Here is a 57671-nt window from a genome sequence, read left to right as displayed (position 1 = left end):
GGATATCAAAGTGATCATGCTGACCGTCCATACGGAGAACCCGTTGCCCGCCAAAGTGATGCAGGCTGGCGCAGCTGGCTATCTCAGCAAAGGCGCTGCGCCTCAGGAGGTGGTGAGCGCTATTCGTTCGGTGTATTCCGGACAACGTTATATCGCCTCCGATATCGCTCAGCAGATGGCGCTCAGTCAGATCGAGCCTGCAAAAACGGAAACGCCGTTCGCCAGTTTGTCTGAACGCGAGTTGCAGATTATGCTGATGATCACCAAGGGTCAGAAGGTCAATGAGATTTCAGAACAGCTGAATCTCAGTCCTAAAACGGTGAACAGCTATCGCTATCGTATGTTCAGTAAATTAAACATTCATGGTGATGTTGAGCTGACTCACCTGGCAATCCGCCATGGCCTGTGTAATGCGGAGACGTTAACAAGCCAGTGAGTGAAATATTTGACGCAAAGGCGTTTTTGAAAACCGTTACCAGCCAACCCGGTGTCTATCGTATGTATGACGCCGGCGGTACGGTTATCTATGTTGGTAAAGCAAAAGACCTGAAAAAGCGTCTTTCCAGCTACTTTCGCAGCAACCTGGCTTCGCGTAAAACCGAAGCGCTAGTTGCGCAAATTCAACACATTGATGTCACGGTAACGCATACCGAAACGGAAGCGCTGCTGCTTGAGCATAATTACATCAAGTTATATCAACCGCGTTACAACGTGTTGTTGCGTGATGATAAATCCTATCCTTTTATTTTTCTGAGCGGCGATACCCATCCGCGTCTGGCGATGCACCGTGGCGCTAAACATGCGAAAGGCGAGTACTTCGGCCCATTTCCTAACGGCTATGCCGTGCGGGAAACGCTGGCGCTGTTACAGAAAATTTTCCCTATCCGCCAGTGCGAAAACAGCGTGTATCGCAACCGCTCGCGTCCTTGCCTGCAATACCAGATTGGCCGCTGCTTAGGCCCCTGCGTTGCAGGACTGGTCAGCGAGGAGGAGTACACGCAACAGGTGGAGTATGTCCGGTTGTTTTTGTCCGGCAAGGACGACCAGGTCTTAACACAGCTGATTGCCCGGATGGAAAAGGCCAGCCAGGATTTGGCATTTGAAGAGGCGGCGCGTATTCGCGATCAGATCCAGGCGGTACGCCGGGTCACGGAGAGACAGTTTGTCTCCAATGCGGGCGACGATCTCGACGTTATCGGCGTGGCTTTCGATGCGGGTATGGCCTGTGTGCATGTGCTGTTTATTCGCCAGGGTAAGGTGCTGGGCAGCCGCAGCTATTTTCCAAAAGTGCCTGGCGGTACGGAACTGGGCGAAGTGGTGGAAACCTTTGTCGGGCAGTTTTACCTGCAGGGTAGCCAGATGCGCACGCTACCGGGCGAGATACTGCTCGATTTTAATCTTAGCGATAAAACGCTGCTCGCCGACTCGTTGTCGGAGCTTGCCGGACGGCGTATTCATGTCCAGACAAAACCGCGCGGCGATCGCGCCCGTTATCTCAAGCTGGCGCGGACCAACGCGGCAACGGCCTTAATTACAAAACTTTCGCAGCAGTCCACCATCACGCAGCGTTTGACTGCGCTGGCGGCGGTATTAAAACTTCCTGCTATCAAGCGGATGGAGTGTTTTGACATCAGCCATACCATGGGGGAGCAAACGGTCGCATCCTGTGTGGTATTTGACGCTAACGGGCCGTTACGCGCCGAGTATCGTCGTTATAATATCGCGGGCATCACGCCGGGTGATGACTACGCGGCGATGAATCAGGTGCTACGTCGGCGTTATGGCAAGGCCATAGAAGAAAGTAAGATTCCGGACGTTATTCTGATCGACGGCGGAAAAGGGCAGCTCGCCCAGGCGAAAGCCGTTTTCGCTGAGCTGGATGTCCCCTGGGATAAGCATCGCCCTTTGTTGCTCGGCGTCGCCAAAGGCGCAGACAGAAAGGCCGGTCTGGAAACACTCTTTTTTGAACCGGAAGGAGAGGGGTTTAGCCTGCCGCCGGACTCGCCGGCGCTGCATGTTATTCAGCATATTCGCGATGAGTCGCACGATCACGCGATCGGCGGACACCGTAAAAAACGCGCAAAGGTTAAAAATACCAGTACGCTGGAAACTATTGAAGGCGTTGGGCCTAAACGTCGCCAGATGCTGCTGAAATATATGGGCGGTTTGCAAGGACTACGTAACGCCAGCGTAGAAGAAATTGCAAAAGTGCCGGGTATTTCGCAAGGTCTGGCAGAAAAGATCTTCTGGTCGTTGAAACATTGAGGCCACTGTAGCAACATAGGGGTAATTTCACTGACAACAGATAGTTACCCGTCACTATGCAATTTAATATCCCTACGTTGCTCACGCTGTTTCGCGTCATCCTGATTCCATTCTTTGTCGTGGTGTTTTATTTGCCGTTCACCTGGGCGCCGATGGTCAGCGCGCTGATTTTCTGTATTGCCGCTATTACCGACTGGTTTGACGGCTTTCTGGCGCGACGCTGGAACCAGAGTACGCGTTTCGGCGCTTTCCTCGACCCCGTCGCCGACAAGGTGCTGGTGGCGATCGCCATGGTGCTGGTCACCGAGCATTATCATAGCTGGTGGGTGACGTTACCTGCGGCGACGATGATAGCCCGCGAAATTATTATCTCTGCTCTGCGTGAATGGATGGCGGAGCTGGGCAAACGCAGTAGTGTAGCGGTCTCCTGGATCGGTAAAGTCAAAACTACCGCGCAGATGGTGGCGCTGGCGTGGCTCTTGTGGCGTCCGAATATCTGGGTAGAGTATGCCGGGATCGCGCTTTTCTTTGTCGCAGCGGTGCTAACGTTGTGGTCCATGTTGCAATATTTGAGCGCTGCACGCGGAGATTTGCTTGATCAGTGATCGTTTCGCCGCAAATTTCAGCAAACGATCGTGAGTGACGAAAAATATCGTTGACTCAGTGCGTCAGGTAAGTAGAATGCAACGCATCGAACGGCAGCACTGATTGCCAGACGATAACAAAATCAAGTGATTAACAAAGTTGCTTGATGCTGCGGGAATAGCTCAGTTGGTAGAGCACGACCTTGCCAAGGTCGGGGTCGCGAGTTCGAGTCTCGTTTCCCGCTCCAGTTTAAAAGCATTGGCGTAAAGCGGATGCTGGCTGAAAAGCCAAAAAATTTGGCGCGTTAACAAAGCGGTTATGTAGCGGATTGCAAATCCGTCTAGTCCGGTTCGACTCCGGAACGCGCCTCCAATTTTTCCCGAGCCCGGATGGTGGAATCGGTAGACACAAGGGATTTAAAATCCCTCGGCGTTCGCGCTGTGCGGGTTCAAGTCCCGCTCCGGGTACCATGGGAAAGACAAGAATAATCAAAGCAATAAGCAGTGTCGTGAAACCACCTACGGGTGGTTTTTTTGTGTCTTCAATTTGTATGCCGACCGCGAGCGTGAACTTTCCAGCGCGATACACAGTAAAAACCTCGGTAGCGGCATTTCTGCCAGTACAACAGTTATGTGCTACCGACCCGCAAGAACTTATGCCTGGTAAATACTAAACGTCGGGTAAATCAGCCGATAAAATCCATTAATCTCTATAAAAATTGCTGATATGTTTTATGCCTGCTTTATAAAGTGAGTGGGTCTGCCAGTGAAATATACCGATAATGCAAAATTGTTTATTAGCTTCATTAATATTGGGATTGTAGGTTGCGCTTTTTTACTTTTTTTTATTTTGTATGAGCCTGAGAGTGCAATCGCAACCTACTCTCTTCCAGGCGAGTTTTCCTCTTCGACATGTGATGCGCGTAATTTTATTGGCTACGTCGATGAAAACGACTTTGCAGAGTATATAAAAAAAGTAGAACTGACGCGCTACAGTATGTATTGTCTGAAAAAAACAGGGGCGGGTCAGTGGAGTATTTATGCAAATTAAACGAGTATATAACTGTTCAGGGGGGGGTTCTGCACAATTTAATTAAAGGTAGATAGCGAACTAATATTCATCATAAGGTAATGTGATCCGCTTCATGCTTTAATCACGTTTTGCAATATTGTCTTAATAACAGGTCAACTACAGATAATTTCGGGTTTTCGTGAATGGCGGTTTTGGTCAGTCTCTATATTATGCTTTCCCCGCTTTACGGAGATGATGATGCAAAAGAAAACCTGGGCCGTTTTATTGATACCATTGTGCCTCACCGCTTGCCACCAGACGACCTACCGATCAACAGCCAAAGATGAAATTCTCACAGGGAGCTATATTGACCCGACAAAAACACGCTTTCCGTTAGCGGATTATTCACAGTCGGTTGATAAATGGATACCTCCGGACTCGGCTGATTACACTATTCCGGTTATTGATAGTGCTACCCAACAACGCTACTTTAGCGCACTAAAATCTCATTATTTCGGAATGGACAGTGAAGCGCACTCGCCGTGGAATGGTTTTTATATTACCGCATTGCTGAAAAAAAACGCAGCACAGGCCCGGGATGCCAGTATTAAGCAGTTTCTTAGCGACGGCAGTGCTTATTGGGGGGAAAACTTCAGACTTTATACCTCTCGCTGGAAAGAGGAGGTTAGAGGGAATACGGATACGCAGATTGACAATATCTATCATGCCTCCCGGCGAGGCATTATGGTCAGAGAAAGTTTAGTCAGAGCGCTGCCAACGGACGACCCGCTCTTTAACGATCCCCGTCAGGCGGGCGAGGGGTACCCGTTTGATAATTTACAAATGTCTTCGCTGCGTCCCGGTACGCCGGTCTATACGCTGACGAAGAGCAAAGACCAACGCTGGCAATATGTCGTTTCACCGGCGGTAACTGGCTGGGTTCATAGTGAAGATATTGCCAGTACGGATCAGAAATTTATAACACAGTGGGTTTTGCTCGCTCACAAGCAACTGGGGGCATTTATCAACGCGCCGGTTTCTGTCCATGCCGCAGGCGTCTATTATTTCACCGGGCGCCCGGGCACTATTTTACCGTTCCGACATCAACGGGCGGGCCAGTTCCTGATTGCGGCGCCAGTTCGCGACAGCAATGGTCGCGCGTCTATCCATTGGGTCTGGCTAAGCGGTAACGAGTTTACGGCTATGCCGTGGAAAATGACGCCGGAAAATATCGCCGTGCTAATGAAAGCAATGCACGGCGCCCCCTACGGTTGGGGAAATTTTAACTTTTATAATGATTGTTCAGCCGAAGTCCGCAGCCTGTTAATGCCGTTTGGCATATTCCTGCCCAGACATTCATCCGCGCAGGTAGAGGCTGCTGGACGGGTGGTCGATCTTAGTCATAAAAGTCCCCAAATGCGGATCGATTATCTCACCAGATACGGAAAACCGTTTACTACGCTGGTCTATATTCCAGGGCATATTATGCTGTATATCGGTAACACAACCATGAATGGGCAGGTCGTACCGATGACTTATCAGAATATCTGGGGATTGCGCCCAAACCATGCTAATAGCCGGAGCATTATCGGTGAGGCAGTATTTTTGCCGTTACTGCGTTTTTATCCTGAAAATCCTGAGCTGATATCGCTGGCTGGTAAGGTTCTGTTTAAGCTTGGTTATATAGAATAGGTTGACAAACTGTGTTATCGCGGAAGATATGATTAAGGCAACCGTGCTCGTGGATATAAAGAGAGTATCCCTGTAAACTGTGTCTGAAAAAAGTATGCGCTATAGTGCGGGCTGTTTATTTGAAATACTATCTAGAGCTGATTCTGGATGTGATTATGTGCCTCACACATTGAAGTGAGAGTTATTGTTGGCGGTATCTGGCTGGAGGCTGGGTGGTAAAAAGACGTAATTTATTGCATTTTAATAACGGTGCCCGGTCAGAGCGCGATCTTGGAGATCTGGTCACTAAAGTTTTTGAGAAAGCGGCGAAAAAAGAACCGCAACCGCTATACACATTTAGCCTGCCGTTGCTGAGTGTGCAGGATGAGATCCGTGTTTACTGTAAGAAAAAAAATATCAAAATAGGGTACGATACGCTGTTTATGGAAATAACCTTTTCTGCTGACAGAGAAGCGGTAGACGAACTCATTAAACACTTTTTTACTGAAAATAAGCTCTATTTGAGAGGGCGGTTTTATCTGTCCGCGGCGGTGGTATAAGTTAGCATGAGTATAATATAGCGAGAAACCCATCTCTCGCTTTTGTGTGGGGCGAGCGTTTCCTGGCGGAAAATCTGCGCCCTGATCCTCCTTTTGTGCGTTAACTTCCGGAATCCTCCTCATTTCGTGTTAATCTGGCCCCTGATGGTTGCCATCCAAACTGCCTGCAAAAAAATTATTTTTATCCGCTGCAATGTAAGAGGCCTACAGGCGGAAGTCATCACTGAGGAAAAGCGTTATGAAAATGGAACCATTAAACGAGAACGAGCTGGAATGGCTGGATGATGTGCTGACGAAATACAATACCGATCAGGCCATTTTGGATGTCGCGGAGCTGGACGGTCTGATTACTGCGGTACTAAGTTCTCCGCGTCCCATCGAGCCGGAACAGTGGCTGGTCGCGATATGGGGGGGACCCGCGTACGTACCGCGCTGGACATCTGAAAAAGAAATGACGCGATTTATGGATCTGGTGTTCCAGCACATGGCGGACACAGCCGCCCGGCTTGAAGACTATCCAGAACAGTTCGAGCCGCTGTTTGGCCTGCGAGAAGTTGATGGCCATGAATTAACGATTGTTGAAGAATGGTGCTTTGGTTACATGCGCGGAGTGTCGCTGTCCGACTGGTCTGACTTGCCGGATACGCTAAAACCGGCGCTGGAAGCGATTGCCTTACACGGCACTGAAGAAAACTTTGCGCTGTTGGATAAAATGAGCCCGGAAGCGTTCGATAAAAGCGTTGACGCTATCCGTATCGCGGCGCTTGAGCTTCATGCCTGGTGGATGGCGCATCCGCACACGACGCCGCTACAGATGCCGATAAAAGCAGAGGTGAAAGTGGGGCGTAACGATCCTTGTCCATGCGGGAGCGGCAAAAAATTTAAGCAGTGCTGCCTGCATTAATGGCTCGTAAACGGCCATAGCGTGATGATTATCGAGCCTGGACGGCGTCCGGGCCCGGTAATCTTTGCCTGGCATTAACCTGGATCGGGCAGGAACCCCAGTGCGATCGAAAACTGGACGCCAATCACGACAATGCCGCAGATAAACACCAGCGCCAGCGCTGGCGTGCCGCCTGCCACACGATATCCCGCCTGAGGGCTCTGTTTACGGCATTGCCAGACCAGCATGGCAGGGATGAGCAGTGCCAGCACTGCCAGCGCTACGCCGGCATAGCCTAATGCCATCACAAATCCACGTGGGTAGAAAAGCGCAAACGCCAGCGGCGGCAGAAAGGTAATCAGCCCGGTTTGCAGACGTCCGGACACCGTACTGCGGCGCTGGAATAGATCGGCCAGGTAATCAAATAATCCTAGCGCTACGCCCAGAAAAGAGGTCGCCAGCGCCAGATCGGCGAACAGGTGGACCGCCAGTTCGACATGTGGCGAAGCGACCACTTCTCTGAGCGCCTGCAGCAGGCCATTTAACCCGGCATGGCTGGCCAGTAGCCCTCTGAATGTCGGCGAGTCGATACTTCCCAGCGTGGCGAGCTGCCAAAAAATATAGGCCACTAACGGAATGGCACTACCCGTCATAAAGACCCAACGCAGCCGGCGAATGTTGCCGTTCATATAACTCACAATACTCGGTACGCTTCCGTGAAAACCAAACGAGGTGAAAATGACCGGTATGGCGGATAACGCCAGCCCCTGCTGTAAAGGAAGCGTAAGAAGATTTACTTTATGAATATGTGGCGTGAGCAACGCAAGCATGATGACCAGAAAAATGATCTTTGCGCTAAACAGGAAGCGGTTAAAAAGGTCGACCAGCGAGGTGCCCACACACACCACCCCACCGGCAACAAAGGTGAACAGCAGCACCCCGGCAGCGGGCGAGAGCGTGGCGCCAAGCCAGTTATTAATACTGGATGCCAGTAATTCTCCGGCTCCGGAAATGTAGGCGGCGGTGAGCGCATACATTAAGAACATCATACTGAATCCCGTAAGCCACTGTCCGTAACGTCCAAGATAGCGTTTTGCCAACGAGCCCAGCCCGGTATCTGCCGGAACGTGTTGATATACCTCCAGTAATAGTAGCGCGGTATAACACATCAGCGCCCACAGGCCAATCAACAATCCCAGCGTGACGCTGAAACCAACGCCAGCCGCTGCCAGCGGCATTGCCAGCATCCCGGCGCCGATAGTGGTGCCTGCCACGATAAAAATACTGCCCAGAGTTCTGTTTTTCACGCTTTCTACTACCCCGGTAACAAAGAACGGTGATATCCGCGGCGCAGGGTAAGGCATTACGCTATTTTCGTCAAATGGTCGTTACAATGGGTGTACTGTAAAATTTACAGTTCCGGGCATAAAAGCGAATATGGAAGGCGACGCGGACAACCGCCGTAAACCTGCGCTAGCGCAAAGTCGCTCGTACAAGGACACATTAGGCTACGAGTTTTATTCAGGAGGGGTTATGGATTCCATTCACGGTCACGAAGTGCTCAACATGATGATTGAGTCTGGCGAGCAGTACACGCATACCTCGCTGGAGGCGGCAATAAAAGCGCGCTTTGGCGAGCGGGCACGATTTCACACCTGTTCAGCGTCAGATATGACGGCGGCGGAACTGGTCGCGTTTCTGGCGGCGAAAGGAAAGTTTATTGCCGTGGAGGACGGTTTTTCAACGCATGAGAGTAAAATCTGCCGCCACTAATACGCCACGGTGAGAGCTCGTCTCACCGTGTAAGGACGTGTTGGATTAATTTTGCGTATCCAGTGTGGAGAGTTCTTTATCAATGAAATAAAGCCCTTCGCCGCTTTTTCCCGCCAGCGTTAATTTATCAATAATAGATTTGAACAGTTTTTCTTCTTCATGCTGTTCTGCCACATACCACTGCAAGAAATTAAATGTCGGATAATCCTGGCTGGTCATTGCGGCATGAGCCAGTTCATTAATTTTTTGCGTAATAAGCTGCTCATGCTCATAGGTCGCGCGGAACAGCTCATCCAGTGAGGTGTACTCAGCGAAGGGCGAAGAAACGGTATTAATGCGCGGCAGGCTTCCGGTATCGGTAAGGTAGTCAAACAGGCGCTGCATATGCGTCATCTCTTCTTGCGCATGGCGACGAAGAAATGCGGCCGCGCCTTCAAAACTGTGATAGCTGCACCACGCGCTCATTTGTTGATAGAGCAGGGAGGAGTACAACTCCAGATTCATTTGCTCATTCAGTTTGTCGATCATTTCTGTTTTCAGCATGGTTCCGCTCCACAAATAGCAAAAGATATACAGTAATGTGGCGCCACTATAATTTGTTATTTTATTATTTGCAAAAGGTAAAATATTAAATTTAATTATTAAAAATACGAATGGGAATAAAACGCATTAACGCCAGTGTATAGTGTATAAAAATAAAGGAAAGCCAGCACCTTCATGCTGGCAATAGCGACCTTGCACTCTCCTCCATTGTAGATGGTGTCGGCGTTAAGCCAGCCGCCTTAATAATAAAGCGGCATGATTTGCGGGACGGCAACGCCCCGGCACTGCCAGGAGAGGGTAAATCGGGTGTTCAGACACAACGAGCCCGCATAAATGCTACAGGTTCCTACCGGCTGACCAAACGAAACGGCATCGGCATAGCCCATCTGCTGGCATTCGCGTGTTGCGGTCCCGTGAGATACATAGTCATCTGTCCGTGAAGTAAAAAATAGCGGCTGGTTATACGTCAGGCGCACGATGCCGCTTATCGGGCTGGCTTCGCTGACCTGCGCTTGTCGAGTAATGGTGCATCCCGTCAGGGCTAGCAGTGAAAGAGTAAAAATAAGAGGCTTCATAAAATCGCTCCGACAATTCGGTATCAGACCATGCTACCTCGTGTCTTGCACCGTCAATGGCTGGAATAACTTACGGATTCGCCTTGATTAAAGGTAACGGCAGGGGGTTTACAGCGGGAACAGAAAATGTGTGAGCGTCTTTTCATTTAATGAAACTTCGTTTCATTAAATTTGAATGTGTGTTCGCAAATGTGTAATGTGGGAAAAACGTCATGATTTACGCAGGCGCGGCCGTCTGCATTCAGGAGGAACACGATGAAAATTGCACTGATGATGGAAAATAGCCAGGCCAGCAAAAATGCCATCATTTATAACGAACTTAGCGCCGTCGCCAATGAAAAGGGATTTCCCGTTTTTAACGTCGGCATGTGCGACGAAAATGACCATCACCTGACGTACATTCATTTAGGCATCATGGCAAGTATTCTGCTTAATGCAAACGCGGTTGATTTTGTGGTTACTGGCTGTGGCACCGGTCAGGGCGCGCTGATGTCGTTAAATATTCATCCAGGTGTCATTTGTGGCTATTGCATCGATCCGGCAGATGCTTTTCTGTTTGCGCAGATCAACAACGGCAATGCGTTGTCCCTGCCATTTGCGAAAGGCTTTGGCTGGGGCGCTGAGCTGAACGTGCGTTTCATCTTTGAAAAAGCGTTTACCGGGCGTAAAGGCGAGGGGTATCCGCCTGAGCGCAAAGCGCCGCAGGTACGCAATGCGGGCATTTTGAACCAGGTTAAGGCCGCGGTCGTCAAAGAGAATTATCTGGATACACTACGGGCTATCGATCCTGAACTGGTTAAAACGGCGGTTTCAGGGCCGCGTTTCCAGCAATGTTTGTTTGAAAACGGCCAGAATAAAGAAATAGAAGCGTTTGTACGTGAGATGCTGGGGTAATGCCCAGACAAGACAGAGACGTTTCGCGCCTGTCGGCTGGCATGATGTGCCGATAATACGCCAGTAGCGACAGGCGCCACCTCTGGCAAACAGACCAGAAACGGTGTAGGCCGGATAAGCTGCTTCGCGTTGCTATCCGGCTAATAACGTCTCAATATTGTCGCTCGGTGTGCCGCTATCAGTGATGCTGATAGGTCACAACGTTAAGGAGATGCTGATCGGTTTGCGCCAGGCATAACCCTGCTCGTTTAGCGCTGCGAACTTCTTCGAGAATAGTTTGTAAAAGTACGCCATCCTGCTGCTGCTCTTTTTCCAGGGTATGGAGAAAATCGAGCGTTGAGGCATCATTCAGCGCTTTCGCTTCATCTGCCAGACGCGACAGCGTGCTGGCGCGTTGCTGATAATCCTCCAGTGTTTTCTGGAACAATTCTTCCAGAGAGCAGAGCTCTTCACCCGGAACGTCAATGGCTTTAACGATAGGGGTGGCGCCGGCGTTTTTCATAAAATTAAACATGCGCATCATTTGCGTCACGTTGCCTTGCGCCTGGGTACGAAGAAAGGTGGCGGTGCCTGTTAAACTGTGTTCAGAACACCATTCGCTTAGATGGAGGTAAAGATTTGATGCGTAAAACTCAAGGTTCATTGGCGTGTTGAGCTTTTGAACCATTCCTACAGCTGCCATAACAATATCCTTATTTCCAGAAAGTGTTGATGTGCATGACAGACGAGAATGCAACGGGCCGTTGTCACTTTCTTACATCTATCATCTATGCACAATAAATACTCTTAGCAGAAGAACTCCGTTCCGCCAGTCCCTTATGCGATCTCATTTCCTGTTTATCGATCGGTAATGAGAATAGCGCGTCAATAAAAATAAGAAAATCCTTAAATGCAATTGTTTATCTTTTTTTACATTTTCAGCGGTGTGATTTTTTCAGGTGTAATGATTTTTGGTGTGGAGTAGTTGCAACTGTTTGAAAGTTAAATGATATTATATAGATTTATAATTTATGAAACATTGTTTCAGATCATGGGGTGAGCCTTTCAAGTATGGTAATTTCAATAAAATAAACATTAGCCAGTCTGGATATCACACGCATAAACGGTTGAGAGCAAATATGCCTGTTTTTATAAACTAGCCGATTTTGCGGTAGATCATTTTTAATGTCATTAATCATACGAGCACGTTATTCGGTTGAGCGCAGTTTTGATGGGTGACTCGTTAACAAGGAGCAGTCAATGAAAAAGGTCGCGGTGCTGTTGGCACCAGGATTTGAAGAAGCAGAGGCCATTGTTACTCTTGATATTCTGCGACGTTTGCATATCGACGTCGAAACGCTGGCGTGTGCTGAATCACGGGCGGTGGTGAGTTACCATGATATTCCTATGGTTGCGGACAGCACGCTGAGTGAACGCCAGCAGGCGCTTTTCGATGCGGTAGTGCTGCCGGGCGGTCCGCAGGGGAGCGCTAATCTGGCGGCTAATCCGGCGGTGATCGCTTTCGTTGCGCGTCATGATGCGGCAGGCAAATTAATTTGTCCTATCTGTTCCGCGGCGGCAAGGGTGCTGGGTGCTCACGGATTGCTGAAGGGGCGTCGTTATGTCTGTTCCGGCGACCTGTGGAAAGCGGCTCCGGAAGGTGTCTATGTGGATGCGCCCGTTGTTGAAGATGGTAATTTAATTAGCGGCAAAGGCTTGGGGCATGTCTTTGATTTCGCGCTAACCCTTTCCGCCAGACTGCTGGGAGACGATGTGCCGGTTCGCGAACAGGCTGAACATATCTATTATTCCTGGTAATCGTTATTCACCCAGGGCCGTAAGGATTAGCTGGCTGATGTTATGGATTAATGTGCTGGCTTTCCTGCCTTTTGGCTGATGAATTCGCTCTGGGTTATGTCATTTTTCGCTAAAACTATTCCTGCCATCAGCATTTATCTAATGAATGAAAGATAGTGCACCGTTTTACGTCTTCTCTAACAAGAATCGTTTGACTTTACCCTACATAAAAAACGCTAAAGCTGGTCAATGACTTCCCTGGGTTATGAGTTAATCGTTATTTCTGCGTGTGTCTTAGGGGAGATTCCTGAAAGGCGGCCTCGGAAAAGTCTCATATGTGGTGGCGAGCGTACTGATATCAGGAACGGTGGAGAACGCGATGAACCTGTTCAAAATTTCACCTTTTGCACAATACGTGGTTCGCGGCTGAATCCTTCTGGCAGCAGTTATCTTCGACCATTATAAGCAAAAAGCGAAGCGTACGATTTGATGAATTAACACTCAACTAAACAGTATAGCTTCACGTCATCGCCAGCCGCTACCCCGGCTGGCGATGGTCTTTCTAAATGGCGAGCAGCGTCACACTGTCTATACTTACATGACTAATGAGACCGTTTGTGAGTCTCAATATGATGATAAGGAGGAGACAAGGGTGGCAGAACCGTTAACCGTATCCCCCGAACTCACTGCGAACTATGCGTATTTTTTTGACCTTGATGGCACATTGGCAGAGATAAAGCCTCATCCCGATCAGGTAGTGGTACCGCATAAAATCCTTCAGTTGTTAGACCGTCTCGCGGCGCACAACGCAGGGGCACTGGCATTGATTTCAGGGCGTTCAATGATTGAGCTGGATGCTTTGGCGAAGCCTTTTCGCTTTCCGCTCGCTGGCGTTCACGGGGCAGAGCGTCGTGACATCAATGGTAAAACCCATATCGTGCGCCTTCCTGAAGCGGTAGTCCGTGAGGTGGAGGCGTTATTACGTTCGACGCTTGTAGCGCTGCCCGGAACGGAGCTGGAGACGAAGGGGATGGCGTTTGCGCTGCACTACCGTCATGCTCCGGAACATGAAGCGGCGCTATTGGCGCTTGCGCAACACGTTACGCAGCACTGGCCGCAACTGGCGTTGCAGCCTGGTAAATGTGTTGTGGAAATCAAACCTAAGGGAACCAATAAAGGCGAAGCGATTGCCGCCTTTATGCAGGAGGCGCCCTTTGCGGGACGGATTCCCGTTTTTGTGGGCGACGATTTGACCGATGAGACTGGCTTTGGCGTGGTGAATCACGCTGGCGGAATTTCCGTAAAAGTGGGCGTCGGGGCAACCCAGGCGGCATGGCGGCTGGAAAGCGTACCCGATGTCTGGCGCTGGCTGGAGCAAATCAATTATCCACAACAAGAACAACAAGTAATGAATAACAGGAGAGATGGCTATGAGTCGTTTAGTCGTAGTATCTAATCGAATTGCCCCCCCGGATAATAAAGGCGGCGCCGGCGGCCTCGCCGTTGGCGTGCTTGGCGCGCTAAAAGCGGCTGGCGGGTTGTGGTTCGGCTGGAGTGGCGAGACAGGTAACGAGGATGAGCCATTAAAAAAGGTGACAAAAGGTAATATTACCTGGGCATCGTTTAACCTGAGTGAACAAGATTACGAAGATTATTACTGTCAATTTTCCAATGCGGTTCTCTGGCCTGCGTTCCATTATCGTCTGGACCTGGTACAGTTTCAGCGTCCTGCATGGGAAGGCTATATGCGGGTGAATGCGTTATTAGCGGATAAGTTATTGCCCCTCATTAAAGAGAACGACATCATTTGGGTGCATGACTACCACCTGTTACCGTTCGCCAGCGAGCTGCGTAAACGCGGCGTGAACAACCGAATTGGTTTTTTCCTGCATATTCCATTCCCGACCCCGGAGATTTTTAACGCTTTACCGCCGCATGATGAACTGCTGGAGCAGTTGTGTGACTTTGATCTGCTCGGGTTCCAGACCGAAAATGATCGCCTGGCTTTTCTGGATAGCCTTTCGAGTCAAACGCGAGTCACGACTCGCAGCGGCAAGCAGCATATCGCGTGGGGTAAAGACTTCCAGACAGAAGTGTATCCTATCGGTATTGAGCCCGATGAGATTGCTCTGCAGGCAGCCGGGCCGTTGCCGCCTAAACTGGCGCAGCTCAAGGCGGAACTGAAAAATGTGAAGAATATTTTTTCCGTTGAGCGGCTGGATTATTCGAAAGGGCTGCCGGAACGCTTTCTGGCGTATGAAGCGCTACTGGAAAACTACCCGCAGCATCGGGGAAAAATTCGTTATACCCAAATTGCGCCTACGTCACGCGGCGAAGTACAGGCATATCAGGATATTCGCCACCAGCTTGAGACGGAAGCAGGCCGGATTAATGGGAAATATGGACAATTGGGCTGGACGCCGCTCTATTATCTGAATCAGCATTTTGACCGTAAACTGTTAATGAAGATATTCCGTTATTCAGACGTCGGGCTCGTCACCCCGTTGCGTGACGGGATGAACCTGGTGGCGAAAGAGTTTGTCGCCGCGCAGGACCCCGCTAATCCTGGCGTATTGGTACTGTCACAGTTTGCCGGCGCGGCGAATGAACTGACGTCGGCGTTAATCGTCAATCCTTACGATCGGGATGACGTGGCGGCGGCGCTCAATCGTGCGTTAACGATGCCCCTTGCCGAGCGTATTTCGCGCCATGCGGAAATGCTGGACGTGATCGTTAAAAATGACATTAACCGCTGGCAGGAGCGTTTTATTCATGACCTAAAGGAGGTCACGCCGCGTAGCCCTGAGCGTCAGCAGCAGAACAACGTGGCGACGTTCCCTAAGCTGGCCTGAAATATTGCGAGCGGCGACTAGTCGCCCGCTAACGGCACCAGCAACACATCTACCTGGCTGGCGCTGACGACACTTTTTGCCGAGCAGGACGCGCGCGAAAAGAAACTGTGGTTATGGTTGCCGCAAATGACCAGATCAACATGGTGTTTGCGGCACACAGCTAAAATGTGCTGGCTTAACTCACCTGATGCGATGAAAGTTTGTTCAATCGGATAATCCGCCTTTTCCCCCAGCATCTTAAGAAAATTCTCGGTCTCCTCATGCATAACCGCGCGTAAATCCTCCATCATGGGCGCGGCGAACTGGTTATACAGTTCGGGATCGGAAGCGAGAGTAATCAGGCTTACTTTCGCCTGAACAGGGCGGGCGATAGAGACCGCTTTAGCCAGTAGCTGGTGACTTTCCGGGGTGACGGCAACGGCGACAAGAATATGGGTGTAGCTCATAACTCGCTCCTTGATTGCAAGAATATGAGATTGTGCTTTAGCTTTACTCTGTTTAGCGCATTTCTGCAATGCGCTAATGCCACATTAATGTGAAGGACATCATAATTAATCATTAATTATTCTTATGTAAAGAATCGTGGCATAAGACACTTTTTACACACCACTAGGATGCTTTATTTAAACGGGTGAACAAGGAAAGCTAAAAGTTAAATCAAATGAGCTTATTTTTAACAGAGGAGGGCGTATGCTGTGACGAGATTAATTAATAACGTTTAATATTTAAGCCACTGTTTACTAAAGGTAAAATAGAATCGTTTCTAAAATAGAAATAATAGCCTGTTATCTATTATCCTGGCGTTATTTTAACAGAGAGAAACAAAAAAGAATTTGGTGTTGACGTACCCCTATTCAGCAGTGTGGAATAGAAAAAGTGAACATTAGGTTATTAATTAAACAAAGTAAAAGCCATGCTGATGGTTTTATAGTAAGTATTCTGTTAAATTATGTGATCTACATCACATATTTTCTAAAATCGCCGTCCCGCTCCGTTGTATGTCACGAAGCTGACGAGTAGAGTTGCGTCGAATTAGGAAAAATCTTAGGCATTTGTAAAAATTGATGTAAACGTGTAAGGCGAATCTCAGTGGGAAGCTGCGTTATACGTCACAATGTCCACAATGTCTGAGCGCTGCTATGCATTTGACCTTTTTGCTTCTTTTACCGGGCCTTCCCGGCGACATCACGGGGTGCGGCTACGTCGCACAAAAATAAGTTGGTTATTCTGGATGGGAACAATGCATACATCCGAGTTGCTAAAACACATTTATGACATCAATTTGTCATATTTACTCCTTGCACAGCGTTTGATCGTCCAGGACAAAGCATCTGCGATGTTCCGCCTCGGTATCAACGAAGAGATGGCAAACACACTGGGCGCGTTGACCTTGCCGCAGATGGTCAAACTGGCGGAGACGAACCAGTTAGTTTGTCATTTCCGGTTTGACGATCATCAGACGATCACCCGTTTGACTCAGGATTCGCGCGTCGATGATTTACAGCAGATTCACACAGGTATCATGCTTTCAACGCGTCTGCTCAATGAAGTGGACGATACGGCGCGTAAGAAAAGGGCATGATAATGAGTGAAAAAAGCATTGTTCAGGAAGCTCGCGATATCCAGTTGGCGATGGAGTTGATTAATCTTGGCGCTCGTCTACAAATGCTGGAAAGCGAAACACAGCTCAGCCGTGGTCGCCTCATCAGGCTGTACAAAGAATTACGCGGTAGCCCGCCGCCTAAAGGGATGCTGCCATTTTCGACAGACTGGTTTATGACCTGGGAGCAAAATATTCATGCCTCCATGTTCTGCAACGCCTGGCAATTTTTACTGAAGACCGGCTTATGCAGCGGTGTGGATGCGGTGATTAAAGCTTATCGGCTTTATCTTGAGCAGTGTCCGCAACCGCCTGAAGGGCCGTTGTTGGCGCTGACTCGCGCATGGACGCTGGTGCGTTTTGTTGAAAGTGGGTTGCTTGAATTGTCGAGTTGTAACTGCTGCGGTGGGAACTTTATTACCCATGCGCATCAGCCCGTGGGCAGCTTTGCGTGTAGTTTATGCCAGCCGCCATCCCGCGCAGTAAAAAGACGTAAACTTTCCCGAGATGCTGCCGATATTATTCCACAACTGCTGGATGAACAGATCGAACAGGCTGTTTAACCGAAACGGTGTGGACAAACACTCCAGCAGCGGTAAGTCATTACCGCTGCTTTTTTTTGCCTTGCCTTCGCGTTAATCGCCCGACTGCGCATCCTGTCATAGTCAACAGCGGAAGGATGATGTCGTGCTTATCTTATTAGGTTACCTGGTGGTTATCGGTACAGTTTTCGGCGGTTATGTCATGACCGGCGGACACCTTGGGGCACTCTATCAACCTGCTGAACTGGTCATCATTGGCGGCGCGGGGATAGGGGCGTTCATTGTCGGCAACAACGGGAAGGCCATCAAAGGCACGATGAAAGCGATCCCGTTGTTATTTCGTCGTTCGAAATACACGAAATCTATGTACATGGATTTGCTGGCGTTGCTCTATCGCCTGATGGCCAAATCACGGCAGCAGGGGATGTTCTCCCTTGAACGCGATATTGAAAATCCGAAAGAGAGTGAAATCTTCGCCAGTTATCCGCGTATTCTGGCCGATACGGTAATGCTTGATTTTATTGTCGATTATCTGCGCCTGATCATCAGCGGCAACATGAATCCGTTCGAAATTGAAGCGTTGATGGATGAAGAGATTGAAACCCATGAAAGCGAGGCGGAAGTCCCGGCCAACAGTCTGGCGATGGTGGGGGATTCGCTGCCTGCCTTTGGTATCGTCGCGGCGGTAATGGGGGTGGTTCACGCTCTGGCTTCAGCCGATCGTCCGGCAGCGGAGTTGGGGGCGCTGATTGCCCATGCCATGGTAGGTACGTTCCTCGGTATTTTACTGGCTTATGGATTCATTTCACCGTTAGCGACCGTTTTGCGCCAGAAGAGCGCCGAAACCACCAAGATGATGCAGTGCGTAAAAATTACACTGCTGTCTAATCTGAACGGCTATGCGCCGCCGATTGCCGTGGAATTTGGTCGTAAAACGCTTTATTCCAGTGAGCGTCCATCGTTTATTGAGTTGGAAGAACACGTTCGCGCAGTGAGAAACCCAAACCAGCAGCAGACGACTGAGGAAGCATGAAAAATCAGGCTCATCCCATTGTCGTCGTAAAACGCCGCAGGCACAAACCGCACGGCGGCGGGGCGCACGGTTCCTGGAAAATTGCCTACGCCGATTTTATGACGGCGATGATGGCTTTTTTTCTGGTGATGTGGCTGATTTCCATCTCCAGCCCTAAAGAATTAATTCAGATTGCCGAATATTTTCGTACGCCGTTGGCCACCGCGGTAACGGGGGGGAACCGGATTGCCAATAGTGAGAGCCCGATACCAGGCGGCGGCGATGATTACACCCAACAGCAGGGTGAAGTGGAAAAGCAGCCGAATATCGACGAGCTGAAAAAACGGATGGAGCAGAGTCGCTTAAACAAACTGCGCGGCGATCTGGATCAGCTGATCGAATCCGATCCCAAACTGCGCGCGTTACGTCCGCATCTGAAAATTGATTTAGTTCAGGAGGGGTTGCGCATCCAGATTATCGACAGCCAGAACCGCCCGATGTTTAAAACCGGCAGCGCCGAAGTTGAGCCGTATATGCGCGATATCCTGCGTGCGATTGCGCCAGTGTTAAACGGTATACCTAATCGCATTAGCCTGGCCGGCCATACCGATGACTTTCCCTACGCGAACGGCGAAAAAGGCTATAGCAACTGGGAGTTATCCGCCGATCGCGCCAATGCCTCGCGTCGCGAACTGGTCGCTGGCGGGCTGGATAACGGAAAAGTATTACGGGTGGTTGGCATGGCCGCCACGATGCGGCTGAGCGATCGCGGTCCTGATGACGCCATCAACCGCCGTATAAGTCTGCTGGTGTTAAACAAACAGGCGGAGCAGGCCATTTTGCATGAAAACGCTGAAAGCCAGAATGAGCCGGTAAGTGTATTACAACAGCCTGCGGCAGCCCCGCCGGCAAGCGTACCCACATCGCCAAAAGCGGAACCGAGGTGATAGCGTGAGCATGGATATTAGCGATTTTTATCAGACATTTTTTGATGAAGCTGACGAGCTGTTGGCTGATATGGAGCAGCATCTGCTGGATTTGGTGCCGGAATCCCCGGACGCTGAACAACTGAACGCCATTTTTCGCGCGGCGCACTCCATTAAAGGCGGCGCGGGCACATTCGGCTTCACTATTCTGCAGGAAACCACACATTTAATGGAAAACCTGCTGGATGAAGCCCGACGCGGTGAAATGCAGCTCAATACCGACATTATCAACCTGTTTTTGGAAACGAAAGATATTATGCAGGAACAGCTCGACGCCTATAAAAACTCCGAAGAGCCGGATGCCGCAAGCTTCGAATATATCTGCAATGCGCTACGCCAGTTGGCGCTGGAGGCGAAAGGCGAAACCACGCCGGCGGTCGTAGAAACCGCGGCACTAAGCGCGGCGATCCAGGAAGAGAGCGTAGCCGAAACCGAATCGCCTCGTGACGAGAGTAAACTGCGCATTGTACTTTCACGGTTGAAAGCCAATGAGGTCGATCTGCTTGAAGAAGAGTTGGGCAATCTGGCTACTCTGACGGATGTCGTTAAGGGAACGGATTCACTGTCGGCAACTCTGGATGGCAGCGTCGCGGAAGATGACATTGTCGCGGTGCTCTGTTTTGTCATCGAGGCCGATCAGATCGCTTTTGAAAAAGTGGTCGCCGCGCCGGTTGAAAAAGCGCAAGAGAAAACCGAGGTAACGCCGGTAGCGCCTCCGGCAGTCGTTGCGCCAGCCGCCAAAAGCGCGGCGCATGAACATCATGCGGGGCGTGAAAAACCTGCGCGTGAACGCGAGTCCACCAGCATTCGCGTGGCGGTAGAGAAAGTGGATCAGCTTATAAACCTGGTCGGCGAGTTAGTGATTACCCAGTCAATGTTGGCCCAGCGTTCTAACGAGCTGGACCCGGTAAACCACGGCGATCTCATTACCAGTATGGGTCAGTTACAACGTAACGCCCGCGACTTACAAGAGTCGGTGATGTCGATTCGCATGATGCCTATGGAGTACGTCTTCAGCCGTTTCCCGCGTCTGGTACGCGATTTAGCGGGTAAACTGGGCAAGCAGGTAGAGTTGACGCTGGTGGGGAGCTCCACTGAACTTGATAAAAGCCTGATCGAACGCATTATCGACCCGCTGACGCACCTGGTGCGCAACAGTCTCGACCACGGGATTGAAATGCCGGAAAAACGCCTTGAGGCGGGGAAAAATGTTGTCGGCAATCTGATTCTTTCCGCGGAACATCAGGGCGGGAATATTTGTATTGAAGTGACCGATGACGGCGCGGGGCTTAACCGTGAGCGTATCCTGGCGAAGGCCATGTCGCAGGGGATGGCGGTGAATGAAAACATGACCGACGATGAAGTAGGCATGTTGATCTTCGCGCCGGGATTCTCAACTGCGGAACAGGTCACGGATGTCTCCGGTCGCGGCGTTGGCATGGATGTGGTGAAACGTAACATTCAAGAGATGGGCGGTCACGTTGAGATCCAGTCAAAACAAGGCTCCGGCACCACGATTCGTATTCTGCTGCCGCTGACGCTGGCCATCCTCGATGGGATGTCGGTTCGCGTGGCGGGGGAAGTTTTTATCCTGCCGTTGAATGCGGTGATGGAGTCGCTGCAACCGCGTGAAGAGGATCTTCATCCGCTGGCGGGCGGCGAACGGGTTCTGGAAGTTCGCGGCGAGTATTTGCCGCTGGTCGAATTGTGGAAAGTGTTTGACGTGGACGGGGCGAAAACCGAAGCCACGCAGGGCATTGTTGTGATCCTGCAAAGCGCGGGACGCCGTTACGCGCTGCTGGTCGATCAGCTCATCGGTCAGCACCAGGTGGTGGTCAAAAATCTGGAAAGCAATTATCGCAAGGTACCGGGGATTTCCGCCGCGACGATCCTGGGCGACGGCAGCGTCGCGCTGATTGTTGATGTTTCCGCATTGCAGGGTTTAAACCGCGAACAACGTATGGCGATCACAGCCGCCTGATTGAGTGAGAAGGGAATAATATGACCGGTATGAGTAATGTAAGCAAACTGGCCGGCGAGCCGTCAGGTCAGGAATTCCTGGTGTTTACACTGGGAAATGAAGAGTACGGCATCGATATCCTGAAAGTGCAGGAGATCCGTGGCTATGACCAGGTGACGCGTATCGCCAATACACCGGCCTTTATAAAAGGGGTGACTAACCTGCGCGGCGTGATTGTACCCATTGTCGATCTGCGCGTGAAATTCTGTGAAGGCGACGTTGAGTATGATGACAATACGGTAGTGATCGTACTGAATCTGGGGCAACGCGTCGTCGGGATAGTGGTAGACGGCGTGTCTGACGTACTGTCGTTAACGGCGGAACAAATCCGTCCGGCGCCAGAATTTGCCGTGACCTTGTCAACAGAATATTTGACGGGATTGGGCGCGCTCGGCGAGCGTATGCTGATTCTGGTGAATATCGAAAAACTGCTTAACAGCGAAGAGATGGCGCTGCTGGATATCGCAGCATCACACGTCGCGTAATAACGTTGCCGGATGGCGTCGCGCCATCCGGCAATATTCACCGTTATGCTTCCGCCAGCGGTGAGAGTGCCTCTTCATCGCCCGCGCCCAGCCCCTGCATTTTGCGCCGGCATCGCCGCTGCGACACTGTTATTGTCAATATCGTCTTCCGGAACAGCGTATTTCCTTTTTGCAAAAGTAAAGTTATCACCGCAGGTGCCGATAACGTTGATAACTCGTTATCAGGAAGGTGCCTTATGTTTAACCGTATCCGCGTTGTCACAATGCTGATGATGGTGCTGGGGGTTTTCGCACTGCTACAGCTTGTTTCCGGTGGTTTGCTGTTTTCTTCATTACAGCATAACCAGCAAGGTTTTGTTATTTCTAACGAATTACGCCAGCAACAAAGCGAACTCACGTCGACATGGGACTTAATGCTGCAAACGCGCATTAACCTGAGCCGCTCCGCCGCACGCATGATGATGGACGCTTCTAACCAGCAGAGCAGCGCCAAAACGGATTTACTCCAGAATGCAAAAACGACCCTCGCACAGGCGGCGGCGCACTACGCCAATTTCAAAAACATGACGCCATTGCCAGCGATGGCGGAGGCCAGCGCGAACGTCGATGAAAAATATCAGCGCTATCAGGCCGCATTAACCGAACTTATTCAGTTTCTGGACAATGGCAATATGGATGCCTACTTCGCCCAGCCAACCCAGGGAATGCAAAACGCGTTGGGCGAGGCGCTGGGCAATTACGCCCGGGTGAGCGAAAACCTGTACCGCCAGACATTTGATCAAAGCGCTCATGACTACCGTTTTGCGCAATGGCAACTGGGGGTTCTTGCGGTCGTGCTGGTGCTGATTTTGATGGTGGTTTGGTTCGGCATTCGTCATGCCCTGCTTAACCCATTAGCGCGAGTGATTACTCATATCCGTGAAATTGCCAGCGGCGATCTGACGAAAACGCTCACCGTCTCAGGACGTAATGAAATTGGCGAACTGGCGGGAACGGTTGAACATATGCAACGCTCGCTGATTGACACCGTGACGCAGGTTCGTGAAGGTTCGGATGCGATTTATTCCGGCACCAGTGAAATTGCCGCCGGTAATACCGACCTCTCTTCCCGTACCGAACAGCAGGCCTCCGCTCTGGAGGAGACGGCTGCCAGCATGGAACAACTGACGGCCACCGTGAAGCAAAACGCCGATAACGCCCGTCAGGCTTCGCAACTGGCGCAAAGCGCCTCCGAGACCGCGCGTCATGGCGGCAAAGTGGTCGACGGCGTGGTAAACACTATGCACGAAATTGCCGACAGTTCGAAAAAAATCGCTGACATTATCAGCGTTATCGACGGTATTGCCTTCCAGACTAACATTCTGGCGCTGAACGCGGCGGTAGAAGCGGCGCGCGCGGGAGAGCAGGGGCGCGGTTTTGCGGTCGTGGCAGGCGAGGTGCGTAATCTGGCCAGCCGCAGCGCCCAGGCGGCGAAAGAAATAAAAGCGTTGATTGAAGATTCCGTCTCGCGTGTCGATACCGGTTCTGTGCTGGTGGAGAGCGCCGGGGAAACCATGACTGACATCGTCAATGCCGTTACACGCGTCACGGATATCATGGGCGAAATCGCCTCCGCCTCGGATGAGCAAAGCCGGGGTATCGATCAGGTCGCTTTGGCCGTTTCCGAAATGGATCGCGTAACGCAACAGAACGCCTCGCTGGTTCAGGAATCCGCAGCGGCCGCCGCCGCGCTGGAAGAGCAGGCCAGCCGTCTGACCCAGGCGGTATCGGCTTTCCGCCTGGCATCGCGACCGCTGGCGGTAAATAAACCTGAGATGCGTTTGTCAGTGGACGCTCAGTCCGGCAATACGCCGCGGCCCTTAGCCGCCGGGGATGATGCGAACTGGGAAACCTTCTGATCGACGTGTGCTGTCGGTTCTCGATTAATTTGCGAACCCGCCGATCCCTTTCGTCTGGTTCGCATAGATAAAAGCAAAAAATGTGTAATACGGGAAGCATGGCGCTGCCGCAGGGCGCGCCCGTTGTATTTTGAATGTGATTAAGAAGGCGCTATGACATCATCTCTGCCCTCCGGGCAAACGTCAGTATTGTTACAGATGACACAGCGCCTCGCGCTGTCCGACGCGCATTTTCGTCGGATATGTCAATTAATCTACCAGCGCGCAGGGATCGTGCTGGCCGACCATAAGCGGGATATGGTTTATAACCGCCTGGTCCGTCGGCTGCGTACCCTGGGGCTGGATGATTTTGGCCGTTATCTCAGTATGCTGGAGGCTAACCAAAACAGCGCTGAGTGGCAGGCTTTTATCAACGCTCTGACTACCAACCTGACCGCTTTTTTTCGCGAGGCGCACCATTTTCCCATCCTTGCGGAACATGCGCGTCGCCGCCACGGCGAGTACCGCGTCTGGAGTGCGGCGGCATCGACAGGAGAAGAACCTTACAGTATCGCCATTACGCTGGCGGATGCGTTGGGGATGGCCCCCGGTCGCTGGAAAGTATTTGCCAGCGATATTGATACTGAAGTGCTGGAAAAAGCGAGAAGCGGTATTTATCGCCTCAGCGAACTGAAAACGTTATCGCCGCAGCAGCTACAACGTTACTTCATGCGCGGTACGGGGCCGCATGAAGGACTGGTGCGCGTGCGTCAGGAACTGGCCAATTATGTTGAATTTTCCTCCGTTAATTTGTTGGAAAAGCAGTACAACGTACCTGGTCCCTTTGACGCGATTTTTTGCCGTAACGTCATGATCTATTTTGATAAAACGACTCAGGAGGACATTCTGCGCCGTTTTGTTCCACTCCTTAAACCTGACGGACTGTTGTTTGCCGGTCACTCAGAAAACTTTAGCAACCTCGTGCGCGAGTTTAGCCTGCGCGGACAGACGGTGTATGCGCTAAGTAAGGATAAAGCATGAGTAAAATCAGGGTATTGTCAGTTGATGATTCCGCGCTAATGCGCCAAATCATGACTGAAATTATTAATAGCCATAGCGACATGGAGATGGTGGCGACTGCGCCGGACCCGTTGGTCGCCAGGGATCTCATCAAAAAATTTAATCCGGACGTATTGACCCTGGACGTTGAGATGCCGCGTATGGACGGCCTCGATTTTCTGGAAAAACTGATGCGCCTGCGACCGATGCCGGTGGTGATGGTCTCTTCGCTGACCGGTAAAGGTTCCGAAGTGACGCTACGGGCGCTGGAGTTGGGGGCCATCGATTTTGTCACTAAACCGCAGCTTGGCATTCGTGAAGGTATGCTGGCGTATAGCGAGATGATCGCCGAAAAAGTGCGTACCGCCGCGCGGGCCCGCATCGCCGCACATAAACCGGTGGCGGCCCCGGCAACCTTAAAAGCCGGTCCGCTCCTCAGTTCGGAGAAACTGATTGCTATCGGCGCTTCAACGGGCGGTACTGAAGCTATCCGACATGTGCTGCAACCGCTGCCGCTTTCCAGTCCGGCAGTGATTATTACGCAGCATATGCCGCCTGGCTTTACCCGCTCGTTTGCCGAGCGCCTGAATAAACTCTGTCAAATCAGCGTGAAGGAGGCCGAGGACGGCGAACGCGTATTGCCAGGTCATGCCTACATTGCGCCCGGCGACAAGCATATGGAGCTGGCGCGTAGCGGGGCGAATTATCAAATCAAAATTCATGATGGCCCGCCGGTAAACCGGCATCGGCCTTCCGTGGATGTGCTGTTTCATTCGGTGGCGAAACACGCGGGGCGCAACGCCGTAGGCGTCATTCTTACGGGGATGGGCAACGATGGCGCCGCTGGAATGTTAGCGATGTACCAGGCTGGCGCCTGGACCATTGCGCAAAACGAAGCAAGTTGTGTGGTGTTCGGCATGCCGCGCGAGGCCATCAATATGGGTGGCGTAAGCGAAGTGGTCGATCTTAGCCAGGTAAGCCAGCAGATGCTGGCGAAAATCAGTGCCGGACAGGCGATACGTATTTGAACCAGGAGTAGTATTTTATGGCGGATAAAGAGCTTAAATTTTTGGTTGTGGATGACTTTTCGACCATGCGTCGTATCGTGCGCAACCTCTTAAAAGAGCTTGGATTTAACAATGTGGAAGAGGCCGAAGACGGCGTCGATGCGCTGAACAAGCTCCAGGCGGGCGGCTTTGGTTTTATTATCTCCGACTGGAACATGCCGAATATGGATGGCCTGGAGCTGCTGAAAACCATTCGCGCCGATAGCGCCATGTCGGCGTTACCCGTGTTGATGGTCACGGCGGAAGCCAAGAAAGAGAATATTATCGCCGCCGCACAGGCTGGCGCCAGCGGTTATGTCGTAAAACCGTTCACCGCAGCGACTCTGGAAGAGAAGCTCAACAAAATCTTTGAGAAACTGGGCATGTGAGGATGCGATGATGATGCAACCATCTATCAAGCCTGCTGATGAAGGCTCAGCAGGAGACATCATTGCGCGCATCGGTAGTCTGACCCGAATGCTGCGCGACAGCCTGCGTGAACTGGGACTGGACCAGGCGATTGCCGAAGCGGCGGAGGCGATCCCTGATGCGCGCGACCGTCTGGATTACGTCGTCCAGATGACGGCGCAGGCGGCGGAACGCGCGCTAAACAGTGTCGAAGCTTCGCAGCCGCATCAGGATGCGATGGAAAAAGAGGCGAAAGCGCTAACCCAACGTTGGGACGAGTGGTTTGACAATCCGATCGAGCTTTCCGACGCCCGTGAACTGGTGACGGATACGCGCCAGTTTCTCAGGGATGTCCCGGGCCATACCAGCTTTACTAACGCGCAACTGCTGGACATCATGATGGCGCAGGATTTCCAGGATCTGACGGGTCAGGTGATCAAACGCATGATGGACGTGATTCAGGAGATTGAGCGCCAGTTGTTAATGGTGCTGCTGGAAAACATCCCGGAACAGAGCGCGCGACCAAAACGCGAGAACGAAAGCTTACTCAACGGCCCGCAGGTGGATACCTCGAAAGCTGGCGTTGTCGCCAGTCAGGATCAGGTGGACGACCTGCTGGACAGTCTTGGCTTTTAAGCTTTTTTGACCTGATGGCGCTGCGCTTATCGGGTCCGAATCCGTCAACCAGGCCGGATACGAGACTTTCTTATCGTATCCGGCTATCTCTATTAACGCCATAAACCCCGCCTTTTTTACCGCTTACTCTGCCCATTGGCGTAAAGCGGTTCTGGCATCATTCTCGCTTATCAATCTATCCAGGGTTTGCTGCGTGGCAGAAGAGAGCGACGACGACAAAACAGAAGCCCCCACACCCCACCGACTTGAAAAAGCGCGGGAAGAAGGGCAGATCCCCCGTTCCAGAGAACTGACCTCACTGCTGATATTGCTGGTGGGCGTTTGTATTATTTGGTTCGGCGGCGAGTCGTTAGCGCGGCAACTGGCGGGAATGCTCTCAGCAGGCCTGCACTTCGATCACCGTATGGTGAACGATCCTAACCTGATCCTGGGACAGATAATTTTGCTGATTAAAGCGGCGATGATGGCACTGCTACCGCTCATCGCGGGCGTGGTGCTGGTGGCGCTTATCTCGCCGGTCATGCTTGGCGGCCTGATTTTTAGCGGTAAGTCGCTACAGCCAAAATTTTCTAAATTAAACCCGTTGCCGGGAATTAAGCGCATGTTTTCGGCGCAGACTGGCGCGGAACTGCTAAAAGCGGTGTTGAAATCCACGCTGGTCGGCTGCGTTACCGGCTTTTATCTCTGGCATAACTGGCCGCAAATGATGCGCTTGATGGCGGAGTCGCCGATCGTCGCAATGGGGAATGCGCTGGATCTGGTTGGACTCTGCGCGTTACTGGTGGTACTGGGCGTGATTCCGATGGTGGGATTTGACGTGTTTTTCCAGATCTTTAGCCACCTGAAAAAATTACGCATGTCGCGACAGGACATTCGCGACGAATTTAAAGAGAGCGAAGGCGATCCGCATGTTAAGGGCAAAATTCGCCAGATGCAACGCGCCGCCGCGCAGCGCCGCATGATGGAAGATGTGCCGAAAGCGGACGTCATTGTCACTAACCCGACGCACTATTCCGTGGCGCTGCAGTATGACGAAAACAAAATGAGCGCGCCGAAAGTGGTCGCGAAGGGGGCTGGATTAATAGCGCTGCGCATTCGCGAGATCGGCGCTGAACATCGGGTTCCCACTTTAGAAGCGCCGCCGCTGGCGCGGGCATTATATCGCCACGCCGAAATCGGTCAGCAAATTCCCGGACAGTTATATGCTGCCGTTGCGGAAGTGTTGGCCTGGGTCTGGCAGCTTAAACGCTGGCGGCTTGCGGGCGGGCAACGTCCTCCACAACCTGAGAACCTTCCGGTGCCAGAAGCGCTGGATTTTATGAACGAGAAGAATACTGATGGCTAATCTGGTCGCGATGCTGCGCCTGCCCAGCAACCTGAAATCGACGCAATGGCAAATTCTTGCCGGGCCGATCCTCATTCTGCTGATTTTGTCGATGATGGTGCTGCCGCTACCTGCTTTTATCCTCGACTTATTGTTTACCTTTAATATTGCGCTATCGATTATGGTGCTGCTGGTGGCGATGTTTACCCAGCGTACTCTGGATTTTGCCGCGTTTCCGACCATTCTGCTGTTTACCACGCTACTGCGTCTGGCGCTTAACGTAGCCTCAACGCGCATTATTTTGATGGAAGGGCATACCGGCGCGGCGGCGGCGGGAAAGGTGGTGGAGGCGTTTGGTCATTTCCTGGTCGGCGGTAACTTCGCGATCGGGATTGTGGTTTTTATCATCCTCGTCATTATCAACTTCATGGTCATCACCAAAGGCGCCGGACGTATTGCCGAAGTCGGCGCGCGCTTTGTGCTGGACGGTATGCCCGGCAAGCAAATGGCGATTGACGCCGATCTTAATGCCGGTCTGATTGGTGAAGACGAGGCCAAAAAACGGCGTTCGGAAGTCACTCAGGAAGCCGATTTCTACGGCTCGATGGACGGGGCAAGTAAATTTGTGCGCGGCGACGCCATCGCCGGTATTCTCATCATGGTCATTAACGTGGTAGGCGGGCTGCTGGTCGGCGTATTGCAGCACGGAATGAGCATAGGCAGCGCGGCGGAAAGCTACACCCTGCTGACCATTGGCGACGGCCTGGTCGCCCAGATCCCGGCGCTGGTTATCTCCACGGCGGCGGGCGTCATTGTGACCCGCGTCAGTACCGATCAGGATGTAGGCGAGCAGATGGTTGGCCAACTGTTCAGTAATCCAAGGGTGATGCTGCTGGCGGCGGCGGTGCTGGGGCTGCTTGGCATGGTGCCAGGAATGCCTAACCTGGTATTTTTACTCTTTACCGCCGCTTTGCTCGGCCTGGCATGGTGGCTGCGCGGGCGTGAAGAAAAAGCGCCGGAGGAGCCGCAGCCGGTAAAAATGCCGGAAAATAACTCGGTGGTCGAAGCCACCTGGAATGACGTACAGCTTGAGGATTCACTGGGGATGGAAGTGGGCTACCGCCTGATCCCGATGGTGGATTTTCAACAGGATGGCGAATTGCTCGGACGTATTCGCAGTATTCGTAAAAAATTCGCTCAGGATATGGGGTTCCTGCCGCCGGTTGTCCATATTCGCGACAATATGGATTTACAGCCTGCGCGCTACCGTATTTTGATGAAAGGGGTAGAGATTGGCAGCGGGGACGCCTATCCGGGACGCTGGCTGGCTATTAACCCCGGCACGGCGGCGGGAACGCTACCGGGTGAGAAAACCGTCGATCCAGCTTTTGGCCTTGATGCCATCTGGATTGAAAGCGCCCTGAAAGAGCAGGCGCAAATTCAGGGCTTTACCGTTGTTGAAGCCAGTACCGTTGTGGCGACGCACCTTAACCACTTGATTGGCCAATTCTCCGCCGAACTGTTTGGCCGCCAGGAAGCGCAGCAACTGTTGGATCGTGTCTCTCAGGAGATGCCTAAACTCACGGAAGATCTGGTCCCCGGCGTCGTGACCCTCACGACTTTACATAAAGTCCTGCAAAACTTACTGGCGGAAAAAGTCCCGATTCGCGATATGCGCACCATTCTGGAAACGCTGGCGGAACATGCGCCGTTACAAAGCGATCCGCATGAATTAACCGCCGTGGTACGTGTGGCATTAGGACGAGCGATTACGCAACAGTGGTTCCCCGGTAATGAAGAAGTGCAGGTGATTGGCCTGGATACCGCGCTGGAGCGTTTGCTGCTTCAGGCATTGCAGGGCGGCGGTGGACTTGAGCCGGGGTTGGCGGATCGCCTGCTGGCGCAGACGCAAGAGGCGCTTTCTCGCCAGGAAATGCTTGGCGCGCCGCCGGTATTGCTGGTTAACCATGCGCTACGTCCATTATTGTCCCGCTTTTTGCGGCGCAGTTTACCGCAGCTGGTGGTGTTGTCGAACCTTGAGCTTTCCGATAACCGTCATATCCGCATGACGGCGACCATTGGAGGAAAATAATGCGTAAATGGCTGGCGTTGTTGCTCTTTCCCCTGACGGTTCAGGCCGCAGGCGAAGGCGCGTGGCAGGATAGCGGTATGGGCGTAACCTTAAATTACCGGGGCGTTTCCGCATCGTCTTCGCCATTGTCGGCGCGTCAGCCGGTTTCCGGTGTGATGACGTTGGTCGCCTGGCGTTATGAACTGAATGGCCCGACCCCCGCGGGCTTACGGGTACGTTTATGTTCCCAGTCCCGTTGCGTAGAACTTGATGGTCAGAGTGGCACGACCCACGGTTTTGCTCATGTTCCCGCAGTCGAGCCGCTCCGCTTTGTCTGGGAAGTCCCCGGCGGCGGCCGACTTATCCCGGCGTTAAAAGTGCGGAGCAATCAGGTGATTGTGAACTACCGCTAACCGCCCCTTTCTTTGCCAGGTAGCAGACCTGACTCTCTTTTTGAATAAATAGAAACGCCGTTTTATAAAATGGTGAGGTAGATTGCCGGACTCTTTGCGTTTTTGCCATTTACGCTCTGGCAATGGCAGAAACAAAAAGGTTTTCGCCCAGCTTAGCTTTTACTGTAGCGAATCGACTGCGTCGGCGGTAAAACTGCACGCAGCACTGAATTCGACATTACACAGAGGTTAAGCAAATGATGGTTTATCCAGTCAAACACAGTCCGCAATTGCGTCAGCCTGAGCATTTTATCGCCAGAGATGAACTAAAAGCCCTGGTGCAAAAGGTGACGCATAACCTGGTCAATATTAAAGATGAGACAGGCGAATTTTTATTGCGACTGGACGACGGACGCGTGATCGATACTAAAGGCTGGGCCGGATGGGAGTGGACGCACGGCGTGGGCCTGTACGGAATGTATCACTATTACCAACAGACCGGCGACCAGACGATGCGTAAGATCATTGATGACTGGTTTGCCGATCGTTTTGCGGAAGGCGCGACGACGAAAAACGTTAATACGATGGCGCCATTTTTAACGCTGGCGTATCGCTATGAAGAGACGCGTAATCCAGCGTATTTACCGTGGCTGGAAACGTGGGCCGAATGGGCGATGAATGAAATGCCCCGAACCGATCACGGTGGAATGCAGCACATCACGCTGGCGGAGGAAAATCATCAGCAGATGTGGGACGACACGCTAATGATGACGGTGCTGCCGCTGGCGAAAATCGGTAAGCTGCTGAACCGGCCGGAATATGTGGAAGAGGCAACCTATCAGTTCCTGCTACACGTGCAGAATTTGATGGATAAAGAGACGGGGCTGTGGTTCCACGGCTGGAGCTATGACGGTCATCATAACTTCGCTAACGCTCGCTGGGCGCGCGGCAACAGTTGGCTGACCATTGTGATCCCGGATTTTCTTGAACTGCTGGACTTGCCGGAAAATAATGCCGTGCGCCGTTACCTGATCCAGGTACTGAATGCGCAGATCGCCGCGCTGGCGAAATGTCAGGATGAAAGCGGTTTGTGGCATACGCTGCTTGACGATCCGCACTCTTATCTTGAGGCGTCGGCGACGGCGGGTTTTGCCTACGGTATTCTTAAAGCGGTGCGCAAACGCTATGTCGAACGGCACTATGCGCAGGTGGCGGAACAAGCTATTCGGGGGATAGTGAAACATATCTCGCCGGAAGGCGAACTGCTGCAAACGTCATTTGGCACTGGCATGGGCCACGATCTCGATTTTTACCGTCACATTCCGTTGACCTCTATGCCTTACGGGCAGGCGATGGCAATGCTGTGTTTGACGGAATATCTGCGTAACTATTTCTGATGTATGCAGATATTCCGGGCGTATCCTTGTCTGATGGCGCTTTGCTTATTTGACTATGGCGCCTGACCCGACTGTGTGGTATCAGCCTGTGGATCAAACAGGTGGTCAAGGATTTTTCGCATGATGGGCGCGGCGGTAACGCCGTCGCTTCCGCCGTTTTCCAGAATCAAGGCAATAGCGACCTTAGGGTTTTTATACGGTGCAAAAGCGGTATAAAACACATGATCGCGCAGGCGAATGGGGATCATTTTCGCATTGTAGGTCTGATTTTCTTTCAGGCTAAACACCTGCGACGTGCCGCTTTTGGCCGCAATGCCGTAGGGCGCGGTGTGAAAGAACTTATAGCCCGTTCCGTTGGGTGCATTCGCCATGCCGTACATCGCCTGACGCACTAGTCCCCAGTATGGCGACGCCGGATCGGCTATCTGTGCCGGTGTTCCTGAAGGGCGATACGGAACCACCGTTTTGCCGCTCTCTTCATTGAGTAACAGGTGAGGGGCAATCACCTTACCGTTGTTGATGAGCGCCACCATCGCTTTTACCATCTGGATGGGGGTGGCAATCCAGTAGCCCTGGCCGATGCCGACAGAGATGGTATCGCCCTGATACCAGGCTTTTTTATGGACCCGCTGTTTCCATGCGCGGCTGGGAAGCAGCCCGTCATACTCTTCATTAAGGTCGATCCCCGTCGGTTTGCCATAGCCGAACTGAGACAACATCGTGTCGATACGGTCAATACCCATCATATAAGCAACCTGATAGAAAAAGGTATCCGCAGATTCCTCAATCGCTTTAGTGACATCCAGCATACCGTGTCCGGTTTTTTTCCAGTCCCGGTAATGCCGCTGCGTGCCGGGAAGCGTCCAGGTTGGCGCGCCAAAGAAGGTGGTTTGCGGCGTAATAATCCCGCATAACAGCGCGGACATCGCCATATAGGGTTTAACCGTTGACGCCGGGGGATAAAGCCCTTGCGTCACGCGGTTGATCAGCGGCAGATTTTTATCGTGCAGCAGTTTGCCGTAATCCTGATAGCTAATGCCTTTTACAAAGGGGTTCGGGTCGTAGCTGGGCATAGATACCATCGCCAGCACTGAACCATCGTGCGGATCTTCAACCAGTACGGCAGCACGCTGCCCGGCCAGCAAACTTTCAATGTACTCTTGTAAATGGAGATCCAGCGTCAGGTGAATATTCTTACCCGCGATGGGAGGAACGTCTTTCAGCAGGCGGACAATACGCCCGTGATTATCCACCTCGACCTCCTGATAACCAGTTTTGCCATGAAGATCGTTTTCGTAGTAACGCTCAATCCCCTGTTTACCGATGTTATGGTCCGCCGCGTAATTCTCTGCCAGCCCTTTTTTATCCAGCGCTTTAAGGTCGTTATCGTTTATCTTTGACACGTAACCGAGAACATGCGCCAGCTCCGCGCCGTAAGGATACTGCCGATCCTGATAGCTATTGATCGTGACGCCGTTGAAATGAAACTGATTGACCGCAAAGCGTGCGATTTCAACATCCGTTAGCGCGTTTTTGAGCACCACCGGACGATAGCGGCTACTGGATTTTAGCGCATGGCGAAAGTCGGCGATATCGTCGGGGGAGAGATCAACAATAGGGGTGAGCTGTTTTAGCAGCGCATCCATATCGGCAATTTTATAGGGCGTAACCGCGATATCATACCAGGTTACGTTACGCACCAGCGGAATGCCGTTGCGATCGTAAATGATGCCGCGCGTGGGCGCGACGGGTAGCATCTTGATATCGTTCTCATTCGAACGGGTTGTGTAGTAGTGGTGCTGGCGGATTTGCAAGTTATAGAGGTTAAAGATCAGGATACCAAAGCAGACAACCACTACACCAAACGCCACAATCACACGTCTCAGGAAGAGTTTCTCTTCCGCATCAAAGTCTTTAAAAGTCATTACCTGTACCTGAACAATCCGCCGCCTAATGATACGGGGCGGTCAGCGCCAGCACAGGTAAAAGATGTTCCATCTCTCTATAGAAATGTGTCATTCCTTGTGATTTGTTACAGATATACCGCTGTGGCAATAAAAAGGCCTGAGTCCGTTCCCCGGAATCAGGCCTGATGATGTTAACGACGACGCGTTTACATGCGTTCTACGGTTTCGATACCCAACGTATCCAGACCCAGTTTCAGCGTCTTCGCCGTCAGTTGCGCCAGTTTTAGGCGGCTATTGCGAACCGCATCATTCTCGGCGCTGAGAATAGGGCAGTGCTCGTAGAAGCCGGAGAACAGCCCGGCGACGTCATACAGATACGCGCACATGACGTGCGGCGTACCTTCACGCGCGACCACCGTCAGGGTTTCTTCAAACTGCAGCAGACGGGCAGCGAGTTGCGCTTCGCGATCTTCGCTAATGATAACCGGCGCGCTCGCCAGCGCCTGCTCGTCGATGTCCGCTTTACGGAAAACAGACAGCACACGCGTATAGGCATACTGCATATAAGGAGCGGTATTGCCTTCGAAAGCCAACATATTATCCCAGTCGAAGATATAGTCAGTGGTGCGGTTTTTTGACAGATCGGCGTATTTCACCGCGCCAATACCGACGGCGTTAGCCAGTTTTTCCAGCTCGTCAGCCGGCATATCCGGGTTCTTCTCCGCCACCAGACGACGCGCGCGCTCCAGCGCCTCATCCAGCAGGTCCGCCAGTTTCACCGTACCGCCCGCGCGAGTTTTAAACGGTTTACCGTCTTTACCCAACATCATGCCGAACATGTGGTGTTCCAGCGGAACGGAATCCGGCACATAACCGGCTTTGCGCACAATGGTCCAGGCTTGCATCAGGTGCTGGTGCTGACGGGAGTCAATGTAGTAGAGCACGCGGTCGGCGTGCAGCGTTTCGTAACGGTATTTGGCGCAGGCGATATCGGTAGTGGTATACAGATAACCGCCATCTTTCTTCTGAATAATGACGCCCATCGGGTCGCCTTCCTTGTTTTTAAACTCATCAAGGAAAACCACCGTTGCGCCTTCGCTTTCAACCGCCAGTCCTTTGGCTTTCAGATCGGCGACGATGCCCGGCAGCATCGGATTATACAGACTTTCGCCCATCACATCGTCACGCGTCAGAGTGACGTTCAGACGATCATAGGTGATCTGGTTTTGCGTCATCGTGATATCAACCAGCTTACGCCACATCTCACGGAAATAGGCATCACCGCTCTGCAATTTGACGACGTAGTTACGCGCGCGCTCGGCAAACGCTTCATCTTCGTCATAATGCTTTTTCGCATCGCGGTAGAATCCTTCGAGATCCGCCAGCGCCATGTCGCCCGCGTTTTCCTGCTGCTGTTTTTCCAGCCAGGCGATAAGCATACCGAACTGGGTGCCCCAGTCGCCGACGTGGTTAGCGCGAATAACATGATGGCCCAGAAACTCCAGCGTGCGTACTGCCGCATCGCCGATAATCGTGGAGCGTAGATGACCAACGTGCATCTCTTTCGCGACGTTGGGCGCGGAGTAGTCGACGACAATTGTCTGACGAGTCGGCTGAGAAACGCCCAGACGTTCGGAGGCCAGCGCCTGTTGCACCTGTTCAGCGAGAAAAGCCGGTTCGAGGAAAATATTGATAAAGCCAGGGCCGGCGATTTCAACCTTGCTGGCGATGCCGCTGAGATCCAGATGAGTCAGCACCTGCTCTGCAAGTTGTCGGGGGGCCATACCCAGTTTTTTCGCAACTGCCATCATGCCGTTGGCCTGATAGTCGCCGAACTGAACTTTGGCTGACTGACGAACCTGGGGCTCGCAATCTGCAGGCGCGCCTGCAGCAATCATGGCCTGACTAACTTTTTCTGAGAGAAGAGCCTGAATATTCACCGGAATACCTTACGTTTATGAAGCGGACTGTATTGCCCGCGCCAGTTTAAGAATTAGGGCGGGAGTATACTGCAAATGCCCGTTGGCGTCAGCATTGCGCGCGCGGCGCGTCGCCTGAAATATACGCAACAATAATCTGCATAAGCATTCAATAAACGCCCAATCAAATCAAAGGTTGGTTGCCGGGGCGCAACAGCGTAAATTAGCGGTTTTCACAGCAAGAAGAGCGTCCTGATATGGCGAACTGGCAACACATTGATGAACTGCATGATATTTCCGCAGATTTACCGCGATTCACTCTGGCGTTCAGAGAACTTTCCACTCGCCTTGGTCTGCAGATTAGCGCCCTTGAGGCCGATCACATTTCATTGCGCTGTCACCAGAATACGACGGCGGAGCGTTGGCGTCGCGGTTTTGAACAATGCGGCGAGCTACTGTCGGAAAATATCATCAACGGCAGGCCGATTTGTCTGTTTAAACTGCATGAACCGGTATGTGTGGAACACTGGCGGTTTTCTGTTATTGAATTACCGTGGCCGGGAGAAAAACGCTATCCACACGAAGGGTGGGAGCATATTGAAATCGTGCTGCCCGGCGAGCCGGAGACCTTGAACGCGAGGGCGCTGGCGTTGTTGTCGGATGAGGGGCTTAGTCAGCCGGGGATCGTGGTTAAAACCAGTTCGCCACAGGGCGAGCATGAACGTTTGCCAAACCCTACGCTGGCTGTGACCGATGGCCGCGTCACGGTAAAATTTCATCCATGGTCGATTGAAGCGATTGTCGCCAGCGAACAGGCGGCCCATTAACCTGCCGAGCGGAGTGAATATGGCGTTACTTGAGATCTGTTGTTACAGCATGGAATGCGCGCTCACCGCGCAGCGAAACGGCGCGGATCGTATCGAACTGTGCGCCGCGCCGAAAGAAGGGGGGCTTACGCCTTCTTTCGGCGTCTTACGCAGCGTGCGCGAGCATATTACGATTCCCGTGCATCCGATTATTCGTCCTCGCGGCGGGGATTTTTATTACACTGACGGCGAATTTGCCGCCATGCTGGAAGATATCCGCCTCGTCAGAGAGTTGGGTTTTCCCGGGCTGGTTACTGGCGTGTTGACCGTTGATGGGGATGTCGATATGTCGCGAATGGAAAAAATAATGGCGGCGGCCGGGCCGCTGGCGGTGACATTCCACCGCGCCTTCGATATGTGCGCTAATCCCTTCAATGCGCTAAAGAATCTGGCTGACGCAGGCGTAGCAAGAGTACTGACTTCCGGACAAAAAGCCGATGCGGCGCAAGGTTTATCAATAATTATGGAACTTATTGCCCAGGGGGATGCTCCAACCATTATGGCTGGTGCGGGGGTTCGTGCAAATAACCTGCAGAATTTCCTCGATGCCGGAGTACGGGAAGTACACAGTTCCGCCGGAGTCTTATTGCCTTCGCCGATGCGCTATCGCAATCAGGGGTTATCGATGTCTGCCGATATACAGGCGGACGAGTATTCTCGCTATAGGGTAGAGGGTGCGGCGGTCGCTGAAATGAAAGGAATCATTGTTCGCCATCAGGCCAAATGATTTTTACCGTTGCATCATGTCGCCCAATATGATGCTTGCTCGTACCAGGCCCCTGCCAATTCAACAGGGGCCTTTTTTTCTCCTTCATATTTCAAGCCGCAGCAGCGTTGGCCGCCTCGCGCACCCCGGTCACGTAACTACCTACGTTCCCGGGGATTTGCTGCGTTGCCGCCTTGCTGCAACTTGAACTATTTTGGAGAAACGGTGCTATACGTAACGGTCATTCGGCAATCCATCACGGTTTACGCGCAATCAGCACCGCGCGCTGCGGGGCGGGATAGCCTTCCACCGTCTTGCTGCGATCGTTCGGGTCAAGAAAATCGGCCAGCGACTCGGTAACCATCCATTCGGTACGGCGTTGCTCTTCGGTGGTAGTGACGCAGACATCGGCGATACGCACGTCAATAAAGCCGCATTTTTCCAGCCATTTTTTTAATGCCGGCGCGGAAGGAATAAAATAGACGTTACGCATCTGCGCGTAGCGGTCACCCGGCACCAAAACGGTATTTTCGTCGCCGTCGACGACCAGCGTTTCCAGTACCAGTTCACCCTCGTTGACCAACTGATCTTTTAACTGCCACAGATGCTCCAGCGGCGAGCGACGGTGATAAAGCACCCCCATCGAGAAGACGGTATCAAATGCTTTCAGCGCCGGGAGTTGTTCAATGCCTAACGGCAGCAGATGCGCGCGCTGATCGTTACCCAACAGTTTACGCACCGCCTCAAACTGGCAGAGGAAAAGCTGTGTAGGATCGATGCCGACCGCCAGATGTGCGCCCGCGCCAATCATCCGCCACAGGTGATAGCCGCTGCCGCAGCCGACATCAAGGATCGTCCGGCCGGTTAAATCTGACAGATGCGGCAGTACGCGATCCCACTTCCAGTCGGAGCGCCATTCGGTATCAATATCTACGCCATAAAGCGAGAACGGGCCTTTACGCCACGGCATCAGATTACGCAGCAATGTATCAATACGCTTTAGCTGACCTTCGCTGAGCGGCGTTTCGCTTTCCGCCGTGACACTGTGCAGTAAATCCAGCCGCCAGGGCGTAATTTCCGGTAAAAATTCTACCGCGTTCGACCACTGTTTAAACAAGCCATGCTGCTGCTCGCGTTGCCAGGCGGCAATCTGCGCGGGCAATGTTTCCAGCCAGTGGGAGAGATGATTTTTAGCAATGAGCTGATAAAAGTTACCAAACTCGATCATGCGGCAACTCCGGCTTTTAACGCGACAAGCGACCCGAAATTAAAGCACTGGAACCACAGTTCACTGTGTTCGAAACCCGCCTGACGCAGGCGCGCTTTATGTGTTTCCACCGAGTCGGTGAGCATCACGTTTTCCAGCATACTGCGCTTCTGGCTGATCTCCAGTTCGCTGTACCCATTAGCGCGTTTAAAATCGTGGTGCATGTTGAATAACAGCTCGCCCACTTTCGCGTCTTCAAAGCTAAATTTTTCCGACAGTACCAGCGCGCCGCCGGGATTCAACCCCAGGTAAATCTTATCCAGCAATGCCTGGCGTTCGGCAGGTTCAAGGAATTGCAGGGTAAAATTCAGCACCACCATCGAGGCGTTTTCAATAGTGATATCGCGGATATCGCCTTCAACGACTTCAACCGGCGTAGGCGCTTTATACGCATCAATATGACGGCGGCAGCGTTCAATCATGGCCGGGGAGTTATCGACGGCGATAATGCGACAATGCTCATGGCGGATATTACGCCGAACAGACAGCGTCGCGGCACCCAGCGAGCAGCCCAGATCGTAGACCTGCGTGTTCGGCTGCACAAAGCGTTCAGCTAACATGCCGATCATGGAGATGATGTTGGAGTAGCCTGGTACCGAACGCTGAATCATGTCGGGAAAAACTTCGGCTACTCGTTCATCAAAAGTCCAGTCGCCGAGACGGGCGATAGGCGCAGAAAAAAGCGTGTCGCGGTGAGACATAACGTATACATCCGGGAAAAATAAAGGCGCATATTGTGCGCTAATACAGGGAGAAAACCAACTCCCAGGGCATATACCACAGGTTTGCCAGCACCATCAGCAACAATGCGCACCAGGTCGCGCTCATCCCCGCCCGCCGCCAGCGGAACAGGCGGTGGTGAAAACCGTAATAATGCATCAGCCGACCGGCGATTAAAATGATGCCGCAGATATGCACCATCCACGTTTCGGCGCCGTTCATTTCCATAAACAGCAGCAGCACCAGCGCGACAGGAATATATTCCACCGCGTTGCCATGAATACGGATGGCGCTTTGCAATTCGCTAAAACCGCCGTCGCCATAGGCGACACGGTACTGCATTCGCAAGCGAACGACATTAAAAGAGAACTTCATTAATAATAACGCACCCAAAACGGCATACAGCGCGCTTACCATACAAACTCCCTTTTAAAATGGCTGATGGCACTGTCTATGATAGGGGGCATTTTCAGAAAAGAGAAGATTGCTGTGGAATGGACGGAGCAGTGCCGATTTCCGGTAAGACGCTGCGTAAATCATGCCAAAGCGTATTCACCAGTTCCGGCGCCTGCGCGATATCCGGAGTATGTAAAAACAGAAAAGGCGTGGTGGTCTGCCGCCACTGCGGGAGTTTCTGCAACCAGGCGGCGAAAAATTCACGGTTTTGCGCCATATTATCGCTACCGATAAAACGCACCATCGGATGACTAGCCGTCACGACTGCATGTACCGGGACTTTGGGCTTTTTTCGCTGCGCGTCGCGGACGGCCTCGCTGTGGGGATGGGCGGCATGAACCGGACGACTATCCAGGATCACGCGGTTTACGCCGCGCGCGTGTAACCCGCGATTGAGCCGCTGTTCATCCTCACCCTTGTCAAAAAAACACGGATGACGAACTTCTACGCCATAGGTAAACGTGGCGGGGAGCGCATCAAGAAACTGCCATAAGGCGGGGAGATCGCGCGGTCCAAAGGCGGCGGGCAACTGCAGCCAGTATTGGCCAATACGCGTTTCCAGCGGCGCCAGGCGGGTAAAAAACGCCTGTACCAGATCGTCGCAATGGCGCAGAGCGGCCTGGTGAGAAATGGTGGCGGGAAATTTAAAGCAAAAACGGAAATCGTCCGTAGTTTGCGCATACCAGCGATCGACAATTTCCGCTTTCGGCAGCGCGTAAAGCGTGGTGTTGCCCTCCACGCAGTTAAAGTGGCGGGCATACTCTTCCAGACTAGTGATGCCGAGCCGCGCCCATTTCGGGTGCGACCATTGCGGCAGGCCAATGTAGATCATAAGGCGTTTAAAATATCCTCTACGCTGCGTACCCGGCCAATGCGCGGGAAAATATGCGTCATACTGCTCTGATGCTGCTCACTGCTGGCGGCGCTACAGGCATCTTCGGCAATAATAAGGTTAAATCCTAACTCCCAGGCGTTGCGCGCTGTGGATTCGACGCCGATATTGGTTGAGATCCCGCACAATATGATGGTGTCGATACCCCGGCGGCGAAGCTGTAATTCCAGGTCGGTGCCGTAAAACGCGCCCCACTGGCGTTTAGTCACTTCCAGATCGCTGTCCTTTTTACCCAATGCCGTAGGCCAGGTCCACCAGTTTTCCGGCAACGCGTGCGCAGGCGTTGCGGCATCCACGGGTTGTTTTAACGCTTCGGCATAATCATCAGACCATCCGACGCGTACCATAACCACGGGCGAGCCGTTGGCACGACACTTTTCCGCCAGCCGCGCGGCGCGGGCGACCACCTCATTTGCCGTATACGGGCCGCCGGCAAACGGAAGAATTCCTTCCTGTAAATCAATAACCACCAGGGCGGTTGTGGTCGCGTTGAGTTTCAGCATGATAATCACTCTCCTAAAAATAGCGGATTTCACTACACCTTAAGCGCGATTAAAGAGGAAAGCGGCGACAAATATTGTTAATTTTTGTGAGCATACGCAATACCCGCGTGAAAAACCCGGGTACAGTCAGTATGAACCAGGCGTCGATACCGCATGAAACGGGCAAGTTATCGCTCCCATGCTGGATTGACTCTTATCGTGCGGCAGAATTTCCAGTATAATAGCCGCCTTTTTTCATCCAGTTGTGACATACAGCTAAAGCTGCGACTTCGTCGCCTGCATGGCAGGCAACAATCCGCCTGCGGCTAAGTTAAGGGATATCTCATGCGTACAGAATATTGCGGACAGCTACGTCTGTCCCACGTGGGGCAGCAGGTGACTCTGTGTGGTTGGGTCAACCGTCGTCGTGATCTTGGCAGCCTGATCTTTATCGATATGCGCGACCGCGAAGGTATTGTGCAGGTGTTCTTCGATCCGGATCGTGCGGACGCGTTAAAGCTGGCCTCTGAACTGCGTAATGAGTTCTGCATTCAGGTTACGGGCACCGTGCGTGCGCGTGACGCGAAAAACGTCAATGCGGATATGGCGACCGGCGAAATTGAAGTGCTGGCGTCCTCTCTCACTATCATCAACCGCGCAGACTCACTGCCGCTTGACGCTAACCACGTTAATACCGAAGAGGCGCGTCTCAAGTACCGCTATCTGGATTTGCGTCGTCCGGAAATGGCGCAGCGCCTGAAAACCCGCGCCAAAATTACCAGCCTGGTGCGTCGTTTTATGGACGATCACGGTTTCCTTGATATTGAAACGCCGATGCTGACCAAAGCCACGCCGGAAGGCGCGCGCGACTATCTGGTGCCTTCGCGCGTGCACAAAGGTAAATTCTACGCGCTGCCGCAGTCGCCGCAGCTGTTCAAACAGCTCCTGATGATGTCCGGCTTCGACCGCTACTATCAGATCGTAAAATGCTTCCGTGATGAAGACTTACGTGCTGACCGTCAGCCGGAGTTTACTCAGATCGACGTCGAGACCTCCTTTATGACCGCGCCACAGGTGCGCGAAGTGATGGAAGCGCTGGTGCGCCATTTGTGGCTGGAAGTGAAAGGCGTGGATCTGGGGGATTTCCCGGTAATGACGTTTGCCGAAGCGGAACGTCGTTACGGTTCCGACAAGCCAGACCTGCGTAACCCGATGGAGCTGGTAGATGTCGCTGACCTGCTGAAATCGGTAGAGTTCGCGGTCTTCGCGGGCCCGGCTAACGATCCGAAAGGCCGCGTGGCAGCGCTGCGTGTGCCGGGCGGCGCACAGCTTAGCCGTAAGCAGATCGACGATTACGGTAACTTTGTTAAGATCTACGGCGCGAAAGGCCTGGCATATATCAAAGTTAACGAGCGCGCGAAAGGTCTGGACGGGATTAACAGTCCGGTGGCCAAGTTCCTGACCGCCGACATTGTCGAGGCCATCCTTGAACGTACCGGCGCGCAGGACGGCGACATGATCTTCTTCGGCGCAGATAACAAAAAAGTGGTTGCCGATGCGCTGGGCGCGCTGCGTCTGAAACTGGGCAAAGACCTGAACCTGACCGACGAAGACAAATGGGCGCCGCTGTGGGTGATTGACTTCCCGATGTTCGAAGACGACGGCGAAGGCGGTCTGACCGCGATGCACCATCCGTTTACCGCTCCGCGTGACATGACGGCGTCTGAACTGAAAACTGCGCCGGAAGAAGCCGTCGCTAACGCTTACGATATGGTGATTAACGGCTATGAAGTGGGCGGCGGTTCGGTGCGTATTCACAACGGTGAAATGCAGCAAACCGTATTTGGTATTCTTGGTATCAATGAGCAGGAGCAGCGCGAGAAGTTCGGCTTCCTGTTGGATGCATTGAAATACGGTACGCCGCCGCATGCGGGCCTGGCGTTTGGTCTGGACCGTCTGACCATGCTGTTGACCGGCACCGACAATATTCGTGATGTTATCGCCTTCCCGAAAACGACCGCCGCCGCGTGTCTGATGACCGAAGCGCCGAGTTTCGCCAACCAGGCAGCGTTGACGGAGTTGGGGATTCAGGTTGTGAAGAAAGCCGAGAATAACTGATATGAACAATGTACACGACATCATTCGCGTGATATCGCGGCGGCCCGCAAGGGGGAGTCTCATCAATGCGCGGCGTCACCCAACAGCCAACAACGAGGTCGCGTGAAGGATAAAGTGTACAAGCGCCCCGTTTCGGTCCTGGTGGTTATTTTCGCGCAGGATACGAAACGGGTGCTAATGTTGCAGCGACGCGATGACCCGGATTTTTGGCAGTCAGTGACTGGCAGCATAGAAGAAGGGGAGACCGCGTTGCAGGCCGCCGTACGTGAAGTCAAAGAAGAGGTCACGATTGATGTTGCGGCAGAGCAACTGACCTTAATCGACTGCCAACGTACGGTGGAGTTTGAAATTTTTTCACATTTACGTCATCGCTATGCGCCGGGCGTCATGCACAATACAGAATTCTGGTTCTGCCTTGCGTTACCGCATGAGCGGCAGGTGATATTCACTGAACATCTGACGTACCAGTGGCTTGATGCGCCTGACGCGGCGGCGCTTACCAAGTCCTGGAGTAACCGGCAAGCGATTGAAGAGTTTGTCATTAACGTCGCCTGAAAAGGCTCGCTTTTTTTGAGGAAATATTTATGGCAGGTCATAGTAAATGGGCCAACACCAGACATCGTAAAGCTGCGCAGGATGCCAAGCGCGGTAAAATCTTCACTAAAATTATTCGTGAACTGGTAACGGCAGCTAAATTGGGCGGCGGCGATCCGGATGCCAACCCGCGTCTGCGCGCGGCCGTAGATAAAGCGCTGGCCAACAACATGACCCGCGACACTCTGAACCGCGCCATCGCTCGCGGTGTGGGCGGTGATGAAGACTCGAACATGGAAACCATCATCTATGAAGGTTATGGTCCTGGCGGCACGGCCATTATGATTGAGTGTCTGAGCGACAACCGTAACCGTACCGTAGCGGAAGTGCGTCATGCTTTCAGCAAGTGCGGCGGTAATCTGGGTACCGATGGTTCAGTGGCGTACCTGTTCAGTAAGAAAGGGGTCATCTCCTTTGAGAAAGGCGATGAAGACACCATCATGGAAGCCGCTCTGGAAGCTGGCGCGGAAGATGTTGTGACCTATGATGATGGCGCGATTGATGTTTACACTGCCTGGGAAGAGATGGGCAAAGTGCGTGACGCGCTGGAAGCGGCGGGTCTGAAAGCGGACAGCGCCGAAGTGTCCATGATCCCGTCAACCAAAGCGGATATGGATGCGGAAACCGCGCCGAAACTGCTACGTCTGATCGATATGCTGGAAGACTGTGACGATGTCCAGGAAGTCTACCATAACGGTGAGATCTCTGATGAGGTGGCGGCGACCCTGTAATGGTGCTGTTAAACGCCTGCGAGCAGGGGGGATAGCGTGTCGATTATTCTCGGTATTGACCCCGGCTCGCGCATTACCGGTTATGGCGTTATCCGCCAGGTAGGCAGACAACTGACCTATCTGGGCAGCGGATGTATTCGCACCAAAGTCGATGATTTGCCGTCTCGTTTGAAGCTCATATACGCAGGCGTGACGGAAATCATCACGCAGTTCCAGCCGGACTATTTTGCTATCGAACAAGTGTTTATGGCGAAAAATGCCGACTCAGCCCTCAAGCTGGGACAGGCGCGCGGCGTCGCGATTGTCGCCGCGGTCAATCAGGAACTGCCTGTGTTTGAATACGCGGCACGTCAGGTGAAGCAAACTGTCGTCGGTATTGGTAGCGCGGAAAAAAGCCAGGTACAGCATATGGTGCGCACGTTGCTGAAGCTCCCCGCTAACCCGCAGGCAGACGCCGCAGATGCGCTGGCTATCGCCATTACGCATTGCCATGTTAGCCAGAACGCGATGCAAATGAGCGAGAGCCGACTCAATCTGGCGCGGGGAAGGTTGCGCTAAATCATTCTCCCTCAGCCTCGCGTTGAGGGGTTTCAATTCCACAGGCGCTAATTAATTCTAAATTGGGATGTTGCCACAGGCTGGCGGGCGTCACCGTCTTACGATCCCACGGGATTGAACCTAAAAACCAGAACTTCCAGAAGGCGAGTTTCGCATCAGGATTGCTGTGAAGCAATTCTTCGAATGTCTCAATATCGCCTACCGGAATACACAATGCTTCTTTATAGATATCAAACACAAATTTCGAGCAGAACTGGCGCGATGACTCATATTTAAACCCCGTGTGATAAAACTTATTCAGCCGGGCGGGAACCTGTTCCATGATGGCGAGTTTCTGTTCGACCGTCAGGCCGCCGCACAGGCGACGAACCGCGTAACGTTGTCCGGCTGAACGTTGTATAAACAGTGACAGCGTGGTGACGGTTGAGAGGGGGACGCGACTTTCCGCCACCAGATAGTCATCACCATTATGACCAATAATAATCCCAACATGGTTGCTCCAGCACTGTGAAGCGGTAGATATCTGGCCGAAAAGCGCGGCACCTATACAGGTAAAGACGATATCCCCGGTTTCATATTGGACAGAATAATGTTTTTTCATCTCTGCATTCCATTATTTGAAATAAATTCCTTTTATTTATTCTACAGGGTAGTTAGCATTATACCAGATAAATGACAAGCCTTAGTGTCATCGAAATATGCATGGTGAATATTTCATTTATTGGAATTAATGTCGCAAATATATCTGAGGGGAATTAAGGTGGTAAATTTCTCATCATCTGATCTCTCATATTGACAGGGAGTATGACGTGGTTGATGATAGACCAATGAGAATAGGTTGGATGTTTTATTTTTCTTATATTTTTGTTGCTATTATCTTTCATCTGTTTATTAGTTTTTGTTATTGTTTGAGTATTGATATGGTAGAGGCTAATACCGTTGTTTTTTTATTAAAGCCAGGGACGATTTCATTATTATTTTTACTTCTCCCTGCCAGGCGGTTCAGAACCCGACTGTTGGCAACATTGAGTTCAGTTTTCATTACCTTAGTATTTAACCAGTGGCATTTGGTTGCCGGGAATAAAGAACTGGTTTTGTGCCTGCAGGCAGCGTGCTTTATGGCTTTCCTGGCTATGACATCGGTAAAAAAATCCGGGTGGATGATTAGCGCATCATTATTTTTGGTTTGTGCGGCCGGAACGATTCGCCAGTGCTGGCTGGAACAGTTGTTTAACGCTGCCGATATATATATTGTTGATGATGGGCGGAGCTGTGGCGCCAGCGGCCACTGCTTCCAGTATATTGCAGCAAAAGGTCGTGGGTTAGCAGCAAAACGACAGGCACTTTTTAGTAGCGAAGAGTATGTGAATATTTATTATAATTATTCAGAAGGGATGCCAGCCGTGAATTTCGATGGCATGAAAAATGAGTTTGCACAATATTTATTGTGTCATGGTGAATTAAAATCTGTTATGCGCGATGATAAAACAACATGCGATTAAATTCAGCGCTAGTGGTTAATATTATTACATCTATTCTCGGGTCTGTTTTTGGGAGGCCCGATGTTCCGCTGTTGGCATTCGTACTGGATACAGTATTAGTGTTATCAGGATACTCATTATTGAAGACTACCGAACGTGTGCCACGGCATGTTGGCAAAAAGTTATTCGCGTAGGACGCAAAAAATTGTCAATGAGTGTACGACTTATTTTGTACGCAGCGGGGAGCGTACCCGTCGTTAGCTATCGCGGGTTGTCGGAGTAGAGAAATATCGGGATACGTGTTTTTCATCTGGATAAACATCCAGTCTTTTTTTATGATAGTGCATTATCTTTTCAGCCCTTTACGCAGGAGCGTCATGTGATAGGCAGACTCAGAGGCATTATTCTCGAAAAACAACCCCCGATCGTGCTGCTGGAGACAGGGGGCGTAGGCTATGAAGTACATATGCCTATGACCTGCTTTTACGAGCTGCCGGAGGCCGGGCAGGAGGCAATCGTCTTCACCCACTTTGTGGTGCGTGAAGATGCGCAGTTGTTGTACGGATTCAACAATAAGCAAGAGCGCACGCTGTTTAAAGAGCTAATTAAAACGAATGGCGTCGGGCCTAAGCTGGCGCTGGCGATTCTCTCCGGCATGTCGGCGCAGCAGTTTGTGAATGCGGTTGAGCGCGAAGAGCTTGGCGCACTGGTGAAGCTGCCGGGTATCGGCAAGAAAACCGCCGAAAGGCTGATTGTCGAAATGAAAGACCGCTTTAAAGGGCTACATGGCGATCTCTTTACGCCAGCGGTCGATCTGGTATTGACATCGCCGGCCAGCCCAGGCTCGGAAGATGCAGAACAAGAAGCAGTTGCTGCGCTGGTGGCGCTGGGTTATAAACCGCAAGAAGCCAGTCGGATGGTAAGCAAGATCGCCCGTCCGGATGCAAGCAGTGAAACACTGATTCGCGACGCGTTACGCGCCGCGTTATGAGGTAAAGGATGATAGAAGCAGATCGCCTGATTTCAGCAGGCGCCACGATCGCAGAAGACGTCGCCGATCGCGCCATTCGCCCGAAGTTTTTGGCGGAATATGTCGGCCAACCGCAGGTGCGCTCCCAGATGGAGATCTTTATTCAGGCGGCAAAACTGCGTGGCGATGCACTAGATCACTTGCTGATTTTCGGCCCGCCAGGGTTAGGTAAAACGACTCTGGCGAATATCGTTGCCAATGAAATGGGCGTCAATCTCCGAACCACGTCCGGCCCGGTGCTGGAAAAAGCAGGCGATCTGGCGGCTATGCTCACCAATCTTGAACCGCATGATGTGCTGTTTATTGATGAGATTCACCGGCTTTCACCGGTGGTGGAAGAAGTACTCTATCCGGCGATGGAAGATTACCAGTTGGATATTATGATTGGCGAAGGGCCTGCTGCACGTTCAATTAAAATCGATCTGCCGCCGTTTACGCTCATTGGCGCGACGACGCGCGCCGGGTCGTTAACGTCCCCGCTACGCGACCGTTTTGGTATTGTGCAGCGCCTGGAGTTCTACCAGGTGCCCGATCTGCAGCACATCGTCGGGCGCAGCGCAAGGCACATGGGGCTTGAGATGAGCGATGACGGCGCGCTGGAAGTGGCGCGTCGGGCGCGCGGTACGCCGCGTATAGCCAACCGCCTGCTCAGACGTGTGCGTGATTTCGCCGAGGTGAAGCATGACGGGGCTATTTCAGCGGAAATTGCCGCGCAGGCGCTGGATATGCTGAACGTCGATGCGGAAGGGTTTGACTATATGGATCGCAAGCTGCTGCTGGCGGTTATTGATAAATTCTTCGGTGGCCCGGTGGGACTGGATAACCTGGCGGCGGCGATTGGCGAAGAGCGTGAAACCATTGAGGATGTGCTGGAGCCGTATCTGATTCAGCAAGGCTTTTTGCAGCGCACGCCGCGTGGGCGTATGGCAACGGTGCGCGCCTGGAACCATTTCGGGATCACGCCGCCAGAGATGCCTTAGCGCCTGAAGTCGCTGTGTTTATCAGGCCTGGGCGATTTTGTAGGCCCGGTAAGCGCAGCGCCACCGGGCAACACACGCTTAGTTTGCCTGCTTTTTCATCATACTGAAGATAAACAGCAGCGCGGCACACAGCACTACGGATGGCCCTGCCGGGGTATCATAAAAGGCTGAGAAGGTCAGTCCACCTGTAACCGCTATCATACCTACACCAACGGCGACGCCCGCCATCTGCTCCGGCGTACGGGCAAAGCGACGCGCGGTTGCAGCGGGGATAATCAGCAGCGACGTAATGATCAGCGCTCCGACAAACTTCATCGCCACGCCAATGGTTAACGCCGTTACCAGCATCAATAGCAGCTTCACGCGCTGTAACTTCACGCCATCGACAAAGGCAAGATCCGGACTGATAGTCATTGACAGCAAGTTGCGCCACTGCCAGAAGAGAATGGCCAGCACAATAACGACCCCAATAGCGATCGAGATAAGATCTTCCGGCGTGACGGCCAGCAAATCGCCAAACAGATAAGCCATTAAATCAACGCGGACGTTGGACATCAGGCTGACCACGACCAGTCCTAAAGATAAGGCGCTGTGCGCCATAATGCCCAGTAAGGTATCAATCGCGAGGTGAGGGCGTTTCTCCAGCCATACCAGACCGGCGGCCAGCAGCAGCGTAACGGCGATTACCGCATAGAAGGGATTAACGTCCAGCAACAGGCCAAACGCCACGCCCAGAAGCGACGCGTGAGCCAGCGTATCGCCAAAATAGGACATCCGACGCCAGACCACAAATGAGCCCAAAGGACCAGCGGCGCAGGCCAGCATCATCCCGGCCAGCCAGCCGGGCAGTAATAATTCAATCATGAGTGACCATTTCCCCGGCGCAGTACAATACGACCCTGTAAATCGTGGCGATGATTATGATGATGGCGATAAATCCCTAATTGCTCCGCGCCTCGCGGGCCAAACATAGAGATAAATTCCGGATGCATAGACACCACTTCCGGCGCGCCGGAACAGCAAATATGATGGTTCAGACATAACACTTCATCCGTCTTTGCCATGACCAGATGTAGGTCATGCGACACCATCAGCACGGCGCAATCGAGTTCACGGCGCAGCTGATCGATAAGGTCGTATAACGCGACCTGGCCGTTGACATCCACGCCTTGCGTCGGCTCATCAAGTACCAGCAACTGCGGCCTGTTAAGCAGAGCACGCGCCAGCAGTACGCGCTGTGTCTCACCGCCGGAGAGTTTTTGCATGGGCGCGTCAATCAAATGTCCGGCCTGAACGCGTTTAAGCGCCGGGAGAATATCCGTTTTTTGCGTGCCGGGACGTAAACGTAAAAACCGGTTTACCGTCAGCGGAAGCGTGGTATCGAGATAGAGCTTTTGCGGGACATAGCCGATACGGAGTTGCCCGTTGCGCTTGATCACCCCATCATCAGGGGCTACCAGTCCTAAAACCACGCGTACAAGCGTTGACTTCCCCGCGCCGTTAGGGCCGAGAAGCGTTAAAATTTTTCCGGGGCTCAATTCAAGCGACACGTCAGAGAGGACGCGGCGTTGACCAAATGAGACCGAGACGTTTTCCAGTGAAACTAAACTTGTCATGTTAATTTTAGGCTTGCAGAAGTGATATAATGTTATAATATCACATTTCACACATTCATTACGATGATTAGTCGCATTATGTTACAGAAAAATACGCTTCTTTTCGCAGCATTATCCGCCGCGCTTTGGGGGAGTGCAACCCAGGCTGCCGACGCCGCCGTTGTCGCTTCGCTTAAACCACTTGGGTTTATCGCTTCCGCCATTGCTGATGGCGTTACGGATACGCAAGTATTACTTCCGGATGGGGCATCCGAGCATGATTATTCATTGCGTCCATCAGACGTAAAACGCTTACAGGGCGCGGACTTAGTCGTCTGGGTTGGCCCGGAAATGGAAGCCTTTATGGAGAAGTCGGTCAGGAATATCCCTGATAATAAGCAGGTTACCATTGCGCAACTTGCCGATGTAAAACCGTTACTCATGAAGGGCGCGGATGATGATGAGGATGAACATGCGCATACGGGCGCCGATGAGGAAAAAGGTGACGTACATCACCATCACGGCGAATATAACATGCATCTTTGGCTCTCCCCAGAGATAGCGCGGGCTACAGCGGTTGCAATCCATGAAAAATTAGTGGAACTTATGCCGCAAAGTCGAGCCAAACTCGACGCCAACCTGAAGGATTTTGAGGCACAATTAGCCGCAACCGATAAACAGGTCGGTAACGAGCTCGCGCCGCTCAAGGGGAAAGGGTATTTCGTTTTTCATGACGCCTACGGTTACTACGAAAAACACTACGGACTCACCCCGCTCGGTCACTTTACCGTGAACCCTGAGATACAACCTGGCGCGCAGCGTTTACATGAAATAAGAACACAGTTGGTTGAGCAAAAAGCAACCTGCGTTTTTGCTGAGCCACAATTCAGGCCAGCGGTCGTGGAAGCCGTGGCGAGAGGGACATCCGTTCGAATGGGAACACTGGACCCCCTCGGGACGAACATTAAACTGGGTAAAACAAGCTATTCAGCGTTTTTAAGCCAATTAGCCAACCAGTATGCGAGCTGCCTGAAAGGAGATTAACGAGGAAGTGAATACGTGCAACAGATAGCCCGCTCTGTCGCCCTGGCATTTAATAATCTGCCCCGACCCCACCGCGTTATGCTGGGGTCACTTACCGTTCTGACACTGGCCGTCGCCGTATGGCGGCCCTACGTTTACCACCCAGAATCCGCACCAATCGTTAAAACTATTGAACTGGAGAAAAGCGAGATTCGTTCCCTCTTACCGGAGGCCAGCGAACCCATCGATCAGGCCGCGCAGGAAGATGAAGCTATTCCTCAGGATGAGCTGGACGATAAAACCGCAGGCGAAGTCGGCGTCCATGAATACGTCGTCTCCACAGGCGATACGTTAAGCAGCATTCTGAATCAGTACGGCATCGATATGAGCGATATTAGCCGACTTGCCGCTTCTGATAAGGAGCTGCGCAATCTGAAAATTGGCCAACAGCTTTCCTGGACACTGACCGCCGATGGCGATTTACAGCGTCTGACATGGGAAGTCTCCCGCCGTGAAACGCGTACCTACGATCGCACTGCCAACGGTTTTAAAATGAGCAGTGAAATGCAGCAGGGGGACTGGGTTAACAGTCTGCTGAAAGGTACGGTAGGGGGTAGCTTTGTCGCCAGCGCGAAAGAGGCCGGTTTAACCAGCAGCGAAATCAGCGCAGTGATAAAAGCCATGCAGTGGCAGATGGATTTTCGGAAGCTGAAAAAGGGCGATGAATTTTCGGTTCTGATGTCGCGCGAGATGCTGGATGGCAAGCGTGAACAGAGTCAGTTGTTGGGCGTGCGGATGCGTTCCGATGGTAAAGATTACTACGCCATTCGCGCCGCTGACGGTAAATTCTATGACCGTAACGGGGTTGGCCTGGCGAAAGGCTTTTTACGCTTCCCGACCGCCAAACAGTTCCGCATCTCCTCCAACTTCAATCCGCGCCGTCTGAACCCGGTTACCGGACGCGTTGCGCCGCATCGTGGCGTTGACTTTGCGATGCCGCAGGGTACGCCGGTGCTGTCGGTGGGGGATGGCGAGGTCGTGGTCGCTAAACGTAGCGGCGCTGCCGGTTACTACATTGCGATTCGTCATGGACGCACCTACACCACACGTTATATGCACTTGCGTAAGCTGCTGGTGAAACCGGGGCAAAAAGTGAAACGTGGCGATCGTATTGCGCTTTCTGGTAACACCGGGCGCTCCACAGGGCCGCATCTGCATTATGAGGTATGGATCAACCAGCAAGCCGTTAACCCTCTGACAGCAAAATTGCCGCGCACGGAAGGTCTGACGGGGTCAGATCGTCGTGAATACCTGGCACAGGTGAAAGAGGTTCTGCCACAACTGCGCTTCGATTAACAAATGCGCTGACAGAGCCGGTACGCGATGTGTGCCGGCTTTTTTGTTTTGTGTGAGACGCAGACGTCGCTACACTATTCACAATTCCTTTTCGCGTCAGCAGACCCTGGAAAAGCATGGAAACCAAAAAAAATAATAGTGAGTATATCCCTGAGTTCGAAAAATCCTTTCGCTATCCGCAGTATTGGGGCGCCTGGTTGGGCGCGGCGGCAATGGCGGGGATCGCATTAACGCCGGCATCATTCCGCGACCCTTTGCTGGCGACGCTGGGGCGTTTTGCCGGACGGCTGGGGAAGAGTTCTCGTCGCCGGGCGCTAATTAATCTGTCATTGTGCTTTCCGCAGCGTAGCGAAGCTGAGCGCGAAGCGATTGTCGATGAGATGTTCGCCACCGCGCCACAGGCAATGGCGATGATGGCTGAGTTGGCGATGCGCGGTCCGGAAAAAATTCAACAGCGTGTTGACTGGGAAGGTCTGGAAATCATTGAGGAGATGCGTCGTAACGACGAAAAAGTCATTTTTCTCGTTCCGCATGGCTGGGGCGTCGACATTCCAGCCATGCTGATGGCCTCTCAGGGGCAAAAAATGGCGGCGATGTTTCATAATCAGGGTAATCCGGTTTTTGACTATATCTGGAACACCGTGCGTCGGCGTTTTGGCGGACGTTTGCATGCGCGAAATGACGGGATTAAACCCTTTATTCAGTCTGTTCGTCAGGGCTACTGGGGTTACTACCTGCCGGACCAGGATCACGGCCCGGAGCATAGTGAATTCGTTGATTTCTTTGCGACATACAAAGCAACGCTGCCTGCGATTGGTCGGCTGATGAAAGTGTGCCGCGCACGCGTTATACCGCTTTTCCCGGTGTATAATGGTAAAACGCATCGCCTGACTATCCAGATTCGCCCGCCAATGGACGATCTGCTCACGGCTGACGATCACACAATCGCCAGACGGATGAACGAAGAGGTCGAAATTTTTGTCGGCCCGCATCCGGAACAGTACACCTGGATCCTGAAGCTGCTCAAAACCCGCAAGCCAGGCGAGATTCAGCCGTATAAGCGTAAAGATCTTTATCCCATCAAATAAATAAAGCCTCTCGTAAGAGAGGCTTTATGCTGACAAACCCTGTACTACCTGATGAACAGGCGTGGGGGAGTTTTACTCAACGGTCAAAATACGCGTGGTATTGGTTGAGCCGACGGTGCTCATGACATCGCCCTGAGTCACGATAACCAGGTCACCGGAAACCAGATACCCTTTATCGCGCAGCAGATTAACAGCTTCATGCGCCGCGACAACGCCATCAGCCGCGCTATCAAAATGCACCGGCGTTACTCCGCGGTAGAGCGCGGTCAGGTTCAGCGTGCGTTCATGGCGCGACATGGCGAAAATCGGCAGGCCGGAGCTGATACGGGAAGTCATTAGCGCGGTACGACCGGATTCCGTCATGGTGATGATCGCGGTAACGCCTTTCAGATGGTTTGCCGCATACATCGCAGACATGGCAATAGCTTCTTCAACGTTGTCGAACTGCACGTCGAGACGGTGTTTAGACACATTGATGCTGGGGATTTTTTCTGCGCCCAGGCAGACGCGCGCCATTGCGGCAACGGTTTCAGAAGGATACTGGCCGGCTGCGGTTTCGGCAGACAGCATAACCGCATCTGTGCCATCCAGGACGGCGTTCGCCACGTCCATCACTTCCGCACGGGTCGGCATCGGGTTGGTGATCATCGACTCCATCATCTGCGTTGCGGTGATGACTGCGCGGTTTAGCTGACGCGCACGGCGAATCAGCGCCTTCTGGATACCAACCAGCTCCGGATCGCCGATTTCAACGCCCAGATCGCCACGTGCGACCATCACAACGTCAGAGGCCAGAATGATATCGTCCATGGCGTTTTGATCGCATACCGCTTCGGCGCGTTCGACCTTAGCCACAATTTTCGCGTCGCAGCCGGCGTCGCGCGCCAGGCGGCGTGCATAGTTCAGATCTTCGCCGCAGCGCGGGAAGGAGACAGCCAGATAGTCAACGCCTATCAGCGCAGCGGTTTGAATATCGGCTTTGTCTTTTTCGGTCAGCGCTTCAGCAGAAAGCCCGCCGCCGAGCTTGTTAATGCCTTTATTGTTAGACAGCGGGCCGCCGACGGTGACCTCGGTAAAGACTTTCATGCCCTGGACTTCAAGCACTTTCAACTGCACTCGACCATCGTCAAGCAGCAGGATATCGCCAGGAACGACATCTGCCGGCAACCCTTTGTAATCAATGCCGACTTTTTCTTTATCGCCTTCGCCTTTACCCAGGTTAGCGTCTAACAGAAATTTGTCCCCGATGTTGAGGAACACTTTGCCTTCTTTAAAAGTGGAAACGCGAATTTTTGGCCCTTGCAGGTCGCCTAAAATAGCCACATGACGCCCCAGTTTGGCGGCAATCTCACGGACTTTATCAGCACGCATTTTATGATCTTCCGGCGAGCCGTGAGAGAAGTTCATACGTACTACGTTTGCGCCCGCGGCGATAACCTTCTCAAGGTTGTTATCGCGGTCAGTTGCCGGGCCTAACGTGGTAACGATTTTGGTTCTGCGAAGCCTTCTGGACATGTAATACTCCGTTGACTAAAACAACTTGGTGTTGCGTGAACATTGATCCGGTCGTTCTGAAACCTTAACGGTATAAAATGAACGTTCCCGGATGACGAAAAGGGTAGAACATTGTTATTGCTTTTAGCGGTCATCACTCCTGATGAGTAATTCTTTATCAAAACGCGATTCCTTGAGCGCTTCCTTGACACGCTTCAAGTTATCTCTGAATTTTGCCCCGCGACGCAAAGTAAATCCCGTTGCCAGCACATCTATCACGGTCAGCTGAGCAAGTCGAGAGACCATGGGCATATAAATGTCTGTATCTTCCGGTACGTCGAGGGTAATGGCCAGCGTGGCTTCGCGCGCCAGCGGCGTTCCAGCGGAGGTCAGGGCGATCACCATCGCATCGTTTTCCCGCGCCAACTGCGCCAGTTCCACCAGGCTCTTGGTTCTGCCAGTATGCGAAATGAGCACCACGACGTCATCATCGTTACAATTCATACAGCTCATCCGTTGCAGCACGATATCGTCGGAGTAAATCACCGGCACATTGAAGCGAAAAAACTTATTCATGGCGTCATGCGCGACCGCGGCGGAGGAACCAAGACCAAAAAAGGCGATTTTTTTTGCCTGGGTCAGTAAATCGACGGCGCGGTTGACGGCCGATTTATCCAGCGACTGACGAACATGGTCGAGACTGGCCATGGCGGACTCGAAGATTTTTCCTGTATAGGCCTCAACGCTGTCATCTTCATCCACATTGCGATTAACATAGGGGGTGCCATTTGCCAGACTTTGCGCCAGATGCAGTTTAAAATCAGGAAAGCCGCGGGTATTCATGCTGCGACAGAAACGGTTCACCGTTGGCTCGCTAACGTTAGCTTCCTGGGCCAGCATGGCAATGCTTAAGTGAATCGATCTGCCTGGGGCGGCCAGAATAACATCGGCGACTTTTCGTTCAGATTTGCTTAAATGTTCCAGTTGAGACTGGACTTTTTCCAGCATATTCATGATTAGCAAGGCTCATGGGTATTAGCGATTTCAATGATGCGCGAAACCGAGCGCGTTTTGTTAGATATTACTCCTGGCGGCTGTCAAAGGGGGCAAAATGGCTAAAAAAGGTGTCGTTTTTTTTCATTACATGACCGACGTCGGATTTTAAGTTCCAGCTTGTGTGGAAAAGCGACAATTTTATTAGGCGTTTTGCCGATTATATTGCCAATCAAACGCCGGTTCACCTATGAAAAGGCGTTTACGGTTTCCGTAATCTCGTAAAAGCAGTACAGTGCTGTGTAATAAAATTACAACGATATCCTGGCTAAAGTACCAGGAGATTAACTGAGGAGAATGACATGGCGGTAACGCAAACAGCCCAGGCATGTGACCTGGTCATTTTCGGCGCGAAAGGCGACCTGGCGCGCCGGAAACTGCTGCCTTCCCTGTATCAGCTTGAGAAAGCCGGCCAGATCCATCCGGATACCCGGATCATTGGGGTGGGGCGCGCGGACTGGGATAAAGAAGCTTATACCCACGTCGTGCGTGAGGCGCTGGAAACCTTCATGAAGGAAAAAATTGATGAAGGCTTGTGGGATACGCTGAGCGGCCGTCTGGATTTTTGTAATCTTGACGTGAACGATACGCCTGCGTTTAGTCGCCTGGGCGATATGCTGGATCAAAAAAACCGCACCACCATTAACTATTTTGCGATGCCGCCCAGCACGTTTGGCGCTATTTGCAAAGGGTTAGGGGAGGCTAAACTCAACGCCAAACCAGCGCGCGTCGTGATGGAGAAACCGTTGGGTACTTCGCTGGCGACCTCGCGTGAGATTAACGATCGGGTCGGCGAATACTTTGAAGAGTGCCAGGTGTATCGTATCGACCACTATCTGGGCAAAGAAACGGTTCTCAACCTGCTGGCTCTGCGTTTTGCCAACTCGTTATTCGTTAATAACTGGGATAACCGCACTATCGATCACGTTGAGATTACCGTAGCGGAAGAGGTGGGGATTGAAGGGCGCTGGGGATATTTTGACCAGGCCGGTCAGATGCGCGATATGATCCAGAACCACTTGCTGCAAATTCTCTGCATGATTGCCATGTCACCGCCGTCTGACCTGAGCGCCGACAGTATTCGCGATGAAAAAGTCAAAGTGTTGAAATCG

General features: G+C 52.3%; 57 protein-coding genes, 3 tRNA genes and 2 pseudogenes (2 of these 62 only partly in view). 44 read left to right on the top strand and 18 right to left on the bottom strand.

What is annotated here, in order from left to right; all coding sequences use genetic code 11:
* The 10 genes and pseudogenes from uvrY to NA624_RS16570 form a co-directional block, all read left to right on the top strand.
* A protein-coding gene (gene uvrY / locus NA624_RS16615) for a UvrY/SirA/GacA family response regulator transcription factor (RefSeq protein WP_000611323.1) crosses the window boundary here: on the top strand, positions 1-436 show its 3' portion. The gene continues 221 nt to the left of window position 1, outside the view; 436 of the gene's 657 nt are visible here — the last part of the coding sequence; its start codon lies beyond the left edge, outside the window; its stop codon occupies positions 434-436.
* Positions 433-2265, top strand: a complete 1833-nt coding sequence (gene uvrC, locus NA624_RS16610) for an excinuclease ABC subunit UvrC (RefSeq protein WP_001289475.1) — start codon at positions 433-435, stop codon at positions 2263-2265. The genes uvrY and uvrC overlap by 4 nt, the downstream gene beginning before the upstream one ends.
* Positions 2266-2321: 56 nt before the next feature.
* Positions 2322-2870, top strand: a complete 549-nt coding sequence (gene pgsA / locus NA624_RS16605; RefSeq protein ID WP_001160195.1) for a CDP-diacylglycerol--glycerol-3-phosphate 3-phosphatidyltransferase — start codon at positions 2322-2324, stop codon at positions 2868-2870.
* A 151-nt stretch (positions 2871-3021) separates the two neighbouring features.
* Positions 3022-3097 (top strand) — tRNA-Gly (locus NA624_RS16600).
* A gap of 51 nt (positions 3098-3148) precedes the next feature.
* Positions 3149-3222, top strand: a tRNA-Cys gene (locus NA624_RS16595).
* An 11-nt stretch (positions 3223-3233) separates the two neighbouring features.
* Positions 3234-3320, top strand: a tRNA-Leu gene (locus NA624_RS16590).
* 248 nt (positions 3321-3568) lie between these two features.
* A pseudogene (locus tag NA624_RS16585) lies at positions 3569-3900 on the top strand (hypothetical protein).
* A 213-nt stretch (positions 3901-4113) separates the two neighbouring features.
* Positions 4114-5553, top strand: coding sequence for an SH3 domain-containing C40 family peptidase (locus NA624_RS16580; protein ID WP_077905310.1), 1440 nt, complete (start codon positions 4114-4116; stop codon positions 5551-5553).
* Between the two features lie 212 nt (positions 5554-5765).
* A complete protein-coding gene (locus NA624_RS16575; protein ID WP_000240837.1) occupies positions 5766-6092 on the top strand; it encodes a glucose-6-phosphate dehydrogenase in 327 nt (108 codons plus the stop codon).
* A 238-nt stretch (positions 6093-6330) separates the two neighbouring features.
* Positions 6331-6996, top strand: a complete 666-nt coding sequence (locus tag NA624_RS16570) for a YecA/YgfB family protein (protein WP_000781521.1) — start codon at positions 6331-6333, stop codon at positions 6994-6996.
* 74 nt (positions 6997-7070) lie between these two features.
* On the opposite strand, the gene tyrP is transcribed toward NA624_RS16570, so the two are convergent.
* On the bottom strand, positions 7071-8282 hold the full coding sequence (gene tyrP, locus NA624_RS16565) for a tyrosine transporter TyrP (RefSeq protein ID WP_001562965.1): 1212 nt from the start codon (positions 8280-8282) through the stop codon (positions 7071-7073).
* A gap of 226 nt (positions 8283-8508) precedes the next feature.
* Here tyrP and NA624_RS16560 point away from each other — a divergent pair, with 226 nt between their 5' ends.
* Positions 8509-8748: a YecH family metal-binding protein gene (locus NA624_RS16560; protein ID WP_000377238.1), complete on the top strand. Its 240-nt coding sequence runs from the start codon at positions 8509-8511 to the stop codon at positions 8746-8748.
* 45 nt (positions 8749-8793) lie between these two features.
* Here NA624_RS16560 and ftnA read toward each other — a convergent pair whose 3' ends face one another.
* Together ftnA and NA624_RS16550 are read right to left on the bottom strand one after the other, a co-directional pair.
* Positions 8794-9291 (bottom strand): non-heme ferritin, encoded by a 498-nt coding sequence (gene ftnA, locus NA624_RS16555; protein ID WP_000920619.1) that lies wholly within the window; start codon positions 9289-9291, stop codon positions 8794-8796.
* Between the two features lie 239 nt (positions 9292-9530).
* A complete protein-coding gene (locus NA624_RS16550) occupies positions 9531-9866 on the bottom strand; it encodes a YecR-like lipofamily protein (RefSeq protein WP_000803229.1) in 336 nt (111 codons plus the stop codon).
* A gap of 255 nt (positions 9867-10121) precedes the next feature.
* Here NA624_RS16550 and NA624_RS16545 point away from each other — a divergent pair, with 255 nt between their 5' ends.
* Positions 10122-10760, top strand: coding sequence for an RpiB/LacA/LacB family sugar-phosphate isomerase (locus tag NA624_RS16545; RefSeq protein WP_000684804.1), 639 nt, complete (start codon positions 10122-10124; stop codon positions 10758-10760).
* 178 nt (positions 10761-10938) lie between these two features.
* On the opposite strand, the gene NA624_RS16540 is transcribed toward NA624_RS16545, so the two are convergent.
* Positions 10939-11442 carry a non-heme ferritin-like protein gene (locus tag NA624_RS16540; RefSeq protein WP_000741707.1) on the bottom strand — a complete coding sequence of 168 codons (504 nt, stop codon included), beginning with the start codon at positions 11440-11442 and terminating at the stop codon, positions 10939-10941.
* A 557-nt stretch (positions 11443-11999) separates the two neighbouring features.
* Between NA624_RS16540 and NA624_RS16535 the strand changes: the two genes are divergently transcribed.
* From NA624_RS16535 to otsA, 4 genes and pseudogenes are all read left to right on the top strand, one after another.
* Complete coding sequence (locus NA624_RS16535; RefSeq protein WP_000754798.1) at positions 12000-12557, top strand: DJ-1/PfpI family protein; 558 nt, start codon at positions 12000-12002, stop codon at positions 12555-12557.
* A 228-nt stretch (positions 12558-12785) separates the two neighbouring features.
* Positions 12786-12966 (top strand): annotated as a pseudogene (araH, locus tag NA624_RS16530) (L-arabinose ABC transporter permease AraH); the annotation flags it as partial.
* 222 nt (positions 12967-13188) lie between these two features.
* Positions 13189-13992, top strand: coding sequence for a trehalose-phosphatase (gene otsB, locus NA624_RS16525; protein WP_000830105.1), 804 nt, complete (start codon positions 13189-13191; stop codon positions 13990-13992).
* The gene (gene otsA / locus NA624_RS16520; RefSeq protein ID WP_000089042.1) at positions 13967-15388 is read left to right on the top strand and encodes an alpha,alpha-trehalose-phosphate synthase; all 1422 of its coding nucleotides are present in this window, start codon (positions 13967-13969) and stop codon (positions 15386-15388) included. The genes otsB and otsA overlap by 26 nt, the downstream gene beginning before the upstream one ends.
* 17 nt (positions 15389-15405) lie before the next feature.
* Here the strand turns inward: otsA and uspC are convergent, their stop codons facing one another.
* Both uspC and NA624_RS16510 read right to left on the bottom strand, forming a co-directional pair.
* On the bottom strand, positions 15406-15834 hold the full coding sequence (uspC, locus tag NA624_RS16515; protein WP_000122606.1) for a universal stress protein UspC: 429 nt from the start codon (positions 15832-15834) through the stop codon (positions 15406-15408).
* The gene (locus NA624_RS16510) at positions 15831-15947 is read right to left on the bottom strand and encodes a hypothetical protein (protein WP_001604673.1); all 117 of its coding nucleotides are present in this window, start codon (positions 15945-15947) and stop codon (positions 15831-15833) included. The genes uspC and NA624_RS16510 overlap by 4 nt, the downstream gene beginning before the upstream one ends.
* 681 nt (positions 15948-16628) lie before the next feature.
* On the opposite strand from NA624_RS16510, the gene flhD reads away from it, so the two are divergent.
* The 15 genes from flhD (at position 16629) to bglB (ending at position 32243) form a co-directional block, all read left to right on the top strand.
* Complete coding sequence (flhD, locus tag NA624_RS16505; RefSeq protein ID WP_001518146.1) at positions 16629-16970, top strand: flagellar transcriptional regulator FlhD; 342 nt, start codon at positions 16629-16631, stop codon at positions 16968-16970.
* Positions 16967-17551, top strand: coding sequence for a flagellar transcriptional regulator FlhC (gene flhC / locus NA624_RS16500; RefSeq protein WP_000605987.1), 585 nt, complete (start codon positions 16967-16969; stop codon positions 17549-17551). The genes flhD and flhC overlap by 4 nt, the downstream gene beginning before the upstream one ends.
* Positions 17552-17675: 124 nt before the next feature.
* Positions 17676-18563, top strand: a complete 888-nt coding sequence (gene motA / locus NA624_RS16495) for a flagellar motor stator protein MotA (protein ID WP_000906314.1) — start codon at positions 17676-17678, stop codon at positions 18561-18563.
* Positions 18560-19489 (top strand): flagellar motor protein MotB, encoded by a 930-nt coding sequence (motB, locus tag NA624_RS16490; RefSeq protein WP_000795653.1) that lies wholly within the window; start codon positions 18560-18562, stop codon positions 19487-19489. Before motA ends, motB begins: the two co-directional genes overlap by 4 nt.
* A 4-nt stretch (positions 19490-19493) precedes the next feature.
* Positions 19494-21509, top strand: a complete 2016-nt coding sequence (gene cheA / locus NA624_RS16485) for a chemotaxis protein CheA (RefSeq protein ID WP_000061311.1) — start codon at positions 19494-19496, stop codon at positions 21507-21509.
* Positions 21510-21529: 20 nt separating this feature from the next.
* Positions 21530-22033, top strand: a complete 504-nt coding sequence (gene cheW, locus NA624_RS16480; RefSeq protein WP_000147295.1) for a chemotaxis protein CheW — start codon at positions 21530-21532, stop codon at positions 22031-22033.
* A 236-nt stretch (positions 22034-22269) separates the two neighbouring features.
* Entirely contained in the window at positions 22270-23931 is a 1662-nt protein-coding gene (tar, locus tag NA624_RS16475) for a methyl-accepting chemotaxis protein II (protein WP_000483279.1), read from the top strand.
* A 153-nt stretch (positions 23932-24084) separates the two neighbouring features.
* Entirely contained in the window at positions 24085-24951 is an 867-nt protein-coding gene (cheR, locus tag NA624_RS16470; protein ID WP_000204370.1) for a protein-glutamate O-methyltransferase CheR, read from the top strand.
* Positions 24948-25997 (top strand): protein-glutamate methylesterase/protein glutamine deamidase, encoded by a 1050-nt coding sequence (gene cheB / locus NA624_RS16465; RefSeq protein WP_000036395.1) that lies wholly within the window; start codon positions 24948-24950, stop codon positions 25995-25997. Before cheR ends, cheB begins: the two co-directional genes overlap by 4 nt.
* Positions 25998-26014: 17 nt before the next feature.
* The gene (gene cheY, locus NA624_RS16460; RefSeq protein ID WP_000763861.1) at positions 26015-26404 is read left to right on the top strand and encodes a chemotaxis response regulator CheY; all 390 of its coding nucleotides are present in this window, start codon (positions 26015-26017) and stop codon (positions 26402-26404) included.
* 10 nt (positions 26405-26414) lie between these two features.
* On the top strand, positions 26415-27059 hold the full coding sequence (cheZ, locus tag NA624_RS16455; protein ID WP_000983586.1) for a protein phosphatase CheZ: 645 nt from the start codon (positions 26415-26417) through the stop codon (positions 27057-27059).
* 193 nt (positions 27060-27252) lie between these two features.
* The gene (gene flhB, locus NA624_RS16450) at positions 27253-28404 is read left to right on the top strand and encodes a flagellar biosynthesis protein FlhB (RefSeq protein WP_000797084.1); all 1152 of its coding nucleotides are present in this window, start codon (positions 27253-27255) and stop codon (positions 28402-28404) included.
* Positions 28397-30475: a flagellar biosynthesis protein FlhA gene (gene flhA, locus NA624_RS16445; protein WP_000002386.1), complete on the top strand. Its 2079-nt coding sequence runs from the start codon at positions 28397-28399 to the stop codon at positions 30473-30475. Before flhB ends, flhA begins: the two co-directional genes overlap by 8 nt.
* The gene (gene flhE, locus NA624_RS16440) at positions 30475-30867 is read left to right on the top strand and encodes a flagellar protein FlhE (RefSeq protein ID WP_001233619.1); all 393 of its coding nucleotides are present in this window, start codon (positions 30475-30477) and stop codon (positions 30865-30867) included. Before flhA ends, flhE begins: the two co-directional genes overlap by 1 nt.
* A 236-nt stretch (positions 30868-31103) precedes the next feature.
* Positions 31104-32243, top strand: coding sequence for a beta-galactosidase BglB (bglB, locus tag NA624_RS16435; protein WP_000989913.1), 1140 nt, complete (start codon positions 31104-31106; stop codon positions 32241-32243).
* Positions 32244-32296: 53 nt separating this feature from the next.
* Here bglB and mrdA read toward each other — a convergent pair whose 3' ends face one another.
* Together mrdA and argS are read right to left on the bottom strand one after the other, a co-directional pair.
* Positions 32297-34168 (bottom strand): penicillin-binding protein 2, encoded by a 1872-nt coding sequence (gene mrdA / locus NA624_RS16430; RefSeq protein ID WP_000142857.1) that lies wholly within the window; start codon positions 34166-34168, stop codon positions 32297-32299.
* Positions 34169-34356: 188 nt separating this feature from the next.
* A complete protein-coding gene (gene argS / locus NA624_RS16425) occupies positions 34357-36090 on the bottom strand; it encodes an arginine--tRNA ligase (RefSeq protein ID WP_001025363.1) in 1734 nt (577 codons plus the stop codon).
* Between the two features lie 236 nt (positions 36091-36326).
* On the opposite strand from argS, the gene NA624_RS16420 reads away from it, so the two are divergent.
* On the top strand, positions 36327-36896 hold the full coding sequence (locus NA624_RS16420; RefSeq protein WP_000024796.1) for a VOC family protein: 570 nt from the start codon (positions 36327-36329) through the stop codon (positions 36894-36896).
* A gap of 19 nt (positions 36897-36915) precedes the next feature.
* Complete coding sequence (gene cutC, locus NA624_RS16415; protein ID WP_001185770.1) at positions 36916-37662, top strand: copper homeostasis protein CutC; 747 nt, start codon at positions 36916-36918, stop codon at positions 37660-37662.
* Between the two features lie 235 nt (positions 37663-37897).
* Here cutC and cmoB read toward each other — a convergent pair whose 3' ends face one another.
* From cmoB to NA624_RS16390, 5 genes are read right to left on the bottom strand one after another with little or no spacing between them, the layout of a single operon-like run.
* Positions 37898-38869, bottom strand: coding sequence for a tRNA 5-methoxyuridine(34)/uridine 5-oxyacetic acid(34) synthase CmoB (gene cmoB / locus NA624_RS16410; RefSeq protein ID WP_000569026.1), 972 nt, complete (start codon positions 38867-38869; stop codon positions 37898-37900).
* Positions 38866-39609: a carboxy-S-adenosyl-L-methionine synthase CmoA gene (cmoA, locus tag NA624_RS16405; protein ID WP_000019609.1), complete on the bottom strand. Its 744-nt coding sequence runs from the start codon at positions 39607-39609 to the stop codon at positions 38866-38868. Before cmoA ends, cmoB begins: the two co-directional genes overlap by 4 nt.
* A gap of 40 nt (positions 39610-39649) precedes the next feature.
* Complete coding sequence (locus tag NA624_RS16400) at positions 39650-40045, bottom strand: MAPEG family protein (RefSeq protein WP_000252975.1); 396 nt, start codon at positions 40043-40045, stop codon at positions 39650-39652.
* A 52-nt stretch (positions 40046-40097) separates the two neighbouring features.
* On the bottom strand, positions 40098-40916 hold the full coding sequence (locus NA624_RS16395) for a DUF72 domain-containing protein (RefSeq protein WP_000639226.1): 819 nt from the start codon (positions 40914-40916) through the stop codon (positions 40098-40100).
* Positions 40913-41479, bottom strand: coding sequence for a hydrolase (locus tag NA624_RS16390; RefSeq protein ID WP_000916144.1), 567 nt, complete (start codon positions 41477-41479; stop codon positions 40913-40915). The genes NA624_RS16395 and NA624_RS16390 overlap by 4 nt, the downstream gene beginning before the upstream one ends.
* Positions 41480-41803: 324 nt before the next feature.
* Here NA624_RS16390 and aspS point away from each other — a divergent pair, with 324 nt between their 5' ends.
* The 4 genes from aspS to ruvC all read left to right on the top strand — a co-directional run bounded on the left by aspS (position 41804) and on the right by ruvC (position 45459).
* Positions 41804-43576, top strand: a complete 1773-nt coding sequence (gene aspS / locus NA624_RS16385; RefSeq protein ID WP_001258631.1) for an aspartate--tRNA ligase — start codon at positions 41804-41806, stop codon at positions 43574-43576.
* A 102-nt stretch (positions 43577-43678) separates the two neighbouring features.
* Complete coding sequence (nudB, locus tag NA624_RS16380; protein ID WP_000653693.1) at positions 43679-44131, top strand: dihydroneopterin triphosphate diphosphatase; 453 nt, start codon at positions 43679-43681, stop codon at positions 44129-44131.
* 29 nt (positions 44132-44160) lie between these two features.
* Positions 44161-44901, top strand: a complete 741-nt coding sequence (locus NA624_RS16375; RefSeq protein ID WP_000907242.1) for a YebC/PmpR family DNA-binding transcriptional regulator — start codon at positions 44161-44163, stop codon at positions 44899-44901.
* Positions 44902-44937: 36 nt separating this feature from the next.
* Positions 44938-45459, top strand: a complete 522-nt coding sequence (ruvC, locus tag NA624_RS16370) for a crossover junction endodeoxyribonuclease RuvC (RefSeq protein ID WP_000022509.1) — start codon at positions 44938-44940, stop codon at positions 45457-45459.
* A 1-nt stretch (position 45460) separates the two neighbouring features.
* Here the strand turns inward: ruvC and NA624_RS16365 are convergent, their stop codons facing one another.
* Complete coding sequence (locus tag NA624_RS16365; protein WP_000716750.1) at positions 45461-46060, bottom strand: YebB family permuted papain-like enzyme; 600 nt, start codon at positions 46058-46060, stop codon at positions 45461-45463.
* 208 nt (positions 46061-46268) lie between these two features.
* On the opposite strand from NA624_RS16365, the gene NA624_RS16360 reads away from it, so the two are divergent.
* From NA624_RS16360 to ruvB, 3 genes are all read left to right on the top strand, one after another.
* Positions 46269-46961, top strand: coding sequence for a hypothetical protein (locus NA624_RS16360; RefSeq protein ID WP_001550270.1), 693 nt, complete (start codon positions 46269-46271; stop codon positions 46959-46961).
* Positions 46962-47319: 358 nt separating this feature from the next.
* Entirely contained in the window at positions 47320-47931 is a 612-nt protein-coding gene (gene ruvA / locus NA624_RS16355; protein WP_000580333.1) for a Holliday junction branch migration protein RuvA, read from the top strand.
* 8 nt (positions 47932-47939) lie between these two features.
* On the top strand, positions 47940-48950 hold the full coding sequence (gene ruvB, locus NA624_RS16350) for a Holliday junction branch migration DNA helicase RuvB (protein ID WP_000568502.1): 1011 nt from the start codon (positions 47940-47942) through the stop codon (positions 48948-48950).
* Positions 48951-49028: 78 nt separating this feature from the next.
* Here ruvB and znuB read toward each other — a convergent pair whose 3' ends face one another.
* Together znuB and znuC are read right to left on the bottom strand one after the other, a co-directional pair.
* A complete protein-coding gene (gene znuB, locus NA624_RS16345) occupies positions 49029-49814 on the bottom strand; it encodes a zinc ABC transporter permease subunit ZnuB (RefSeq protein WP_000571507.1) in 786 nt (261 codons plus the stop codon).
* On the bottom strand, positions 49811-50566 hold the full coding sequence (gene znuC, locus NA624_RS16340) for a zinc ABC transporter ATP-binding protein ZnuC (RefSeq protein WP_000203013.1): 756 nt from the start codon (positions 50564-50566) through the stop codon (positions 49811-49813). Before znuC ends, znuB begins: the two co-directional genes overlap by 4 nt.
* Positions 50567-50644: 78 nt before the next feature.
* Between znuC and znuA the strand changes: the two genes are divergently transcribed.
* From znuA to lpxM, 3 genes are all read left to right on the top strand, one after another.
* Complete coding sequence (znuA, locus tag NA624_RS16335) at positions 50645-51589, top strand: zinc ABC transporter substrate-binding protein ZnuA (RefSeq protein ID WP_000939597.1); 945 nt, start codon at positions 50645-50647, stop codon at positions 51587-51589.
* Positions 51590-51604: 15 nt separating this feature from the next.
* The gene (gene mepM / locus NA624_RS16330) at positions 51605-52924 is read left to right on the top strand and encodes a murein DD-endopeptidase MepM (protein ID WP_001184028.1); all 1320 of its coding nucleotides are present in this window, start codon (positions 51605-51607) and stop codon (positions 52922-52924) included.
* 116 nt (positions 52925-53040) lie between these two features.
* Positions 53041-54012, top strand: a complete 972-nt coding sequence (lpxM, locus tag NA624_RS16325; protein WP_000448397.1) for a lauroyl-Kdo(2)-lipid IV(A) myristoyltransferase — start codon at positions 53041-53043, stop codon at positions 54010-54012.
* A 72-nt stretch (positions 54013-54084) separates the two neighbouring features.
* Here the strand turns inward: lpxM and pyk are convergent, their stop codons facing one another.
* Both pyk and NA624_RS16315 read right to left on the bottom strand, forming a co-directional pair.
* Complete coding sequence (gene pyk, locus NA624_RS16320; protein ID WP_000091156.1) at positions 54085-55527, bottom strand: pyruvate kinase; 1443 nt, start codon at positions 55525-55527, stop codon at positions 54085-54087.
* Positions 55528-55650: 123 nt separating this feature from the next.
* Entirely contained in the window at positions 55651-56520 is an 870-nt protein-coding gene (locus NA624_RS16315) for a MurR/RpiR family transcriptional regulator (RefSeq protein ID WP_001056719.1), read from the bottom strand.
* A gap of 341 nt (positions 56521-56861) precedes the next feature.
* Between NA624_RS16315 and zwf the strand changes: the two genes are divergently transcribed.
* Positions 56862-57671: the 5' portion of a glucose-6-phosphate dehydrogenase gene (gene zwf / locus NA624_RS16310; RefSeq protein ID WP_000301711.1), read on the top strand. It continues 666 nt past the right edge of the window; 810 of the gene's 1476 nt are visible here — the first part of the coding sequence; the start codon lies at positions 56862-56864; its stop codon lies off the right edge, out of view.

The organism is Salmonella sp. NW38, from assembly GCF_051807745.1.
GTDB lineage: Bacteria > Pseudomonadota > Gammaproteobacteria > Enterobacterales > Enterobacteriaceae > Salmonella > Salmonella enterica.
Note: the sequence above shows the minus strand (reverse complement) of the source record. Positions and strands in the feature narration are given on the sequence as shown.

Excerpts from the sequence above, each read along its gene's own strand:
- ruvB (WP_000568502.1), top strand. The coding sequence starts at position 47,940 with ATGATAGAAGCAGATCGCCTGATTTCAGCAGGCGCCACGATCGCAGAA.
- NA624_RS16570 (WP_000781521.1), top strand. The coding sequence starts at position 6,331 with ATGAAAATGGAACCATTAAACGAGAACGAGCTGGAATGGCTGGATGAT.
- NA624_RS16400 (WP_000252975.1), bottom strand. The coding sequence starts at position 40,045 with ATGGTAAGCGCGCTGTATGCCGTTTTGGGTGCGTTATTATTAATGAAG.
- NA624_RS16550 (WP_000803229.1), bottom strand. The coding sequence starts at position 9,866 with ATGAAGCCTCTTATTTTTACTCTTTCACTGCTAGCCCTGACGGGATGC.
- mrdA (WP_000142857.1), bottom strand. The coding sequence starts at position 34,168 with ATGACTTTTAAAGACTTTGATGCGGAAGAGAAACTCTTCCTGAGACGT.
- flhA (WP_000002386.1), top strand. The coding sequence starts at position 28,397 with ATGGCTAATCTGGTCGCGATGCTGCGCCTGCCCAGCAACCTGAAATCG.
- cheR (WP_000204370.1), top strand. The coding sequence starts at position 24,085 with ATGACATCATCTCTGCCCTCCGGGCAAACGTCAGTATTGTTACAGATG.
- flhC (WP_000605987.1), top strand. The coding sequence starts at position 16,967 with ATGATAATGAGTGAAAAAAGCATTGTTCAGGAAGCTCGCGATATCCAG.
- uspC (WP_000122606.1), bottom strand. The coding sequence starts at position 15,834 with ATGAGCTACACCCATATTCTTGTCGCCGTTGCCGTCACCCCGGAAAGT.
- NA624_RS16540 (WP_000741707.1), bottom strand. The coding sequence starts at position 11,442 with ATGGCAGCTGTAGGAATGGTTCAAAAGCTCAACACGCCAATGAACCTT.
- cmoB (WP_000569026.1), bottom strand. The coding sequence starts at position 38,869 with ATGATCGAGTTTGGTAACTTTTATCAGCTCATTGCTAAAAATCATCTC.
- cheW (WP_000147295.1), top strand. The coding sequence starts at position 21,530 with ATGACCGGTATGAGTAATGTAAGCAAACTGGCCGGCGAGCCGTCAGGT.
- cutC (WP_001185770.1), top strand. The coding sequence starts at position 36,916 with ATGGCGTTACTTGAGATCTGTTGTTACAGCATGGAATGCGCGCTCACC.
- NA624_RS16535 (WP_000754798.1), top strand. The coding sequence starts at position 12,000 with ATGAAAAAGGTCGCGGTGCTGTTGGCACCAGGATTTGAAGAAGCAGAG.
- cmoA (WP_000019609.1), bottom strand. The coding sequence starts at position 39,609 with ATGTCTCACCGCGACACGCTTTTTTCTGCGCCTATCGCCCGTCTCGGC.
- NA624_RS16375 (WP_000907242.1), top strand. The coding sequence starts at position 44,161 with ATGGCAGGTCATAGTAAATGGGCCAACACCAGACATCGTAAAGCTGCG.
- NA624_RS16420 (WP_000024796.1), top strand. The coding sequence starts at position 36,327 with ATGGCGAACTGGCAACACATTGATGAACTGCATGATATTTCCGCAGAT.
- cheY (WP_000763861.1), top strand. The coding sequence starts at position 26,015 with ATGGCGGATAAAGAGCTTAAATTTTTGGTTGTGGATGACTTTTCGACC.
- pyk (WP_000091156.1), bottom strand. The coding sequence starts at position 55,527 with ATGTCCAGAAGGCTTCGCAGAACCAAAATCGTTACCACGTTAGGCCCG.
- znuC (WP_000203013.1), bottom strand. The coding sequence starts at position 50,566 with ATGACAAGTTTAGTTTCACTGGAAAACGTCTCGGTCTCATTTGGTCAA.
- aspS (WP_001258631.1), top strand. The coding sequence starts at position 41,804 with ATGCGTACAGAATATTGCGGACAGCTACGTCTGTCCCACGTGGGGCAG.
- motB (WP_000795653.1), top strand. The coding sequence starts at position 18,560 with ATGAAAAATCAGGCTCATCCCATTGTCGTCGTAAAACGCCGCAGGCAC.
- lpxM (WP_000448397.1), top strand. The coding sequence starts at position 53,041 with ATGGAAACCAAAAAAAATAATAGTGAGTATATCCCTGAGTTCGAAAAA.
- flhE (WP_001233619.1), top strand. The coding sequence starts at position 30,475 with ATGCGTAAATGGCTGGCGTTGTTGCTCTTTCCCCTGACGGTTCAGGCC.
- NA624_RS16315 (WP_001056719.1), bottom strand. The coding sequence starts at position 56,520 with ATGAATATGCTGGAAAAAGTCCAGTCTCAACTGGAACATTTAAGCAAA.
- bglB (WP_000989913.1), top strand. The coding sequence starts at position 31,104 with ATGATGGTTTATCCAGTCAAACACAGTCCGCAATTGCGTCAGCCTGAG.
- tar (WP_000483279.1), top strand. The coding sequence starts at position 22,270 with ATGTTTAACCGTATCCGCGTTGTCACAATGCTGATGATGGTGCTGGGG.
- znuB (WP_000571507.1), bottom strand. The coding sequence starts at position 49,814 with ATGATTGAATTATTACTGCCCGGCTGGCTGGCCGGGATGATGCTGGCC.
- flhD (WP_001518146.1), top strand. The coding sequence starts at position 16,629 with ATGCATACATCCGAGTTGCTAAAACACATTTATGACATCAATTTGTCA.
- znuA (WP_000939597.1), top strand. The coding sequence starts at position 50,645 with ATGTTACAGAAAAATACGCTTCTTTTCGCAGCATTATCCGCCGCGCTT.
- NA624_RS16580 (WP_077905310.1), top strand. The coding sequence starts at position 4,114 with ATGATGATGCAAAAGAAAACCTGGGCCGTTTTATTGATACCATTGTGC.
- otsA (WP_000089042.1), top strand. The coding sequence starts at position 13,967 with ATGAGTCGTTTAGTCGTAGTATCTAATCGAATTGCCCCCCCGGATAAT.
- NA624_RS16510 (WP_001604673.1), bottom strand. The coding sequence starts at position 15,947 with ATGATTAATTATGATGTCCTTCACATTAATGTGGCATTAGCGCATTGC.
- ftnA (WP_000920619.1), bottom strand. The coding sequence starts at position 9,291 with ATGCTGAAAACAGAAATGATCGACAAACTGAATGAGCAAATGAATCTG.
- NA624_RS16365 (WP_000716750.1), bottom strand. The coding sequence starts at position 46,060 with ATGAAAAAACATTATTCTGTCCAATATGAAACCGGGGATATCGTCTTT.
- cheB (WP_000036395.1), top strand. The coding sequence starts at position 24,948 with ATGAGTAAAATCAGGGTATTGTCAGTTGATGATTCCGCGCTAATGCGC.
- NA624_RS16545 (WP_000684804.1), top strand. The coding sequence starts at position 10,122 with ATGAAAATTGCACTGATGATGGAAAATAGCCAGGCCAGCAAAAATGCC.
- NA624_RS16395 (WP_000639226.1), bottom strand. The coding sequence starts at position 40,916 with ATGATCTACATTGGCCTGCCGCAATGGTCGCACCCGAAATGGGCGCGG.
- cheZ (WP_000983586.1), top strand. The coding sequence starts at position 26,415 with ATGATGCAACCATCTATCAAGCCTGCTGATGAAGGCTCAGCAGGAGAC.
- NA624_RS16390 (WP_000916144.1), bottom strand. The coding sequence starts at position 41,479 with ATGCTGAAACTCAACGCGACCACAACCGCCCTGGTGGTTATTGATTTA.
- pgsA (WP_001160195.1), top strand. The coding sequence starts at position 2,322 with ATGCAATTTAATATCCCTACGTTGCTCACGCTGTTTCGCGTCATCCTG.
- NA624_RS16560 (WP_000377238.1), top strand. The coding sequence starts at position 8,509 with ATGGATTCCATTCACGGTCACGAAGTGCTCAACATGATGATTGAGTCT.